Genomic DNA, 55,806 nt, shown 5'->3' on the forward strand with positions numbered 1-55,806 from the left:
GCCGGATCTGAGCGATCTGACCCACGCGGGGGAAGAGATTGCGGTTAAGGTGACGCCTAAGGCAGCTTCGGACCGGATCACGCGGGATGGGAGTGTAGTGCGCATCCATGTGACCACTGCGCCCGAAGACGGCAAGGCGAACGAGGCTGTGCGCCGCATCCTCGCTGCCGCCATGGGGGTGGCCACGTCATCGCTGAGCCTGAAGCGCGGACATACGGCGCGGGACAAGGTCTTTGTCTACGATCCTTAATCCGGTGTTTCGTGGATTTGGTACACCCCCTCGGGCAAATCCAGCGCAGCGGCCAGATCGCGGACCTGTTCCGGCGACAGCGTGATTTTCTGGACCTGATCGGTTCGAGGATCAAACTGCTCTAGCGTCACGCATTCTGCGAAATTGTTGATCACCACATCCTCTTGCAAAGGCTTTTCGCCTTCGTCCACCAGCGTAATGACCGTCGAGTCGAATTCATGCTCAATCGAAAACATGATGGCAGAGTGCAGGGCGATGTTCCGCTTGGCAACCCGTACTATCGCATTCAACCGGTGGCAGTCCTAAGGGGTCTGCGCTATGGTCAGCCAAACGGCGTGACCGTTTCAAAGGATGATCCATGCACCGTTTGATGTACCTGTTGTTTCCCGTGTTTCTGGCCGCCTGCGACGCCGTTGCGCTGCGGGTTCAACCTGCCGAGGACTGGATACAGGGCGAGGGGGATTTCAGGGTCGAAGCCGCCACTTTCCAGCAGATCAGCCAAAGGGTCGGCGAACAGGCCAGGGTCGAATGTTTGCGACGTGCCAATGTCAAGAATTGCGACTTTACCACATTGGTCGATCTGGACCCGAAAGCCCCTGCCAACGCATTTCAAACACTGGATAAAAACGACCAGCCGGTGATCATTTTTACCCGCGCGATGATCGAATCCGCTCAGAACGCGGATGAGTTGGCCTTTGTGATGGGGCACGAAGCCTCCCATCACATCCTGCGTCATATTCCGCGCCAATCGGTGAATGCACGCGAAAGTGCCGAGATTTTCGGCGATCTGGCGCGATTGGCCGGTGCCGAAGGGGCCGCCGTGGAAGAGGCGCAGAAACTGGGCGCGCGGGTGGGGACGCAGGTCTATGTGCGTGACTTTGAACTTGAAGCTGATGAGCTTGGAACGATCATAACCTTTCGCGCCGGGTATAACCCTTTGATCGGTGCGAAATATTTCGACCGCCTGCCGGATCCCGAAGACAGTTTCCTCAGCACCCATCCCCCCAACGCCAAACGGGTCGAGGTGGTGAAGCAGACCGCCCGCGGGCTTGGGTTGACGCAATGACCGCAGTGAAAAAGCTGGGGGTGATCCTGACGGATCGGGGCTCGAAATACGCAGTATCCGGTGCGCCCGTGTCATCGCGGACCGAGGTCGACGCTGTGCTGCATGCGCTTAAGGCGGATAAATCATATGCCAAGGCCACACATAATACATGGGCGGCGGTACTGCCCACTGGGGCGCTCAAGGCGGACGATGGGGAAAGTGGCGCGGGGATGGTGATCCTGCGGATGATGGAACGGGCCGACGTGCAGAACCACGTCGTGATAGTCACCCGCTGGTATGGGGGCAAAAAGCTGGGCGGGGACCGCTTTCGGCGGGTGCAGGACGCAACGCGAACCTATCTGGATCAGATCGACACCGGGGCTTGACCTGTATCAAGGGCCTGCACCGCCGCATCCGCTAACCTGATCGAAACGCATCAGGGAAAGGGTGCCATATGTCCAACAGAGAGACCCTGAAACATCACGCGGGCCTCGTCGATCAGATGGCAACACGAGTCGGCATCGACCTGGAAGACGCAGCGCTTCGGGGTGATGTCTCGATCGATGAGATATCCGAAGCGGTTCTGCGCTGCACAGGATGCGCCAATCCCGGACATTGCGAAGCGCTGCTGGCGCAAGTGGCGGTATCGCAGGACACGCCGGAATATTGCCGCAACAAAGGCCTGTTCGCCCAGATCAAGCCACGTAAGGGGCGGTGATGCAAACGCTTGGGGCTGTCATGACGCACCTACGGCTTGTCCTGCGCATGGGGCAGGCAACAGGCGCGGACGTGGTTTCAGCGCATCGGCAGGGCCGCTTGAGCCAGGAGGACTGGGCCAGCATGGTACGGGCCTGTCAGGGATGCGCTTGGGCCAGATGCTGCCCCGATTGGTTGGATCAAAACAAGGGCGCGACCCAGGCACCTCGAACCTGCCCGAACCGGGCCAGATTTGCCACGCTTAGGTCCGGGAAAACTCGAGAGGGTTGAGAATGAAAGATATTCTTGGGGACGTCGAAAAACACTTCTGGCTGACGCGATCCGTCGCGCGCTGCATGAACCTGTCCCTGACCGAGGCGATGACCGAAGGGCGTCTTAGCGCCGAACGCTACGCGGAAATGGTCACGAAATGTCGCGCTGCCGATTGCAGTGAGACCTGTGCGATGTGGTTGGCCGAACAGCAGGCCAAGGCGGACAAAGCGCCTGAGTTTTGCGTGAACGCGCAGGCTTTGAACGCGCTGAAACCCTAAAGTTTGGAATGCGAGCCGTCACATAGCGGCGGGTTGGCGCTGTGTTTGCATCCGCAAAAGAACACTTTCTTGTCGGCCTCTGCGGTGTATTTGACCGGTTCAATCCCCGTTCCCTTATGTGAACCGTCACAAAAAGGCTGACGCGAGGATTTACCACAGGCGCACCAGAAATAGTTTTTTCCCTCGGTCACTTCGACGGGATAGGGGGCTTTCTGAGAAATGATCGGTGCGTCTGACACGTGGCTTCTCCGGAGTTTGCTGATGTCTGCTGGTCAGACAGTTTAGCGTCCGATTTCCGTTCTGCCATGGCAGCATGGATTTGCCGTTTTCACATTCACGTGATCAGATTTGTTGCAAAAATGCCAGCGAAGTCGTATTTTGAGACTGGCCCCGAATTTCTGGGCAAAATCAGAAAATTATTAGAAGGAATGACGGACATGAAACTTAGATTTGCCGCCGTTGGTGCGTTTGCTTTGGTCGTTGCAGCCTGTTCTCAGCAGGAAGAACCAGCTCCGGTTTATATTACACCCGAATATGACAAGTTTGGTACGCCAAGCTGTCCGGCCGGAACCGCATTGGCCACGACTGAGGCTGGCCAGACTGTCTGTAACCCGGTCGCGCAATAACAAACCTTCAGGCGGCTCGCGCGCGGGCCGCCTGCTTTCAGATAGATGCCGCCCACTGGGCGGTTTTTTCTTGCCTGTAATTGCCGGTTTGGGCTTTTGTCTGCGAGAGCGCTGTGCAGGGAACACATGAAAAACTTTCTAATCCGTCTAAAACATCGCACAGTCTGGAGCTGGCAAGGGCTGGCCGCGACGTGGCGCGATGAGTACTCGTTTCGCGTATGGGGATGGGCCAACCTGATCTCGGTGGGGCTGGCAATTGGACTACCCCTCAGCGGCGGTATGCGCGCGTTGATTGTCATCATGGGAATTTTGGTTCTGGTCGCCGAACTATTCAACACGGCGATAGAACGGGCCGTGGATCACACATCTACAGACCACAACACTTTGGCCGGCCAAGCCAAAGACGCCGCCAGCGCAGCGGTTGCGCTGACGGCCATTGCCGCTGCGGTGGCATGGATGGCGGGTCTTGTGGCTATGCTCTGACGGTCGTCATTACTTGATTCGATACCGCCCGTACCCGCGATGAGATCTGTGATACCGGAATCCTCGATAAGATCTTTGATGCCGGAATGCGTGTTTCTTCGGCACATAGTACCGATGGTAACGTTTCTTGCTGTGTTTGAACTTCGACCGGTGGTGCTTTTTGACCGGCTTGGCATGATGCACCTTGGTTTTCGCGACCGGCTTGTGGACCTTTTTCTTATACACTTTGGGCGCAACGAAGTGTTTGTGGACACGATGTTTGCCGCGATAGTGGATGCCAAAGGATTTCCCTCCGACCAGCGTGAACTGAGCCGTGCTGCCCGAGCGCACTTCTGCAAAAGCAGGCGCTGCAAATAGTTGTACCGCCAGGAGCGCGACGGCGCATTTCGTTGCGAAAGGACGCAATTTAGACATGGTAACCCTCCTTTTTGGACGTGTTTGGGTTCTGTCTAAATCTGGGGCCTGATGCGGGGGATCGCCAATAAACTTGGCTCACGCTTGCCCTATCGGTGGTTACATTGCCTCAGCGCAGCGTGCCCCACAGGTCATATTCCCCAGCCTCGTCCACCTCGACCGAGACGATGTCGCCGGGTTTGAGGTCTTCGAACCCTTCGTCGACGAACAGGTTGCCGTCAATTTCGGGGGCGTCGGCCTTGGTGCGGCAGGTGGCGGCCTCGTCATCGACCTCATCCACGATCACGTCCAGCGTTTGTCCAACCTTTGCGACCAGCTTTGCCTCGGATATCGCCTGCGCCTTTTCCATGAAGCGTTCCCAGCGGTCCTGTTTGACCTCGGCCGGGACATGATCAGGCAGATCGTTCGAGCGCGCCCCGTCCACGTTTTCGTACTGAAAGCAGCCAACACGATCCAGCTGCGCCTCGTCCATCCAATCCAGCAAAGTCTGGAACTCGGCCTCGGTCTCACCGGGATAGCCGACGATAAAGGTCGAGCGCAGGGTGATATCGGGGCAGGTCGCGCGCCACGCGGCGATTTCGTCTAGCGTTTTGGCCGCCGCCGCCGGGCGTGCCATACGTTTCAGAACGTCTGGATGGGCGTGTTGGAATGGAATATCCAGATAGGGCAGCACGTTGCAGCCCGCATCGGCCATCAGCAGAATCAACTCGCGCACATGCGGGTAGGGGTAGACGTAGTGCAGGCGCACCCACGCATCGAACTGACCCAACTCGCGCGCCAGATCGGTGATGTGGCTGCGGACCTCGCGATCTTTCCACGGGTTCACGTCATATTTGCGATCCAGCCCATAGGCAGAGGTGTCCTGAGAAATCACCAGCAGCTCACGCACGCCATTGTCGACCAGCTTTTCGGCCTCACGCAGCACGGCGTGGGCGGGGCGGCTGGCCAGTTTGCCGCGCATGTCAGGGATGATGCAGAACTTGCACTTGTGGTTACAGCCCTCGGATATTTTCAGATAGCTGTAGTGGCGCGGGGTCAGTTGCACGCTGGCGGCGGGCAGCAGGTCTACAAACGGGTCGGGATCGGGTGGAACGGCTTGATGTACGGCGTCCAGCACTTGTTCGTATTGATGCGGCCCGGTGACGGCCATGATGCGGGGGTGATGCTCGCGGATGTAATCCGGTTCGGCACCCAGACAGCCGGTGACAATGACCTTGCCGTTTTCCACTAGTGCCTCACCAATCGCGTCCAGCGACTCGGCCTTGGCGCTATCCAGAAACCCGCAGGTGTTCACGATCACGGCATCTGCGCCTGAATAATCGGGCGAAATCCCGTATCCTTCGGCCCGCAGGCGCGTCAGAATACGCTCACTATCCACCAAAGCCTTGGGGCAGCCCAAAGACACCATACCAATGGTGGGCTGGTTCGGACGGGGCGTGTCGGTGATCCGGGCGGCAGGCGCCAGGTCGGGGCGGAGGTTCGGCGGGTTCGTGGTCATGGCGCGGCATATAGTGGGGAACGCTTCCCCTTGCAAATGGCCGCTGGGCTTAGAATGATAATTTCAACGCATAACAAAAAGCAAAGAGCGGTAAAATGAAGTGGCTGGTGCGCATTCTCTTTCTCATCGTGGCCGTGATCGGGCTGGTTATCGGGGCCTTGCTGATGATGCCCGGCGACAAGCTGGCGCGTATCCTGGCCGAGCAGGTCAAGGCCGAAACGGGCCGGGATCTGACCCTGACAGGAGATGTGAAACTGTCATTCTGGCCAGTGCTAGGGATGGAGACCGGGCCTGTGACGTTCAGCAATGCCCCTTGGGCCGGGTCCGAGCCGATGCTCAGCGCGGATCATCTGGCCGTTGGTGTGGATGCGGCGGCGTTGATGTCAGGGGATTTGCGTATCCGGCGGGTGATTGCGGAAAACCCGACGCTGCGGTTGGAACTGTCTGACGGGCGCGGCAATTGGGAGTTTGGCGCGTCAGCGCCTGCGGCGGCGTCCTCGGGATCTGGCACCTCTGCCGCCCCGCAGGGGCAACCGGGTGTCGTAACGCTGGATAGGCTGGAATTAACAAATGCGCGTCTGCTCTATCTGGAAAACGGGGCGGTGACGTTCGATTTCTCGCAAGTCGACCTGTCGGCAAGCTGGCCCGAGGTCACTGCACCGCTGTTGCTAGAGGCGAAAATGGCGGTGCCGGGGGGCGCGGTTGAGGTGGATATGAAAATCCCCGATCTGCCCGCTTATGCAACTGGCGCGGCCACCCAGTTGGATCTGTTGCTGCGCGCGCCCGGGGGTGAGGTCGACTTTGACGGTCGCGTGAATCTTGCCGGAGAGATGGACGGTGACCTGCACCTTAAAACCCAAAATACCGAGATATTGCTGGCCGCTTTCGGACAGCCTGGTACAGCCGTGCCTTTGGGGCTGGGTCGCCGCGCGGAACTGGTCGGTCGTATGACCTATACGCAAGACGGGCGTCTGTCGGTGCGTGAATTGGTGGCGCAACTGGACGACAACCGCCTGACCGGCGAGGCGGATATCGTGATCTCGGACCCACCACAGATCACCGCGCGGTTTGACGCGGGCGATTTGGATCTGTCCCGATTCAACGAGTCTAATGGAGGCTCGGGCGGTGGTGGCGGCGGCGCTGCGCCAAGCCAATCCGATGGCTGGTCGACCACACCGATTGACGCCTCGGCGCTGGCTTTGGCGAATGGGCAAATCCGGCTGAAGGCGAATTCGATAGCAGTGCCCGACCTGACCCTTGGTCCCAGCGATCTGACTTTGAATCTGGACCGGTCACGCGCGGTGTTGCAGATGAACCCGGCCACCTTGTTCTCGGGTCAGTTGACCGGTCAGGTCGTCGCGAATAACCGCAACGGGCTGTCTGTCGGTGGCAACATGAAGGCAGACGGGATCGACATCCAACAGGCCCTGATGACGCTGGCCGATATTGACCGATTGTCCGGCACGGGCACCGGTTCGTTCGAGTTTCTGGGCGTTGGGCAAAGCGAGGATCAGATCATGCGTTCACTCAGCGGCAAGGGTCGCGTGGATGTGGGGCAGGGGGTGATCAACGGGTTCGACCTGGACCGCCTGATGGGGCGGGGCGAAGGGTCAGGCGGCACTACTGTGTTCAACAGTCTTGCCGCTAGTTTCACCATTGATCAGGGTGTTCTCAGGAATGATGACCTGCTGATGTCACTGGATAATTTCCGTGCCGATGGCGCCGGTCGCGTCGGCTTGGGCGAGCGCAATATCGACTATCTGTTCACCCCCACAGCGTTGCGGGCAAATTCTGGTCAGGGCCTGTCGGTGCCGGTTCGCATTGTCGGACCGTGGAGCAACCCGACGATCAAACCCGACTTCAGCAAAGTGATCGAAGCGGCCGCCGAGGGCAAAATCAAAGAGCTTGAGGAAGACGCCAAACAACAGGTGCTGGACAAGGTCAGCGATGAGCTTGGGACTGCCGTGACAGACACCGAAAGCATCGAGGATGTGGTGAAGAACAAGTTGCAGGAAGAGGCCACGAAAGGGTTGCTGAAATTGCTGGGCGCGGATTGAGCGGCGGGGCGCAACACGCGCCCCAAAGGCCCTAGATTGTCTGGTCGTAGTCGCCCACGCCGGGTTCTGTTCGGATGACAGCGTCGATATCGGCGAATATCGCGCGCATCTCATCCTCGCTTTCGCTGCTTTCGCAGACCACAACCAGATTGGGCGTGTTCGAGGACGCCCGCACCAGACCCCAGCTGCCATTGTCCAGAATGACCCGAGCGCCATTGACGGTGACGACCTCTTTGATCGCGCGTCCGGCAAAGGAATCTCCCGCCTCGGATTTGGCCACCAGCTTGTCGACCAGTCGGGCGAGTATGTCATATTTCTCGGTATCTGCCGCATAGGGCGACATGGTGGGCGTCGACCATGTCTTGGGCAGGGCCTTGCGCAGATCGGACATACTCTGATCGGGGTTGCGGTCCATCAGTTTGCAGATCTCAACCGCCACGCGCATGCCGCAGTCATAGCCACGCCCGATCGGTTCAGCCAGAAAGTAGTGGCCCGACTTCTCGAACCCGGCCAGCGCATTGATTTCCTTGACCCGGCGCTTCATGTGGCTGTGTCCGGTTTTCCAGTAATCTGCCTTGACCCCACGGGCCTGCAACTGCGGATCACTTGCGAACAGACCGGTTGATTTCACATCAGCCACAAAGGTCGCGTTCGGGTACAGTTTGGCCAGATCGCGAGCCATGATCACACCGACCTTGTCGGCGAAAATCTCTTCACCTTCATCATCGACAACACCACACCGGTCGCCGTCGCCGTCAAACCCCAGCGCCAGATCGGCACCGCTGGATTTCACGCTGTCGGACATGTCGTGCAGCATCTCCATCGCTTCGGGGTTCGGGTTGTAGTTGGGGAACGTGTAGTCCAGCCGGTTGTGGCTGGGCACAACCTCGACCCCCATTCGTTCAAAAATCTCGGGCGCAAAGGCCGAGGCGGTGCCGTTCCCGGTGGCGCAGACCACTTTCAGCGGACGAGACATTTTGAAATCGCCGACCAGATCGTCGATATAAGCCTCTTTCACACCATCCACGAACTCATACGAGCCACCCTCATGAGGTTGTCCTTCGCCATTCAGGACGATGTCGCGCAACTCCGACATCTCATCAGGGCCGTGGGTCAGAGGACGCTCGAACCCCATCTTGACCCCGGTCCAACCGTTGGGGTTGTGGCTGGCTGTGACCATCGCAACCGCAGGCACGTCCAGATGAAACTGCGCGAAATAGGCCATGGGGCTGAGCGCAGGGCCGATATCCTTGACCTGAATGCCGGCCTGCATCAGCCCCAGGATCAGTGCGTTCTTGATGGCCAGCGAATAGTCGCGGTAGTCGTTTCCCACCGCGATCACCGGTGCAATCCCGCGCCTGCGCATCTGCGTCCCAAGCCCCAGACCCAGCGCGGTCATGCCGGGCAGGTTGATTTCCTCGGGGTATTTCCACCTGGCGTCATATTCACGGAAACCCGTGGGTTTGATCATGGCATCGCGCAGAAAGCTCCAGGTGTTCGGGGTCACCTCGGGGATTGGTTTGGTCATAGAAAATCTCAATCGTTAAATCTGAATGGGGTTTGCCTTGGCCAGCGCATCAAAGCGCATCAATGTGTCAATGAGTTGCGGCATCTGGTCAAGGTAGATCATGTTGGGGCCATCGCAGGGCGCATTGTCGGGGTCCTGATGGGTTTCCATGAAAACGCCAGCCACGCCCACAGCAACGGCCGAGCGCGCCATGACGGGTGCAAACTCGCGTTGACCTCCGGACGCGCCACCTAGGCCGCCGGGTTGCGCCACCGTGTGCGTAGCATCCATGATCACTGGATACCCGGTGCGCCCCATTTCCGGCAGCGACTGCATGTCGACCACAAGGCGATTGTAGCCAAAGCTCACGCCACGCTCGGTCAGCATGATGTTGTGGTTGTCGGTGCTTTCGATCTTGGCGGCGACGTTTTGCATATCCCAAGGGGCCAGGAATTGACCCTTCTTAACGTTCACGACCTTGCCGGTTGCACCCGCAGCTTTCAGCAAGGCGGTCTGGCGACACAAGAATGCAGGGATTTGAAGGATGTCGCATACTTCGGCCACGGGCGCGCACTGCTCTTTTTCGTGCACATCCGTGGTGACTGGCACCCCGATGCTGTCCTTGACCGATTGCAGAACGGCCAATCCTTTGTCCAAACCCAAAGCAGGGGCGGCATTTACAGAGGTCCGGTTGGCCTTGTCGAACGAGCCCTTGAAGACATACTGCGCGCCCGCGGCATCGCAGGCCTCTTTCATTTTGCCGGCGATCATCTGAGCATGATCGGCGCTTTCAAGCTGACAGGGACCGGCAATGATTGTCAGAGGCAGATCATTGCCGACCGTGAGATCGGAGATTTTTACATGTTTCATGTGTCTTACGAGGATACCTGTTCACGAAGGACCGACGCGGTAAGCGAGATCAACAGGTAGATACCAGCAAACAACAGGAATGCCAAAATCGTATTTTCGAATTTCCTCGGATAGGTCGGATCCTGGCTGGGAACCGGGTTCACTGAGACGGTCAAATACCGCACCTTGCGGTTGGCCTCGGTCCGGGTGGTTTCCATTTGCTGCATGGCTGCTTGCAGCATCATGTCCCGTGCGGCCAGATCAGCCTGCGCAGTCTGGATTCGCAAGGTCAGACGCACCAGCGAGTTTTCGCCAGCCGAGACATCCAACATCTCGGCGTTCAGCTCCTCCAGCACTTCTTCGAAGCGCGCAATTTCGGCGCGTACACCGTCCACTTTGGCCTGATTGGGCCGCAGATTGTCTAAAAGCGAAGCCAGTTGCAGTTCTTTATCCTGCAATTGCGCCTCAAGCGTGTTTATTCGGCCGCGTAGGCCGGCAAGCACGTTTTCTGGGTCTAGCAGAGCGCCTTGCAGCTGCGCTTCGATCAGGGCTTCCTGCGCTTTGTTGCGTGCCTCCTGCGCCAGTTCGAAACTGGCCACGGCGTCGCGCATCTGGTCTTCGCGTTTCAGTTCGGACAGTCCGTTGATGGTGTCTTCGGCATAGGACAGCAACCTGTCCGAGATCGCGACTGCGATATCAGGTGTGGGCGCGGCGACCTCCATGCGGATGATGCCGTCGCTGGGGTCATAGCCGATGGTGATCATCCGCATGTACAGCTTGTGGGTCTCTTCCAGACTTGCGTCGGGCGACAGACGCTGGATCGGATCAATCCAGTCCTGTTTGAATATCTCGGAAAATCCCATATCGCGCTCAAGCCGTAGCAGAGCGTCCTTGGATTCCAGAAATTCCTGCGTGGCAACCGAATCCTGCGCGGTTGCGTATTGGGTGCCCGCCAAGAAACCTCCGAATGAGGCTCCGCCGCCATCCGCTTGAAGTATGGAGAAGGCCGAATCGCTGGCATACATCGGCGTTGCAAAGCGATAGAAATAAGTCCCGACCACAAGCGTCGGCAGCAATACAAACACTGCCAAACGCGCAAACAGAGCAAACAGTTTGCGTCTGCGGCGGCGCGCGATGTCCTTCTGAATTTGCCCGATCTCATAGTTGCGCCGTTCCGCGGGGCTCATCTCGGGGCCGGGCAGAGTTTCGGGCGATTGCAGAAAGGGCTGAGGCAGTTGGATCGTCACCTTGTCTTTGGTTTCATCTTCGACACGCTTTTTCTCGGCGGCAAGGTCCAGCAGACTGCTGCGTTCGAATGGGTCGATACCCTTTTTGCGCAACAAGCGCACAGCATCATAATCCGAGTCCGCCTCGATCCCGTTTTTCTGCGCCAGCTTTCGCGCAATGCGAAGCTGCCGACCGGTTAGCCCCTCAGCCTTGATCTTTTCCAGCTCAGAGGTCTGTGCATCATTGGCCGCCTCGGGTGGTTGCGTCGCTTTGCGAATGCGTGAGATCGCGTCGGCGCGGGCCTCGGCATCTGCCGGACCCTGACGTTTGCGTCGCCAGTTGTATATTCTAGCCTTGGGTTTGGTAGTCATACAGTTGTTTTGCCTCTTCCAAGGAGTCGAACACATGCAGTTGCCCATCGACAAGGACAGCGGCCTGCTGTGCAAATTTTTCTAACACGGTCGGGTTGTGCGACACGATCACCAATGTCGTCGTCCGAAGCCTTTCTTGCAGGATATCCCCTGCTTTTCTGTTAAATTCGACATCCGTCGTGGCGGGCATGCCCTCGTCAATCAGGTACATGTCGAAGTCCAGCGCCAGCATCAGCGCAAAAGTAAACCGCCCCCGCATCCCCGAGGAATAGGTCGCCATCGGTTGATCGAAATACTCGCCCAGACCACATAGCCACTTGCAATAGGCTTCGACATAGTCGGGGTCCATACCATAGATCTTGGCGATATAACGCGCGTTTTCCAGTGCCGACAGTTTGTTGGCCACGCCACCCGTAAACCCCATTGGAAAGGACACCCGGCAGGATTTGCGGATGACGCCTTCGTCCGGCTTTTCCAACCCCGCCATCATGTTGATCAACGTGGTTTTGCCCGTCCCGTTCGGGGCGAGAATGCCGATTGAGGTGCCAAGTTCGACCCGGAACGAGACCCGGTCCAGGATTACCTTGCGGCGTGTCCCGGTCCAAAAGGACTTACTGACATTCTCGAACTCAAGCATTTTGGGCCTGTCTGCTTATTCTTGCCGCAGCCGGACGGCGTGATCTCATGACTCATGTCCGGCCATGTTGGCGGCATTATGTCCAGTTTTGCACATGATGATCAATCCGCGCTGCCGCAGGCTGTTGTTATTGTGACTTTTCCATCTGTTGGTTCTCGCCACTGCGGTGACTATCTTTGTTGCCAGGTGTCAACCAATGTGCTTCAGGAAACCTTGCGATCTGATGAATTCCCTCGAAAAAGACATCGCCGCCTGCAGAATCTGCGCCGACAGGTTTGCCGCAACCGAAACGGCGCATGAACCACGCCCGGTCGTCTGGTTTCGGCAAGGTACCCCGATCCTGATCGCAGGGCAGGCGCCGGGCGCGCGGGTTCATGCCTCGGGCCGTCCGTTTACGGACCCCTCGGGGGATCGTCTGCGCGACTGGTTGGGGATCGGGGAAGAGGTGTTTTATGACCGCGCTCGTGTCTCGATCGTGCCGATGGCCTTTTGCTTTCCGGGCTATGACGCGCGCAAGGCCGATCTGCCGCCGCCACCGATCTGCGGGCAGACGTGGCATGACAAGGTGATGCAGACGCTGGGTGATGTGCCGCTGACTGTGTTGGTCGGGGGGCATGCGCATAAATACCACCTCAAGGCGCGCGGGTCCGTGACCGAGACGGTACGCAACTGGCAGGACCATGCGCCGCGCGTCTTTTCCTTGCCTCATCCGTCATGGCGGAATACGGCATGGATGAAGAAAAACCCGTGGTTCGAGGCCGACCTTCTGCCGGTCCTGCGCGCGCGGGTGTACGAGGTTCTGAATGACTGACATGACCGCTCTGGACACGGCCCATTCCGCGATGGAGGCCGCGCCGCAGGACGATGCCGCGCGGTTGCGGTTCTTTGAACGTTTAGCGGATAGCGAGCTGTTCCTGTTGCTGACGGAAGAGGCGCGCGATGAAAACATCTCGCCCGAGCTCTTTGAGGTAGCCGATGGCCGCTTTGTTCTGGCGTTCGACCGCGAGGATCGTTTGGCGCGCTTTGCAGAACGCCCTGTTCCCTATGTCGCCCTGTCAGGGCGGGTGTTGTCGAATATGTTGGCCGGGCAGGGCATCGGATTGGGCCTGAATCTTGAGGTCGCACCGTCCTCGATGCTGATCCCGTCCGAGGCGCTGGGCTGGTTGGCGACCACCTTGCAGCACGCGCCGGAAGAGGTGCAGCAGCACTTGTCGGAATTCCTGCCCCCTGTTGGTTTGCCTGATGAACTGCTGACCGCTTTGGACGCCAAGCTGGCAACGGCGGTGGGTCTCGCGCAATCCGCCTATCTGGTCGGTACCAAGACATCTGAGGGGGGTACCGGCCACCTTCTGGGCTTTGTCGGCGCAATTGATGGGGCCGAAGCGGCTTTGGCCAAAGCCGCGTCCGAGGCGCTGACTTTTTCAGGGATCGAGGCGGGCGCAATGGATGTTGGTTTTTTTGCAGCCCACGACACCGCCGCGTCCGCTCTGGCGCGGGTGGGGCTGAGGTTCGATTTACCGCAGCCGACAACGCCCGAGGTCCAGCGGACCGCGCCGGGCAGTGACCCGGAAACCCCGCCGATCCTCAGATAAATCGGGCCTCACCAGATCCCGGCGAGGCCCGACGGGTTTATTCCGCAGCAGCTTCTAGCTTGTCCTGCGTGCGGGTTTCAAAGTCGCTGGCTTCGTGGCGCTCATGAAGCTGCAAGTGCTTTTCGCCAAACGGGCGGTTCACCATGCGTCCGCGCAGAACGGCTGGGCGAGCTTCGATCGCTTTGGCCCAACGCATGACATTTCCATAAGACTCGACGTCCAGGAATTCGGCCGCATCATAAAGGCGCCCTAGGACCAACTGTCCGTACCAGGGCCAGATGGCCATGTCGGCAATGGTATAATCTTCGCCAGCGATATAGGTGTTTTCCGCCAATTGCTTGTCCAGAACATCAAGCTGACGCTTGGTTTCCATTGTAAAGCGGTTGATCGGGTATTCGAACTTCTCGGGCGCATAGGCGTAGAAATGGCCAAACCCGCCGCCCAGATAGGGCGCGCTGCCCATCTGCCAGAACACCCAGTTCATCACTTCGGTCCGCTCAGGTCCTGAATTCGGCAGGAAGGCGTCAAATTTTTCGGCCAGATGGAACAGGATCGAGGCGCTTTCGAAGACGCGCACTGGCTTGTCGCCGGATCGGTCCCACAGCGCAGGGATTTTCGAGTTCGGGTTGGCGTCGACAAAGCCGGACCCGAACTGATCGCCTTCGCCGATATTGATCAGCCACGCATTATATTCGGCACCTTCATGACCCAGTGCCAGCAATTCTTCCAGCAGCACCGTGACCTTCACGCCGTTTGGCGTGGCCAGCGAATACAGCTGCAAGGGATGGCGGCCAATGGGTAGATCCTTGTCGTGGGTCGCACCGGCGATGGGGCGGTTGATATTGGCAAACTGCCCGCCATTCTGACTGTCCCATGTCCAGACCTTCGGGGGGGTATAGGTCGATTGCTCGCTCATCTCTTGCCTTTCTCAGCAAATCTGGGGTGAATTGTCCGTCCGTCACAACAGCTAATATTGCAAAGCGCCGAGTCCAACCCCGGTTGTTTGCTTCTTTCTGTAACATTCGGCAGGAATAGTCTCACGTTTCTTCATTCGACGTCACAGGCCCGCGAGCAGGACTGCTCTGTCGGCTGGAATCACCTATTGTCTGAGCAGACCCGGAACACGGGTGCCCCTTAAACCTGAGGACAAAAGGACGACCTATATGAAACGATTTGCCCTAACCGTTGCTGCAACGCTGGCTTTCGCTGTTCCCGCATTTGCTGGGGACCAGTATGTAGACGGTACCGGATTCGCTGTGTCGGGTTACGATGTCGTGGCCTACCGCAGCCTGGATCAGGCCCCGGTTGGTCAGTCCCAGCCAGAAGGTGTGCGTGGCCGTTCCGACATCACCGCAGAATATAACGGTGCGACATGGGCGTTCTCGACTGAAGAGAACCGCGACAAGTTTCTGGAAAACCCCGCCTATTACGCACCGGAATATGACGGGCACTGTGCCTATGGTGTTTCGCGCGGCGGTAAGGTTCCGGCAAACCCGAACCTGTGGCGCATCGTTGATGACAAGCTGTACCTGAACATCACCGATGTAGTTGTTGGGTTCTTTGAAGAAGACATTCCGGGCAACATCAACCTGGCCGAAGGCAACTGGCCGGGGATCGAGCCTGCGAAAGCATCGACTGCAGTCATTCCGAAATTCACTTCGAAAGGCCCGATCTCGAACTAAGGGTCCACTCACAGAAAAGCCCGGCTGTCATTTGCCGGGCTTTTTTAAGTTTTGATCAGCTTGCCAGGCAGAATTCGTCTCGTATCTGCTTACTTGCATCAAAGCGGATACGCACGCTTTTGGCGCCGGGGAATTTGCGATCGCGGATTGTATCTGGAACGACAACCTCTCCACCGCCGGTTTCCTTAGCCTGAAAGCTCAGCACTTCGGTTTCGGTACGGCGTGCACCAGCTAGAACCGAAGTGGGCAAAGCCACCCGGTTTTGCCCCTGCCGAACGGGCGAGGACACGAAATAGGTCAGGTTACGGCCATGAAAGCCGACCGCCTCGGGGATGTGATCGGAATCGGCAATCGAGTCAGCGGTGCAAGTCTCGTCCGCGCCGCTGGCACCTCGCGGAAGCGCTTTGTTCAAAAGCGTCCGGCAGGCATCGATATCGGTAATATCCAGCGAGATGACCCGCTTGCGCAATTTCGGACGTCGTGGTTTGCCGGGCTGCGCGCCCTTGCTGACCAAACCTTCCAGCCGCAACAGGTCATAGGCTTCTTTCGCACGGGTAAATTCCGAGCTGTCGCCCCTGGTTCGATCAGAATGCACATTGAACGCAATGTTGCGCCACGCTTGTCTGATATCCTCAGAACCGGCGGTCTGATCTAGGCCAAGGGCGGCCAACGCCGCAGCGCGGGCCTTCATCTTTTCAACAGCTTCCATACCCAAAACACTCGTTAAACAACAACGTGCTCTTAGTGTTGGGATGGCCGCATTTTTGTCAAATTTGATGATTTTTTGAGGCTAAACGTAGAACAATCCCGCCATGCACTGCGGGATTGTTCTGGTGTATATGCTTGTGAGAGCCGACTTTTCGCTCAGGCCACGTTTTGCAGATCGGCTTTAGGCGTAATGCCCAAGGCGAAACAAACGTCGCGGGTCAATTCGGGGCGATTCAGCGTGTAGAAATGCAGCTTGTCCACACCGCCCTCGATCAAATCCGAGCAGAGCTCGGTGCACAGTGCGGTTGCCAGCAAGTCTTCGCGGTCGTCGCGGATCGCCTTGTCAAAAGCCTGTTCAACCCACGCGGGGATACGTGTGCCGCAGCGTTTGGCAAAACTGCGCGCGCCCTTCCAGTTCTCGATGGGCAGGATGCCCGGCACGATGGGCTTGTCGATGCCCGCCTTGGCGCACGCATCGCGGAAGCGAAAGAACGTCTCGGCCTCGAAAAAGAACTGCGTCAGCGCCTCGTCGGCTCCCGCGTCCAGCTTGGCTTTCAGCCAGTCAATGTCCGTACGGGCGCATTGGGCCTCGGGGTGGATGTCGGGATAGGCACCCACGCGGATGTTGAAGTTTCCAGTGTCAGCCAGTGCCTTGATTAGCCCAACCGAATTGGCAAAACCTTCCGGGTGAGGCACGAACTTTTCCTGTCCTTTGGGGGGATCGCCGCGCAAGGCCACGATGTCCCGCACGCCTGCTTTTGCAAAGGAATCGGCGATTTTCAGGGTTTCTTCGCGCGTGGCATCCACACAGGTCAGGTGCGCGGCAACCGGCAGGCCGGATGATTTGTGCAAGGTGGCGACCGCGTCGCGAGTCAGCTCACGTGTTGTGCCGCCTGCGCCGTAGGTGACCGAGACGAATCGGGGCTCAAGTGGGGCGAGCGTTTGAACCGTATCCCAAAGGCGGAACGAAGCTTCGAGCGTTTGGGGCGGGAAGAACTCGAATGAAATCTCAGGTTGGGTCATCATGGCCTCGCATATTCCAGTTGTGGGTCTTGTGCCATGTGACGCATTGTGAGACAAACTCATATTCCTCAAGAACAACATGAGTTCCATTGAATGCATATCGAATTTCGGCACCTGCGCACAATCAAGGCGATTCATGAGTGCGGCGGGTTGGCCCGCGCGGCGGATCAGTTGAATATCACTCAGTCGGCGCTGAGCCATCAGATCAAAGGTCTTGAGGATCAGGCCGGCGTGGAATTGTTCCTGCGCCGCTCCAAACCGATGAAACTGTCTGCGGCGGGGCTGCGCCTGTTGCGGCTGGCCGAACAGATTCTGCCGCAGGTCGAAGCGACGCAGCAGGAGTTCACCTCGCTGCGCGATGGGCGCACTGGTCGAATGCATATCGCCATCGAGTGCCACGCCTGTTTCGAATGGCTTTTCCCGGTGCTGGAGTCCTTCCGCAAATCCTGGGGCGATGTGGATGTCGATATCCGCCCCGGTCTGGCCTTTGATGCCTTGCCGGCCTTGCAAAAAGAAGAGGTCGATTTGGTTGTATCGTCCGACCCCGAGGACCTGCCGGGGGTCGAGTTCATCAAGCTTTTCGACTATGACGCGGTGTTCGTTGCGGCCTCGGCCCATCCATTGGCGCAGAAGGAGTTCATCGAGGCCGAGGATTTTCGCGGCCAGACCCTGATCACCTATCCGGTCGAACGCACGCGTTTGGATGTGTTCAGCCAGTTGCTGATCCCCGCGCGGGTCGAACCGGCCGCGATCCGGCAGGTGGAACTGACGGCGGTTATCCTGTTGCTGGTCGCCTCGAACCGGGGGATTTCGGTGCTGCCAGACTGGGTGGTGAGGGAAGTGAAGTACAATTCAGACTATGTGACCCGCCCGCTGACCAAGGATGGGATCACCCGTAGCTTGTATGCGGCAGTGCGGGCTGAGGACCTTGAAAAACCCTATGTGCAGGAATTGATCGACCTTGCCGGAACCGAGGCGCGCAAGCTGCAATCGCAATAGGCGCGAAACGCGGGTCTGCTATGCGCATCAAGCCTCTTGGCAAGGGCGCATTGCATCAGTATACGCGCGGTTTGACCGAACAGGAGCCGTGGGACAATGGTAGGCAGTGCAAACCTCAACATCATGATCAAAGCCGCGCGCAAGGCGGGGCGGTCTCTGGTCAAGGACTTTCGTGAAGTCGAGAACCTGCAAGTCTCGATGAAAGGCGCGGGTGACTTTGTCTCCAAAGCCGATATTGCTGCTGAGAATATCCTGAAAGAGGAACTGCTGGGTGCCCGCCCGACCTATGGCTGGCTGGGTGAAGAAGGCGGCGGGCAGGCGGGTGAAGACCCAACGCGGCGCTGGATCGTTGACCCGCTGGACGGCACCACCAACTTCCTGCACGGGCTGCCCCATTGGGCGATTTCCATCGCCCTGGAACACAAGGGCAAGATCGTTGCCGGCGTGATCTATGACCCCGCCAAGGATGAGATGTTCTTTGCCGAAAAAGGTGAGGGCGCGTGGATGAACGACACCCGCATTCGTGTTTCGGGTCGTCACCGCATGATTGAATCCATTTTCTCGACAGGTTTGCCCTTTGGCGGACGTTCTGATTTGCCTGCTACCCTTCAGGATCTGGCGCGGATCATGCCCACCTGCGCAGGCGTGCGCCGCTGGGGCGCGGCAGCGCTGGATATGGCCTATGTGGCTGCAGGCCGTTACGAGGGTTTCTGGGAGCGCCGCCTGAACGCGTGGGACGTGGCGGCCGGTGTCATCATCGTGAAAGAAGCCGGTGGCTTTGTGCAGGCTCTGAACCCCGAAGGTAGCGTCTTGGAAGATGGCGAGGTAATCTGTTCGAATGAGCCGATCTTCGACCAGTTCTCGAAGGTGATCCGGGGCTGATTTAACGAACCCTGAGACGAACAAGCGCGCCCTGCCTGAGGCGCGCTTTTTTGTTGTCGGCACCACAGGCGATCAAGGCCCCCGACGTTATGCAATGATACGCATCTATCGGCGCGGGATACGGGGGATGCGGGATTGTGACAGTTTGTATGTATGCTCGGGGTGCGGCGGATGGCCATGCGTTCGGTTCCAATACCGCTTACCGCCCCGCCGCGCCCAAAGCGGGATGCACAGGAGCAGACCGACAAAGAACCCGCCGGTATGAGCCCAATAGGCAACGCCGCCTTCGTCCGGGTTGCTGGCAAGGCTGCCCAGGAATTGCATCCCCAGCCAGACACCCAGCATGACGAAGGCCGGGATGGTGAAAACCCGCACATAGACGATCAGGATCAGCAGAATATCCACGCGGGCCTTGGGGAACATCAACAGGTATCCCCCCATGACCCCGGCGATTGCACCAGAGGCCCCGATGGTCGGCACCACTGATCCCGGGGCCGTCAAGACGTGGATCAGGCCTGCTCCGATACCGGCCATCGTATAGAAAAGCAAAAAGAGCAGGTGGCCCATCTCGTCTTCCAGATTGTCGCCGAATATCCAAAGGAACAGCATGTTCCCTGCCAGATGCATCCAGCCGCCGTGAAGGAACATTGAGGTGAACAGCGTCTCATACGCGACCCCGTCTTCGATCCGGGCCGGGATGACAGCGTAGTCGAAATAAAGCCGGTTGAGCAACCGCGCATCATCCATGATACCCACATAGCTGAGGAAAATCAGAATGTTCGCGGCCATCAACAGATAGACGACATATGGGGTGCGCCCCGAGGGGTTATGGTCACGGATTGGAAACATGGCGCGACGCTGGGCTTTCGGGCGGGCAAGGTCAAGGCACGTTTACGCCGCACAAGGCATGATGGTGAGGCGTGTGACGAAGACTTGAACGGGCCCAAGGGTTGACGCAGCCTGTCTGCGCGTCACCATAGACACATGAAACACATCACGTCAGCCTTTGTCCTGCTGGTCGCAGGCACCATCGCTGCCCATGCACAGGACTGTCCCGCCGCTCCGGATCACTCGGACGGGGTGGCCGGGATTATCTCTCAAATTCAACAGGCCGAGACCGAGCGCGCCGCGCAGGTTTTGTCGGGCAAGCTTTGGGAGTTTTGGACAGATGCACCGGATAGCAAGGCACAAGTCGCGCTGGACAGGGGGATGACACGTCGTAGTCAAAGCGATCTGCTGGGCGCAATCGAAGACTTCAACTCGCTGATAGATTACTGCCCATCTTATGCCGAAGGGTATAACCAGCGCGCCTTCGCCTATTTTCTGGGCCGGGATTATCAGGCCGCTCTGCCGGATCTGGATCGGGCAATCGAACTGTCGCCCAATCATGTGGCAGCAATCAGTGGGCGTGCACTGACTTTGTTAGGGCTTGGGCGGATCGACGAAGCTCGCGAGGCTTTGGAACAGGCGCTGGAGCTGAACCCGTGGCTCTCTGAACGCCACTTGATGGACCCCGGAGGGCCGTTGGCACCACAAGGACAAGACATCTGAAATACAAAACCCCCGACCAAACAGGCCGGGGGTTTTCGATCTTGGGACTTAGCCGACAAGACCGTTGTCGGCGCGTTTGATCGCAATGACCGACGAGCGCGGCGTGCCGCCGTCGGGCCAGTTGCTGCCGGGGTGCTGGATGCCGACAAACATGGTCCGCAGGTCTGTGGACCACGCCAGACCGGTCACCTCACAGCCGTTCGGGCCAGTCATGAAGCGTGCAATCTCACCGGTCACGGGATCACCAACCAGCATCTGGTTGTTGCCGTTGCCTGCGAAATCTTCCTCGTTGTCGTCATTCCCGTCTGTCTGGATCCAGATCAGACCGGTCGAATCGATCACCATACCGTCGGGCGAGTTGAACAGGTTGCCCTCGTTCACATTGGACGAACCGGCGCGGTCGTCGGAATGCACAGTCGGGTTGCCCGCCATGACGTACAGGTCCCAATCGAACGCTTGGGCGGCGTGGTCGTCATTGGCCGGACGCCAGCGCACGATCTGACCGTACTTGTTGGCCTCACGCGGGTTGGCCGCGTTGACCGAGGTATCATCACCGCCGGCGTTTGGCTTGACGCCGCGGTTCTTGTTATTGGTCAGGCAGCAATAAGCTTCGACCGCCACCGGGCTGGACGCGACCCATTCAGGGCGATCCATGGTGGTGCCGCCCGCTTTGGAAGCCGCCATTCGGGTAAAGATGCGAATCTCGGCATCGTCCATTCCGGTGGTTTCCGGGGTCAGAGCCAGCCATTCACCCTTCATGTCATCGTTGAACTTGGCGACATAAAGCGTGCCGTCGTTCAGCAGGCTCTCGGTTTCACCACCGGGCTGATAGGTGCCGTTCGAGACGAACTTGTACAGGTATTCACCACGTTCATCGTCGCCCATGTAGACAACCACGCGACCGTCGGCAGCCAGGGTGACTTCGGCGTTTTCGTGCTTGAAACGACCCAGACCAGTGTGTTTGACAGGGGTGCTGTCAGGCTTGGTTGGGTCAATCTCGACGATCCAGCCTGCGCGATGCGGCTCGTTGGGGTTCTTCGAGGTGTCAAAGCGCGGGTCAAAGAACTCGTAACCGTTCCAGCTTTCGGCCTTGATACCGTAGCGCGCCATACCGTCCGAGACCTTCTGGTCATAGGATGCATTCTCATCCGACGAGCCGAAGTAGCCATTGAAGTTCTCTTCGCAGGTCAGATAGGTGCCCCAGGGCGTCTTGCCCGCACCACAGTTGTTCATGGTGCCCAACGAGGTGGTGCCGGTCGGATCAGCCTCGGTTTTCAGCAGGTCATGACCGGCTGCGGGGCCAACGATTTTCATCGGAGTGTTATGATGAATACGGCGGTTGAAGGGGCTGTCTTTGACAACCGACCAGCCGTCAGGGCCTTCGGTGATTTCCATGACTGTCACGCCTTGGATGTTCTGCAGCTTCAGAACATCACCTGCGTTTGCCGGAACACCTTCCGCAGCGGCCGGCAGGTTGATCTTGCGGTTGGGGTATTCGTGGTTGATCGCGATCAGTTCATGACCCTGGAACGAAAAGGTTTCCATCCCGTCAGTGTTCTCACCAAAGATACGGTCGGATTTTTCGACCGAACCACCATCGGCGATGTCATAGCCGTCGGCATCCGAGAACAGCGGATCGCCCCAGCGCATCATGACTTTCCATTCGTACCCTTCGGGGACGTGAACGGTGCCGTCGGTCTGGGCTGCGATCGGGGTAAAGGCAAAGCGCGACGCGTCAGCGGCCTGTGCCGAGGTCGAGCTGAGCAGACCTGTGCCCATTGCGGCAGCGCCCGATCCAAAGGCCACCACACCGGCCAGAAAACCACGGCGGGAAATGGCGCTTTCGACCACGCGGTCAAAGTCGTTTTCCTCGGGGCGGGGGAAGTGTAGCTCGTCCCAGTCGTCTGCGGAAAGTGTGGTGTTGTCGACGTCTTTCATGGATGGCTCCTGGCTAAAATGAAAGTTGATGAACGGCATTTAAGAGGTCTTTGTGACAGGTTCTTAACAGCGCCATTAAAGCCGCTGTATTTCGACCTGAAAATAGACTCATTTTTGATGCGCTGAAACGCGCCAAAGCCCTGTCTGCGAGACGCAAGCAGGGCTTTCAGTCATCAAAGCGGATTGATCACATCGCCGTGATAGGGTTAACGCAGCCGCTGCCCATCAGCATTGAACCGATACGCTTTTTCGGGCGCGAACCCAAGGCGCAGGTCTTGGCCTTCGGATATTGCGTGTTGCCCGAACAAGCGCGCCGTCACCGAATGGTTCTGAATAGTCGCAATGACGTTGGTATCACCGCCCAGCTTTTCGACATGGCTGACCTGCGCTGACAGTGGGCCGTCGTCAGACAGGAACAGGTCTTCGGGGCGAATACCAAGGGTGTCTGACCCCTGATCCAGCAGGCTTTCGGGCAGGAAGTTCATCGAAGGAGATCCAAGGAATCCCGCAACAAACTGGTTGGCGGGGTTGTTATACAGCTCCATCGGTGAGCCGATCTGTTCCACCCGGCCATCGCGCAGAACTACGATCTTGTCGGCCAGTGTCATCGCCTCGGTCTGGTCGTGGGTGACATAGATCATCGAGGCATCCAGTGCCCGGTGCAGGTTCGCAATCTCAATCCGCGTGTTCATCCGCAGCGCCGCGTCGAGGTTCGAAAGCGGCTCGTCAAACAGAAACAGTTTCGGCTCACGCACGATAGCCCGCCCGATGGCGACGCGTTGGCGCTGACCGCCGGACAGCTCAGATGGATAGCGGTCCAGATATTCCTCAAGGTTCAGCATCCGGCTGGCGCTGGCGACGCGCTCCTCGATCACCGCTTTGGGCTGCTTCTCTTGTTTCAGCGCCAGTGTCATGTTCCCGCGCACGTTCAGATGGGGATAGAGCGCATAACTTTGAAAAACCATCGCGATCCCGCGCTTTGACGGCGGCACCAGATTGACGGTCTGGCCGTCGATATTGATCTCCCCCGAGGACGCATCCTCCAACCCTGCGATCACGCGCAGCAGGGTGGATTTGCCACAGCCCGAGGGGCCGACGAAGACGACAAACTCACCTTCTTCCACCTCAAGCGAGATGTCTTTCAGGACATGTACCTCGCCAAAGGACTTGTTCACGTTGGTCAGGGTCAAAGCGGTCATGATGCGGATTCCTGTAGGGAAACGGGCTGGCCGGTGAGGATGCTTTCATCAGCGGCCAGACAAATGGCAAGGGATTGGACGGCGTCATTCATGTGGCGCGTCAGGTCGATATCGTCTGCGATGGCGCGCAGCATATACGCCTGCTCGGCGTCACAAAGCTCCTGATGGCCGGGCTCATCGGGCATCTCAACCGTACGGTCACCGCCCGGCGTGTGGATCAGTAGACCACCAACCTTGGTGTGGCCATCGATATCCGCCGACGCGCCTTTGTTGCCGTCGGTGATCGAGACCGAGCCGTTGGGCGAGACGATATCTTTCACGAAAAATGCGGTTTCGGACATCATCGGGCCCCATCCGGCCTCGTACCAGCCGACCGAGCCGTCCTCAAAAATCACCTGAAACTGGCCGTAGTTATACATGTGCTCGGCGATCTCATCGGACAGGCGCAGGCCCATGCCATGCACGCGGACGGGCTGTGCATCGGTGATCTGGCACATCACATCCACATAATGCACACCACAATCCACGATGGGCGAGGTGGTCTGCATCAGTGCCTTATGTGTCTCCCACTCAGCGCCTGAGGATTGCTGGTTCAGGTTCAGGCGGAACACATACGGTCCGCCCAGATCGCGCGCCTCGGCAATCAGGCGCATCCACGAGGGGTGATGGCGCAGGATATAGCCGACCACCAGTTTGCGGTTCAGGCGGGTAGCGGTTTCGACCACGCGCCGTGCATCGGCCACGTTGGTGGCCAGCGGCTTTTCGACAAACACATGCGCGCCAGCCTCCATTGCGGCGCAGGCGAAATCGGCGTGACTGTCAGAATAGGTGGCGATGATCACCAGATCGGGATTAGTCTCGGCCAGCGCGGTGTGGAAATCCGAATAGGCGGGGTATTGGCCCAGCTCGGGGTGATCCACGTGACCCGAGCGGTTCACCAGCCCCACGATCTGCGCGTCCGCGTGGTTGTGATGAGCCAGCGCGTGGCTGAGACCCATATTGCCAAGGCCAGCGATCAGAACTTTGGTCATTTGACAGCTCCCGAAGTGATGCCGCGGATCAGTTGGCGCGAGAAGATGACATAGAGAACAAGCACCGGCAGGATCGCCATCGACAGTGCCGACAGAACGGCGTTCCAGTCGGTGACGAACTGTCCGATAAAGACCTGACTGCCCAGCGTAAGCGTCTTGGTTTCCTCAGCCGGGGCAAGGATCAGCGGGAACCACAGGTCATTCCAGATCGGGATCATGTTGAACACCGCAACGGTCGCCATCGCGGGCCGGACCAACGGCAGAACCAGCCGGAAAAAGATCGTGTATTCCGACAACCCGTCGATGCGGCCCGCATTTTTCAGATCATCGCTGACCTGCCGCATGAACTCGGACAGGATGAACACCGCCAGCGGCAGTCCCTGCGCCGTGTAAACCAGGATCAGCGCCCAAAGCGTATTTACCAGCCCGGTGGCCACCATCATCTCAAGGATCGCCACAGTGCCGATGCGGATCGGGATCATGATCCCCAGCGCCAAATACAGCCCCATCAGCAGGTTGCCCTTGAACTGATATTCCGACAGCGCATAGGCCGCCATGGCCCCGAACAGCAGGATGAAAAACAGCGACGCGACGGTGACGATCATCGAGTTCTGGAAGTAGAGGAAGAAATCCCCCTGCTTCATTACCGTCTCATATCCGATCATGGAAAAACTGTCGGCATTCGGCAGCGCCAGCGGCTCGCGGAAGATCGCGCGGCGGGATTTGAAGCTGTTGATGATGATCACAAAAACCGGGAACAGGGCGATCAGCGTGTAAAGGATCAGCGCCCCGTGCATCGCGGCGGTATTCAGCGGGTTATGGCGTGCTTTGTTCATCGCGGGACCCTCACAGTTGATACCGACGCATCCGGGTCTGGATGCCAAAAAGGTAGATGCAAACGCCCACAAGGATGATCGCGAACATGGCCCCGGCAATGGCCGATCCCATATGCGGGTCGCCCAACTGCAGCTGGAAGCCAAAGAAGGTGCGGTACATGAAGGTGCCCAGAATATCGGTTGAGAAATCCGGCCCGGCCAGAGCGCCTTGGGCGGCATAGATCAGGTCGAACGCGTTGAAGTTGCCCACAAAGGTCAGGATCGAGATGATCCCGATCGAGGGCAGGATCAGCGGCAGTTTGATCTTCCAGAAGGCCGAGGCCCCGGTTATGCCGTCGATCTCTCCGGCCTCAAGGATTTCCTCGGGGATGGTCAGCAGGGCGGCATAGATCAGCATCATCGGGATGCCCACAAATTGCCAGACCGAGATCAGCGCCAGCGTGGTGAGCGCATATTCCTCTTTCCCCAGCCACGGCGCGAACAGGGATTTCAGGCCGACAGCATCCAGCATCGAGGGCGCGATGCCCCAGATGGGGGACAGGATCAGTTTCCATGCAAAGCCAACGATCACGAAGCTCAGGATCGTCGGGATGAAAATGGCGGATCGATAGAGCGCCGAGAACCGCAGGCGCGGGTGGCTGAGCAAGGCCGCCAGTGCGATCCCGATGGGGTTCTGCACAAGCATATGGATCAGGAAGAACCAGAAGTTGTTGCCCAAAGCGTTCCAGAACTGCTCGGACCAGATGGGATCGAAAAACAGCGTTTGAAAGTTCTGCAAGCCCACGAACACGCGGCTTTGATCCACCTCGGAATAGAGCGCCAGCCGCAGCGTGTTGAACAGCGGGAAGATCATCACCGCCGTATAAACCAGCACGGCTGGGGCCAGAAACACGACGATATGCCAGCGGAAGCGGGGGCGGTGCATGGGTCAGCTTTCAAAGGGGTGTCAGGGGGTACTCGGGCGGGATGAGCCGCCCGAGTATGGGTCAGTTTACTGGTGCGGTGCGTACCAGGAGGCGAGGCCTTCCTGCAGGCGAGCACCAGCTTCAGCCGGGGTTTCTGCACCTTTGACGACCTGCGCCGAAGCGTTCCAGGTTTCGTTTTCAAGGTTCGGTGTGCCGCGCGACAAGATCTGATAGGTCGAGCGGATGGTCGAGCCACACTCGTTCCGCCAGCTTACGAACTCCTGCGCCAGAGGGTCTTCCATCGCAATGTCATGGCTGGACAGCGAGAAGAAGCCGGGCAGGGCGTTCGCGTAGATTGTCGCGAACTCGGAAGTACCCATCCAGTCAAGGAAGGTGCGCGCAGCTTCGGCATTCTCGGACGCGGCGTTCAGGCCCATCGCGATATCGGTGTGGTCCGAAATATAGCACTCATCACCGGCATTGCGGACCGGCGGCTTGAATGCGCCCATTTCGAAATCTGCCAGCGAGTTGAAACCCGAAATCTCCCACGATCCGGCCGGGTAGATGGCGGCGCGGCCTAGGGTAAAGACGTTCTGACTGTCCGGGTAGGTCTGGGCTTCGAACCCGTCACCTAGATAATCTTTCCAGCGCGCAATCGTCTCATAGGGTTCGACCCACTCCGGGTCGGTAAGCGATTGTTCGCCCGAGATCAGCGCCAGACGGCCTTCTTCGCCCTTCCAGTAGTTGGGTCCGATATTCTGGTAGCCCATTGTGGCCGCTTCCCACTGGTCGTTGGTGCCCATCGCCATCGGGATATAAGTGCCATCTTCTTTGATCTTGTCGAGCGCGGCAAAGAATTCAGCTTCGGTGGCAGGAACGTCTATGCCCAATTCGTTAAAGGCATCCTTGTTATAGATGAAACCGTGAATCACGGACGCCATTGGGACGCAGAAAGTGGCCGAGCCATCATCAGTTTGCCATGCAGATTTCGCAACATCCGAGAAGTTTTCCATTGCTCCAAGGTCGCTCAAGTCTGCCAGACGACCATCTTCAAACAACAGCAGTGATGTGTCGAAGGGGCGGCAGGTAATCAAGTCGCCTGCGGAACCGGCCTCCAGCTTGGCGTTCAGAATAGCGTTGTATTCTGCGGGTGCAGACGGTGTGAACTTGACCTTGATGCCCGGGTTGGCCGCTTCGAATGCGGGGATGATTTTTTCCTGCCACAGGGTCAGGTCATCGTTGCGCCAGCTTTCGATGGTGATCGTCACGTCTTCGGCCAAGGCCGATGTTGCCACCAAGGTTGTGCCCAGCAGGGCCAGTTTCAGGCTTTTGTGTTTCATTTCAGTCTCCAAGTTGGTTAGCGGTTGTTATCTGTTGTAAGAACGGTGCTGAGGTTTCCGCCCGAGTTGCCCAGGTGGGTCATGGCCTCGGGCAATGACAGGCCGAGCGCCGCGATCAGGATCGCTGGTTTGACCTCACCCTTGGCTGTGTCCAGCGCGGATTGCGCGGCAGCGGTGTCTACATTTGCAATACGCGCTACGATCCCTGCGGCGCGGGCGCGCAACTTGTCATTGTCGGCGCGCAGGTTGACCATCATGCCGCCATGCACATGCCCCAACTCTAGCGCCATAAGGGATGACAGCATGTTCAGGGCTATCTTCTGCGCCGTACCAGCCCCCATGCGGGTCGAGCCCGAGATCAACTCCGGCGGCGTGGCCAGCAGGATCGGGATGTCCGCATTCAGCAGCAGGGGGCTGCCTGCATTGTTGGCGATGCCGATCACCTTGGCACCTTTGGACTGCGCGATGGTGCTGGCGATTAGGGTGTAGGGTGTCGATCCACTGGCCGACACAGCGATGACAGTGTCTTGCGGGCGCAAGTCTTGCAACGCGTCGGCAAGGCCCGCATCCGCGTCTTCTGCTGCGCCGGGCATTTCAACTCCGGTGGGCAGGCCTCCTGCCATGTGAATGCGCAGCCGCGCGGGTGAGATCGAAAACGTGCCGCCCAGCTCTTGCGCATCTGCGGCGGCCATCAATCCTGACGAGCCCGCCGCCACATAGTGCAGCACCCCGTCCGTACGCAAAGTCTCTGCCATTGCCAGTGCAGCCTGCGCGATGCTGTCGACGGCCCCCTCAACCGCCTGCGCCGCAGCGATTTGACCGGCGGCCAAGGCGCGGGCGGAGCCTGCCAGATCGCTCGGGTCAAGTCGTGCGGCATCAGTGTGCAGTTGTTCAGTCGACGGCAGCGTCAAGAGAATCCCCCTTACAGTTCCTTTACAATACCTATCTAATACCACCTGTCCATAACTTTCTTATTGCGACCGAGATGAAGGATTTTTTCGCATAAATCTCTCTAAAATCCCTGATCATCGCAGGTTTGATCTTTTCTGATGGCAAAAGGTATTATAATGGTATTGTCATGAGTGAGTCTGAAAACCACGCAGTTTTGGCCGTTGATGGCGGTGGAACCCGATGCCGGGTTGCCTGCGATGTGGATGGTGAAGTCCATGCGGTCGAAACAGGTGCGGCCAATGTCTCAACCGATTTTGAGGGTGGTGCCGACCAGATCAGGACGGGCGTCGCGCGTTTGGCCGAACGTCTCGGACGGCCCGCCGCCGACCTGTTCGATTGGCCCGCTTTCGTAGGCTTGGCCGGAGTGACTGGGGATGCGGTAGCTGGGCGCTTGCAGGCTGTTCTGAATTTGACGAATGCCCGGGTGGAAGATGATCGGCCGGCCGCCGTCCGAGGGGCCTTGGGCGCGACAGACGGCCTTGTCGCGCATTGCGGCACGGGCTCATTCCTTGCGCTCCAGACTCGTGGTCGCATGCGGTTTGCTGGGGGATGGGGGTCAGTCCTTGGAGATGAGGCCTCGGCCCAATGGGTCGGACGTCGCGCCTTGGCCGAAGCGTTGAATGTTGCAGATGGGGTTCAGGAAAGCTCGGGCCTGACCCGGGCCCTGTCTGATCGGTTGGGTGGTACCGCAGGCATTGTTGCATTTGCAGGCCAAGCGTCGCCGGGAGAGTTTGGCACCTTGGCACCGCAGGTTACGTCGGCGGCGGTCGATGGAGATATCGTTGCCCGGAAAGTCCTGCAAACAGGTGCGGATTACCTTACGGATATGGCCGCCCGTTTGGGTTGGAAACCCGGTCTGACGCTATGTCTGACCGGGGGAATTGCGCCGCACTACGCCGACTACCTGCCCGGCGAAATGCAAGAGGCAATCCGTCCGCCGCAGGGGGAACCGCTGGCAGGTGCGTTGGCTTTGGCAAAGGAGGTGGCAGATGAGCATCGCTGAATTCCTGCGCGCCGATGCATGGCTAAGCCCCGAAAACGGCCCTCGATACGTACAGCTGCGCCGTCGGTTGCAAGAGGGGATCGACACCGGTGTGCTGGCCCCCAATGCGTCGCTGCCGTCAGAACGGGAATTGGTGGAAATCACCGACCTGTCCCGCGTCACCGTACGCAAAGCAATCCAGGAGCTGGTGCAAGAAGGCGTGATCGAACAGCGTCAGGGGTCGGGTTCGTTCATCCGCGAGCGCGTGCCTCGGGTCGAGCAATCGCTGACCCATCTGACATCATTCACCGAAGATATGTCGAGCCGGGGGATGCAGACCACCTCTAAATGGCTGGAACGTGGCGTGTTCGCCGCAACACCACACGAGGTGGCCGCGCTGAACCTGTCGGACGGCGCGCAGATCGCCCGTATCTATCGTCTGCGCGAGGCGGATGGCCGCCCGCTGGCGCTGGAAAAAGCGGCCTTGCCCTTGGACATCCTGCCGAACCCGATCGAGGTGACGACCTCGCTCTACGAGGTGCTGGATGGGTTGGGTCATCGTCCGGTGCGGGCGGTTCAGAAGATCTCGGCGCTTAATCTGGCAGCGCGCGAGGCCGAGTTGCTGGACGTGCCTGAAGGGGCGGCGGGGCTGAATATCGAACGTCTCTCATTTCTCAAAAACGGTCGGGTCGCAGAGTTGACCCGCTCGCTCTATCGCGGTGACGCCTATGATTTCGTCGCCGAGCTACGGCTATAACCGGAAGGATCAAAGGCCGATGTCCGAACATACATCCAAGATGCGTCAGGAAATTCTGGAAATTCCCGATGCGGTCGACCGGCTGCTGGGCAGTGGCGCGGCCAATATTCAAAACGCCGCAGGGCTGGTCCGCGACGCCGATCCGCGGTTTATGATCACCGTGGCGCGCGGGTCGTCGGACCATGCGTGCAGCTATCTGAAATATGCCAGTGAGTTGCTCCTTGGTCTGCCTGTGGCCTCGGTCGGGCCGTCGGTCAGTTCAATCTACGGGGCCGATCTGATGGCGCGGGGGGCGGTCTGTGTGTCCGTGTCGCAGTCCGGCCAAAGCCCTGACATCGTCGGGTTGACGCGGTCCTTGCGGTCTTCGGGCGCGGTGACACTGGCGATCACAAACAATTCAACCTCGCGTCTGGCGGAAACTGCTGATGCGGTACTGCCGCTGCACGCCGGTCCTGAACTGAGCGTTGCGGCGACCAAGACCTTCGTAACCTCGCTTGTCGCGGGTCTGTGGATGCTGGCCGAGGTCAAAGGGGATGCCGACTTGCTGGCGGCTATCCGGGCTCTGCCCGCCCAATTGGACCGCGCAGCCCGATGCGACTGGTCCGCAGCGGCGTCTGCGATCACGGGTCGGTCTCTGTTTACGCTGGGCCGGGGGCCGTCCTTTGCGGTGTCGGGCGAGGCGGCGTTAAAGATCAAGGAGACCTGCCAGATTCACGCTGAAAGCTATTCGGCCGCCGAAGTGCTGCACGGCCCCGTCTCGATCGTTGAAGAGGGGTTCCCTGCAATCATTTTCGCTGCTCAGGATGCGGCGGAGGAGACAACCGCACAGGCTGCTGATGCTTTGGCTGAAAAAGGCGCGGTGGTTTTTGCGACGACGGATCGGGTCACGCGAGCGCAGTCTTTGCCGGTCGAGCGCACGGATCACTGGATCACCGATCCGATCACGGCGATCACCGCCTTCTACAGCATGGTCGAATCGGTTGCCAGTATGCGAGGAATCGACCCTGACGCGCCACGCCACCTCAAGAAAGTGACCGAGACGGTATGACAACGAACAGGGTGATCTTTCGAAACGGGGAAATCTTTGATGGTAAGCGGTTGCTGTATGATCATGCGTTGGTCTTTGACGGCGATGCGACCGGGAGGATTGTGTCCGATGCGGATATAGCGACCGGTGACTATGTCGATCTGAACGGAGACATCGTCAGCCCCGGTTATGTGGACTTGCAGGTGAATGGTGGCGATGGGGTCATGCTGAATGACGCCCCTTCGGTGGAGACGATCCGGCGCATCGCGCAGGCCCATCGCCGGATGGGGGTCGCCGCGCTGCTGCCGACTTTGATCACGGATACGGCCGATAAGACCCGTGCCGCGATTGATGCTGCCATTCACGCCGTCAATGAGGGTGTGCCGGGCGTCGCCGGGTTACATCTGGAGGGGCCCCACCTGTCGGTTGCACGCAAAGGGGCGCATGATGGCGATTTGATCTGTCCGATGTCTGATGCAGACCTCGCTGCCTTGATAGAGGCGGCGGGTCATCTGCCCTGTCTCAAAGTGACTGTGGCGCCCGAATCGGTGTCAGAGCAGCAGGTTCGCGCGCTAACCGATGCGGGTGTACTGGTATCGTTGGGGCACACTGATGCGGATTTCGCCACCTGTCAGCGCTATGCCGCCGCAGGTGCGCGCTGTGTGACCCATCTGTTCAACGCCATGAGCCAGTTGGGCAACCGCGAACCCGGACTGGTCGGGGCGGCGCTGTCAAATGGTGGGTTCTCGGCCGGGCTGATTGCTGATGGCATCCATGTCCACCCGCAGGTCATGCGGGCGGCGTGGGCGGCTAAAACCGGACCGGGGCAAATCTATCTGGTCAGCGACGCGATGGCGGTTGCAGGAACGGATCAATCCGAGTTTCGTCTGGAAGGGCGCAGGATCACCCGCACTGACGGGCGGCTGACGCTGGAAGACGGGACGCTGGCTGGCGCGGATCTGGATTTGACGACTGCCATCCGGGTGCTGGTCACGCAAGTGGGCGTGCCTTTGCCTGCGGCGCTGGCCGCTGCCACCACCTATCCTGCACAGTTGATCGGGCGAATGCCGGGCGCTGCCATCACCCGCGACAGCATGATCCGCATCAGCGGAACGCTCGACACGTGCGCGTGGCTGTAGGCAGTCGCGCCCTTTTTCTGCCGCACCGGGCGGGAGATTATTTTCCAGGAATGATTTTGAAATCCGGCACCGAACGGCGCTTGACGCCATCTGACGCATCGCTTAAACCGACCTCCGCTGAGCGGGCGTCGTATACTGGCTATTACCTCAGCCTTCCAAGCTGATGAAGCGGGTTCGATTCCCGCCGCCCGCTCCAAATCAGCCCTTACATTCTGCGTCAAAAGGCCCGTTTGAGGCTGCATTTCTGTCGTGCAGCTTGACCCCACCTGCACTGACCGCCAAGAAGCGCATTAGTAAGTTTGAACACGACGTAGGGCCCAGTCATGGCAAGAAACGCCTCAGCCAGTCCATCCGCAAAAGCTGCGCCCGGCGCTAGCGGAGAGCGCGCGCGATCCCGGAAAATAGGCGTTCTGGCCTCTCTTTGGCCCTTCATGAAGCCGTACCGCCTGTTGATGATCGGGGCGACGCTGGCATTGATCCTCACGGCCAGTATGACGCTGACCCTGCCACTGGCCGTGCGCCGAGTGGTCGATAATTTCCGCATCGAAGATGGCGAGCTGCTGGATTGGTATTTTCTGGCCGCGCTGGGCATTGCTGGAATTTTGGCCATCGGTACAGGCATCCGCTATGCGCTGGTGACGCGGCTGGGTGAGCGCGTGGTGGCCGATATTCGCAAGGCCGTCTTCGATCGCGTCATCGGGATGAGCCCCGAATTCTACGAACGGATTATGACCGGAGAAGTTCTAAGCCGGATCACCACAGACACCACGTTGATCCAGTCGGTGCTGGGTTCATCCGTGTCGATTGCACTGCGCAACATGTTGATGTTTGTCGGCGGATTGGTGCTGATGTTGCTGACCTCGGCCAAGCTGACAGCGATGGTCCTTCTGCTGATCCCGCTGGTCGTAGTACCGATTCTGGTTCTGGGTCGCCGCCTGCGGGTCATCAGCCGCGAAAATCAGGACTGGATCGCCGCCTCATCCGGCAATGCAGGCGAGGCACTGAGTGCGGTTCAGACCGTTCAGGCGTTTACCCACGAACAGGCAAGCCGCGCTCAGTTCGGTGAGATGACAGAAACTTCGTACGAAGTTTCTCTGCGCCGAATCCAGACTCGTGCGGTGCTGACGGTGATCGTGATTTTTCTGGTCTTCTCCGGCATCGTGGGCGTTTTGTGGATGGGGGCGAATGACGTCCGTAATGGCGTGATGACCGAGGGCGTTTTAATCCAATTCGTGATCTATTCAATCATCATGGCAGGCTCGGTCGCGGCCCTGTCCGAGATCTGGAGCGAACTTCAGCGCGCCGCGGGGGCGACCGAACGCCTGGTTGAATTGCTGAATGCACAAGACACGGTGAACGATCCAACGGCGGCCAAAGCGCTGCCTGCACCCGTGCGTGGCGAAATCAGGTTTGAAAACGTAACCTTCCGTTATCCTGCGCGCCCCGATGTTGTTGCGTTGGACAAGATGTCGTTGACCGTAAGTCCTGGCGAAACAGTTGCCTTTGTTGGCCCTTCTGGCGCAGGCAAAACGACTGTCATTCAGATGATCCAGCGGTTTTATGACCCAGACGCTGGTGGCGTTAGTCTGGACGGTGTCGACCTGCGCAACCTGAACCGGGCTGAATTCCGCCGCCACATGGCGCTGGTGCCGCAGGACCCGACGATCTTTGCCGCATCGGCCCGCGAGAACATTCGCTTTGGTCGTCTGGACGCAACAGATGCCGAGGTCGAGGCCGCCGCCCGCGCCGCTGCCGCGCATGATTTCATCTCGGCGTTGCCAGAAGGCTATGACAGTTTTGTCGGCGAGCGCGGGGTGATGCTGTCGGGCGGTCAGAAACAGCGCATCGCCATCGCGCGCGCCATCCTGCGCGATGCACCGGTTCTGCTGCTGGACGAGGCGACCTCGGCGCTGGATGCAGAAAGTGAGCGCGCGGTGCAGGGGGCCGTGGATCAGATGCGCGCCGGACGAACCACTCTGATCGTGGCGCACCGTCTGGCAACCGTCAAAAAGGCCGACCGTATCGTGGTGATGGAGGCAGGCCAAATTGTGGCACAGGGCACCCATGACGACCTGGTAGCACAAGATGGGCTATATGCACGTCTGGCGCGACTTCAGTTCACAGACGGGGTCGCGGCTGAATAGGCTGACGCGAGGGAAAGGCCTAACCGCCGCAGCGTCATTTTGTTTTTCTGACTCTGTGCCACTAAGCCCTTGCTTGAACCAGCGCGGTTTTGCACCCATCCTAATGTGGAATAATCCGCGCGAAGCGTGCGGCACAATAGGGAGGAGACGCATGGCCTTTGAGGGGATCGACGACAAGGTAAAACTTGAACAAGAAATGCCGTGGGAGGATCGGGATATCCCGGTCACGTTCCACCAGATGCTGTCTCGTACAGCGGCCCGGTATCCGAATAGCAGCGCGGTCAGTTTCCAACTGTTTTCCGGCCCTACGGACAAGGCCGAGACGCTGACATGGTCGGACTTGCTGGGCAAGGTCAATCAGGCCGCCAACCTGTTTCGGTCGCTGGGCGTCGGGGAAAAGGATGTGGTCGCTTATATCCTGCCCAACTGCAACGAAACGCTGATCACCATGATGGGTGGCGCAGTTGCGGGGATCGTCAACCCGATCAATCCGCTGCTGGAGCCTGAACAGATTGCGGCCATTTTACGGGAAACCGGTGCCAAGGTGGTTGTTACGCTCAAGTCCTTCCCCAAGACCGATGTGGCGCAAAAAGTGGAAGAGGCCGTGCGCCATGCACCCAAGGTCAACACCATCCTTGAGATTGACCTGAATCGCTATCTGACGCCGCCCAAGTCATGGATCGTTCCTTTCCTGCGTCCCAAAATGGGCGACAAGGAACATCTGGCTCACGCGGATTACAAAAGCTTCAACGCTGAACTGGCCAAGCAACCAACCACGCTGACATTTGAAGACAGCAAAGAAGACCGCGTTGCCTGCTATTTCCATACCGGCGGCACAACGGGCATGCCCAAAGTGGCGCAGCACAAGTACTCGGGCCTGATCTATAACGGTTGGCTGGGCGACACGCTGCTGTTCTCGGAAGAGGACGTGGTCATGTGCCCGCTGCCGATGTTCCATGTGTTCGCCGTGCACGTGATCATGATGGCAGCGGTATCTTCGGGCGCGCATGTGATCTTCCCGACACCACAGGGCTATCGTGGTGATGGTGTCTTTGACAATTTCTGGAAGCTGATCGAGCGCTGGAAGGTGACGTTCATCATCACCGTGCCTACCGCGATTGCCGCCAAGATGCAGCGCCCCGTGGATGCCGATATCTCAACCGTCAAAACCGCGTTCTCGGGCTCAGCCCCCTTGCCCGTGGAGCTGTTCCGTAGATTTGAAGAGGCCACAGGTGTCACCATTGTCGAAGGGTACGGCCTGACCGAAGCGACATGCCTTGTGTCTTGCAACCCGGTGGATGGTGAGAAAAAGATCGGCTCGATCGGGATTCCGTTCCCCTATACGGACGTCAAAATATTGACCGACGGACCGGATGGACCAGTGGAATCTGCGGCCAACGAAATCGGTGAAATTTGCGTTTCCAATCCCGGCGTTTATGCGGGCAATACCTATACCGAGGCGGAAAAGAACGTCGACCTCTACCACTTTGACTCATATCTGCGCACGGGCGATCTGGGGCGGTTCGATGAGGATGGCTATCTGTGGATCACCGGACGTGCCAAGGATCTGATCATCCGGGGTGGACACAACATCGATCCCGCTGAAATTGAAGAGGCCCTTCTGGGCCACGACGCGGTCGCCTTCGCTGGGGCCATCGGTCAGCCCGATGCCTACGCAGGCGAGGTGCCTTGCGCCTTTGTCGAGCTGGTTGACGGTGCCTCGGTCACCGAGCAGGAGTTGATGGAATACTGCGACGTTCACGTTCACGAACGTGCCGCGCAGCCCAAGCATATGACCATTCTGGACGAATTGCCCAAAACTGCCGTGGGCAAGGTGTTCAAGCCTGAACTGCGCAAACAGGCGATCACCCGCATCTATAATGGCGCGCTGGAAAAGGCGGGCGTGGATGCGCGGGTCGTCTCGGTGCTCGATGATAAAAAGCGTGGTCTTGTTGCACAGCTTGACGCGAACGGCTCCTCAGAGGACGATGTCAGCAAAGTGCTGGGCGCATTCACCCGGCCATGGGAATGGGCTGCCTGATCGCGGAGGGGACATGGATTATGAACGCCTGATTGATGAAGAAACTTGGGCGTTCATAAGCAGGACCGCCGAAAGCTATCCCGATGATGCGGTCGATCTTTCGATCCAGGATCAGCGCGGGGTCTATGACGCGATGTGTCGTGACTTTCGGCAGCCGCGCCCGATGGGGGTCGAGGCTGAGGACAAGCACGCCGACGGCGTGCTTGTTCGCGTCTATACTGCCGGTGATCCGACGCGGACGGTGGTTTATCTGCATGGCGGTGGTTTTGTTGTCGGTGGGCTGGACAGCCATGACGACGTTTGCGCCGAGATTTGTGCACAGACGGGATATCGGGTGGTGGCGGTAGACTATCGCCTTTGCCCTGAACATGTGCACCCCGCGCAGTTTCAGGACGCATGGACGGCAGTGAACTGGGCCGCGAAGGAATATGGCAACGCGCTGATATTGGCGGGGGACAGTGCAGGAGGCAATCTGGCTGCTGCCGTCACCCATCATGCACGGCGTCGGCTGGATACGATTTTGGGGCAGGTTCTGATCTATCCCGGTTTGGGTGGTGATCGGACCAAGGGATCGTATCTGGAACATGCCCACGCGCCGCTTTTGACGCTGGATGATATCGTTTTCTACGAAAAGGTGCGGTGCAGCGGAGAACCTCCGCAGAGCGATCCGACTTACGCGCCGTTGCAGGACAGCGATTTCTCGAACCTGCCTCCGACCGTGGTTGTGACTGCTGATTGCGACCCGCTGCGCGATGACGGGCCCGACTATTGCGCCCAGATCACGCAGGCCGGAGGGCTTGCCCATTGCATCAACGAACCAGGCCTTGTGCATGGCTATCTGCGGGCGCGCACCTCGGTTAAACGCGCCGCAGACAGTTTTGAGCGGATATCCGTCGCTATTGAGGCATTGGGCCAACAGATCTGGCCCTACGATTGATTACTTCAAGAACGGCTTGGCTTTCATCGTCTCGGCGATTGGTGCGCCCATCCGGTTCAGGATCGTGGGTGCCAGTTGCAACTGGTCGATCACCGTATCAGCCTCGGGGCCTTTGGCATCGCCGAAATAATACAGTGCTGTTTCCTGTTGCAGTGGTCCGCGCCCGCCGTGGTGGCCGCGTTCGTCCTGGCCGTGGTCGGCGGTGACGATCACTTCGTAGCCCAACTGCCGCCAGCGGGGGATAAATGGGGCCAGCATTTCATCTGCGACGAAACAGGCGTGGTCCATTTCCTCGCAATCATGGAAGAACCGGTGCCCCATGCTGTCTAGGGTACAGGTGTGTAAAATGCCGTAATCCAGTCCGAAGCGTAGGCACAGGTTGGTCAGGGTGGCATAGAGATCGACATCGGACGGCGTCATCTGATTCACCTTGCCGTAGCCGGTCATTGTGTGGAACCGACCGTGATTGATCGTTGTGCTGTCCGGCTCGTCAAATTCCACGTCCCGCACATAGTCGAAGGGATGGCGGTTGAAGAACTGCGACCAATAGCTGTGGGTGACAGCTCCGGTGACGCCTCCAGCTTCGCGAACCTGGCTGAACACGTCTCTGTGGCTCAGGCGGAAGACATTGCCGTTGCCGGTGCAGCCATGTTCCTGCGGCGCCACCCCGGTGTGGATCGAGGCATAGCAGCTGGCCGAGGTCGATGGCAGCACCGAACGCAGCTTCCACACGCGCGCCTCGCCGCTGTCGACCCAGCCTTCAAGGTTGCCGAACAGGCGGCGGAAATTGCGCCAGGGAACACCGTCGAGGATGATGAGAAGAAGTTTGCGGTCCATGGTTCGGCCTTTTCATGGGATCTTTCGGCGACCCTACGAGATTCGCAGGGCAGGGGCAGCTTGTTCACGCCCCAAATAGCAAAACCCCGACACCTGTTTATGACAAGCGCCGGGATTTTTTGATTGTATTGCGCGGGATCAGTTCCCGGCGCTTTCCATCTTGCGGTGGGCGACCACCTCTTCCAGCCAGCCCAGATGCATTTCGGGCACCGAGCTGAGTAGAAGGTCGGTGTAGTCGTCGAACGGTGGGCTCAGCACTTGTGATTTCGGGCCGTAGCGGACCACGCGACCCTGATACATCACCGCGATACTGTCGCTGATCGCACGGACTGTCGCCAGATCGTGGGTAATGAACAGATAGGCCACGTCCTCGATCTTTTGCAGGTCCAGAAGCAGTTTCAGGATGCCGTCCGCCACCAGCGGGTCCAGTGCCGAGGTGACCTCGTCGCAGATGATCATCTTGGGCTTGGCCGCCAGTGACCGCGCGATGCAGACACGCTGTTTCTGCCCACCAGACAGTTCTGCCGGATAGCGGTCGATGAACTTCTCGCCCAGCTCGATTTCATCCAGCAGTTCCACGATCCGCTTGCGTTTTTCCGCACCGCGCATGTTGAAGTAGAACTCCAGCGGCCGGCCGATGATGGTGCCCACGGTTTGACGCGGGTTCATCGCAACGTCGGCCATCTGATAGATCATCTGCAACTCGCGCAGGTCCTCGCGGGTACGTCCCTTGAGGTCGGGCGACAACTTACGCCCGTTGAACGTGATCTCACCTTCACGAGGAGGCAGCAAGCCAGTAATCACCCGCGCCAACGTGGACTTGCCCGAGCCGGATTCGCCCACAACTGCCAGTGTCTGCCCAGGATGGAGGTCAACATTGACGTTGTGCAGCACGTCGAAATTCAGCCCCTTGTAGCGCGCAGTGATGCCGGCAATGCTCAGCACCGGTTCCGCTGTGGGCTGTTTCTCCTCATGCTCGATGGACCGGACCGAGACAAGCGCCTTGGTATAGTCTTCCTGCGGGTTGTTGATGATCTGGTCGGTATTGCCGTATTCGACCGTGTTGCCCATGCGCAAAACCATGATGTCATCGCTCACCTGCGCAACGACGGCAAGGTCATGGGTGATATAGAGCGCGGCAACGCCGGTATCCGCGATGGCTTCTTTGATGGCCATCAGAACGTCGATCTGCGTGGTCACATCCAGCGCCGTGGTGGGTTCGTCGAACACCACCAGATCAGGCTCGGGGCACAGGGCCAGTGCCGTCATGCAACGCTGCAACTGCCCGCCCGAGACCTGGTGCGGGTAGCGGTTACCAATATTGTCAGGGTCCGGCAGACCCAACTTGGCGAACAGCTCTCGCGCGCGGGCTTCGGCCTCTTTCCGGCTGAACTTTTTCTGCTCAACTGCGGCTTCAACCACCTGATCCATGATCTTCTTGGCTGGGTTGAAGGACGCCGCGGCGGATTGGGACACATATGTGACCTCGCCCCCGCGCAACTTGCGGATATCGCCGTGCGACGACTTGAGGATATCACGCCCGTTAACCCAGACCTCGCCCCCGGTGATCTTCACACCGCCCCGGCCATAGGCCATAGAGGCCAGACCGATGGTAGACTTGCCGGCCCCGGATTCACCGATCAACCCCAGCACCTTGCCGCGTTCGAGGTCAAAATCGACTCCGTGCACGATTTCGATGTCATGGGGCTTTTCGCCTGGCGGATAAACCGTCGCGCCAATCTTGAGGCCACGGACTTTGAGAAGCGGTTCACTCATCCCCGGCCTCCTTTCAGTGATGTGGTGCGGTTCAAGATCCAGTCAGCCACAAGGTTGACCGAGATTGCCAGCGTTGCGATGGCCACAGCGGGATAAAGCGCCGCGCCGATGCCATAGACGATGCCGTCTTTGTTTTCCTTCACGATCCCGCCCCAGTCGGCCAGCGGCGGCTGAACGCCAAGGCCAAGGAAGGACAGGGTCGAGATGAACAGAACCATGAAGATGAACCGCAGCCCGAACTCGGCCACCAGTGGCGACAGCGCGTTGGGCAGGATCTCGCGGAAGATGACCCAAGCGCGTCCTTCTCCGCGCAGCTTGGCGGCCTCGACATAATCCATGACGTTGATGTCCACCGCGACCGAGCGTGACAGGCGGTAAGGGCGCGTTGCATCCAGCAGGCCCATCACCAGGATCAGGATCGGAACGGTTACGGGCACGATGGCCAGAATGACCAGCGCCAGGATCAGCGTCGGGATCGACATGATCAGGTCAACCGTCCGGCTGAGAACCTGATCCGCCCAGCCACCCAGAACCGCAGCCAGCAGGCCCAGGGAGGTGCCGGTGAGAAAGCTGAGGATCGTTGCGGCCGCGGCGATAAAGATCGTCGTGCGCCCGCCGTAGATCATGCGGGTCAGCAGGTCGCGTCCGATATTGTCAGTACCCAGCAGATGCGCAGAGCTTGAAGGCTCCCACACATCGCCGACGACCTCGGCCATGCCATAGGGGGCGATCAGCGGGGCGGCGAAGGCAGCGAAGAAATACAAGCCTGTGAAAAACAGACCGATCATCGCCGAAATAGGGATATTCTTCATCATTTCGGGTGCCTCAGTCTTGGGTTGGCAAGGATCGAGACGATGTCAGCCACCATATTCAGCCCGATATAGACTGCGGCAAAAACCACGCCGCAGGCCAGAACAACGGGCACGTCACGTTTTGTCACCGAGTCGACCAGATACTGGCCCATGCCGGGATAAACGAACACCACCTCAACCACGACGACGCCCACGACCAGATAGGCCAGGTTCAGCATCACGACGTTGACGATCGGCGAAATTGCATTGGGAAACGCATGCCGCGCGATGACCTGAAAGTTCGACAGGCCCTTCAACTCGGCCGTTTCGATATAGGCCGATTGCATCAGGTTTAGGATCGCGGCGCGGGTCATGCGCATCATCTGCGCCAGAACCACCAGTGTCAGCACGAAGGCCGGCAGGGCGATGGCGTTCAGTTTTTGACCGAATGACATCGACTCGTTAATCATCGCCAGCGATGAGAACCATCCCAGTTTCACCGAGACAAAGTAGATCACCACGTAGCCGATCAGGAATTCCGGTATCGAAACCGTGGTCAGGGTGATCGCAGAAATCAGTTTATCCGGCCAGCGATTGCGGAACCGGACGGCCAGAAGACCCAAAAAGATCGCAAGCGGAACCGACACGACTGCGGCGGCACAGGCCAAAAACAGGGTATTGCCCAAACGTTTGCCGATGCTTTCAGCGATATCCAGCTTGTTGGTCAGTGATTGTCCCAGATCGCCCTGTAAAATACCCCCCAGCCACTCGAAATAGCGGGTCAGGGCAGGGCGGTTGAGGCCCATTTCCTCGCGCAGGTTTGCCAGAGATTCAGGGGTTGCGGACTGCCCCAGGACGGCTTGCGCGGCGTCTCCGGGAAGGGCTTCGGTCAGGCCAAAAATCAGGGCCGAAGCGCCGAGCAGCAAGAGTATTCCCAGCGCAATGCGCTGGGAAACCAATTTGACAATAGGATGCATGATCCGTGGTCCCTATCAGGCGAACCACATCTTGCGGGACATGTTGCCATTCATCATCTCTTGGGTGGGATCGCTTTCCCAGCCGGCCAGCTGATTGCTGACACCTTCGATGAAGTCATTGAACATCGGGCAGATCAGGCCGCCTTCGTCGCGGATCATTTGGCCCATCTGGCTGTAGATGTTCTTACGCTTGTCGTTGTCCAGTTCGGCACGTGCCTGGAATAGCATCTCATCAAAGGCCGGAACCTTGAAGCGCGTGTCGTTCCAGTCTGCAGTTGACAGATACGCGGTCGAGTACATCTGATCCTGTACCGGGCGGCCGCCCCAGTAGGACGCGCAGAAGGGCTGCACATTCCAGACCTCGGACCAGTAGCCATCATTGGGTTCACGCTTAATTTCCAGCGGGATACCAGCTTGTGCAGCAGTTTGCTGGAACAGCGCAGCAGCATCCACAGCCCCCGGGAAGGCACCGTCAGCCACACGAAGGATGATGGGCGAACCATCGTGGCCGGATTTCTTGTAGTGTTCAGCTGCCTTTTCAAGGCTGAACTCCCTCTGAGGGATAGAGCCATCGAACAACGGATAAGCTGCGTTGATGGGCATGTCGTTGCCAATGGTGCCATAGCCGCGAAGAACCTTGTCGACCAGCTCTTGACGGTTGATCGCATGCTTAAGTGCCAGACGCAGTTCGTTCTGGTCGAATGGTGCGGTGTCGCAATGCATGATGAACACGTAGTGTCCGCGACCGGCAGTCGAATGCACGGTCAGGTTGGGCGCGCGGCCCAACAGATCGGCAACCTTCGGTTCGACACGGTTGATCGCGTGGACCTGACCTGATTGCAGCGCAGCAGTACGGGCAGTTGCGTCGTTGATTACGATCACCTCGACGCTGTCGAAATTACCGAAATCCGGGTTCCAGTGGTTTTCAAACTTCGTGTAGAGGTGACGTACGCCCGGCTCGTCGACTTCGACTTTGTAGGGCCCGGTACCGATGCCTGCGCCAGGGTTGTCCATGCCTCCGTCCGGCTGAATGATCAGGTGATAATCAGCCATCAGATACGGCAGGTCGGCGTTGCCCTCACTCAGGGTGACCTGGAAATTGTCGCCATCGGCCTTCATCGATTCGATGCCCTTCATGATGCCAAGGGCACCAGATTTCGAATCTTCATTGGAGTGACGTTGCATGGTTTTCAGCACGTCTTCGCTGGTCATGGTCTTGCCATTGTGGAACTCAACACCTTGACGCAGCTTGAAGGTCCAGACCTTGGCGTCTGCGCTACCTTCGACGCTTTCGGCCAGGCGAGGTTCGATCGAGCCATCGGGTGCAACTTCGACCAGTTGGTCGCCAAATTGCTTGCCGTTTTGGAACGGAACCGAGCTGGCATAGGTGGCCGGGTCTAGCGAGTTAGTGGATTCGCCGCCTTGCAGGCCAAACTTCAGATCGCCGCCCTTTTTCGGGCCCGCCGCGCGCGCCGCGTCGGCAAAAATGGTGCTGGCCATCGCTGCCGAAACACCCAGAGCCGCCGCTTTCCCCATGAATTCGCGGCGGGTCAGTTTGCCCGAAGTGACCTGTTTGGTCATGTGAGTGAGTTGTTCGTTCATTATGGTCTCCCAGTTGATTGGATTTTACCCTTGAGGGCTTTTTATTGACGCATGAGTCAAAATAGGCGGAATTCGTCCTGACGGGCAAGGGTTAATCTTGGCCCCGGCAGGTGCCGCGTCACATGTGATTGCGCGGAATTTCATCCTCCAGCTCTTTCGAAAAGATCAGGTCTTGCCCTTCATAGGCCTTTAGCTCGGCACGGAGGTAGAAGTTTTCCGCGTCCGACCACATCGTACAGGATGTCTCTGTCCGCAGGAGGATGTCATCACGCTGCATTTCTTGCGTCCAAAGGCAATGGCCGCGTGCTGACAGCGGGTCGTCGGGATGGATCGACCACCGTTCCGTGGCCGTGCTACCATGGGTCAGGCCGTGATGGTTGTCGGTGATCAGGCCGAAATCATCTTCGATGATCAGATGGGTTTCGCCGGTGTTCATGTCCACCTCGACCCGTCGCGCATTTTTGTCGGGACGTAAAGTGGTGACATCGCGCGGAGTTTCGGATTCGGGCGGTTGAAACACCCATTCATCAACGGTCGAGGGGCGGACGGGGATGTCAATCGTACCTTGAGTCAAATGCAACTCGGCGGCTTCGGGCGTGGGCCAAATCAAGGGCCAATAGGCGCTGGAGATCGCAACCCGCAACCGGTGCCCCTTGGGCACGCGGTACGCAATGTGATCCAAATCCAGCTTGACCTCATAGGTTTCACCGGGGGTTAACGGCGACGGCGTTGCGTGGCTATCTCGATGGGACAGGTTCAGCACCCCATAGGTGATGCGCGTCGAGGCACCGTCGGGGTGGATATGGTTCAGTCGCACAGCCAACTGGGCGTGTGGCCGGTCTGCGCTTATCTGTAGCCGCAGGTGGGGGGCACCCACGACATCCATATCGTCGGCCAGCGGGGCACTGTCGAAACAGGCGGACAGCGCGTCGTCCGCGCGTTGATCGCCGGGCATGTCGGGGCCCAGCCAGATCGCGCAGTATTCGCCGCTTTCCATCCCGCAAGTTTGTGGAGACCGGATGCGTGCGTCCAATGTGCCTGCGGTGCCAAGCCCGTTATCCGCCAAGTCCAACGTCTGAATCGGCAGATGCGTGGTTGCGCCTTTGTCTTCGGTAATCCAGCGGCCGGGGCGCTCGGTGTACCAACGATGCGGTCGCACCCCATCCATCAGATAGGCGCGATAGTCAGGGTCCTGATCCACGCCGGTATCCGCACCTCTCAGCCAGTGGTCCCACCACCGCAGCGCCTCTTGCAGGAACCCGATCCGGGGTTCGGGCACCGCGAAATGGGGGTATTTATGCACCCAGGGGCCGACGATGCCTTTGACCGGGGCGGCAAGCTGTTCGACCAGCAGAGGTACCGTATTTTTGTAGGCATCCCCCCAGCCACCGACGGCTAAGGTTGCCGCACGGATGGCGCTGAAATCTTCGCAAACCGATCCGTGCTGCCAATAGCTATCCCGCGTCTGATGGCGCAGCCAAACCGAGGGCAAGAAGGGTTCATTCTCAAGCCGTTCAAGCCATAGCTCGCGCCAGTTCGAGCGCAGCGCCGGGTCGGGCGCGCGCGAGGAATAGGACCACATGGTGGCCCCCCAGCCCAAGTTTTCATTCAGCAGGCAACCGCCCTTGTAGTGAATGTCATCCGCATATCGGTCGGCAGTCGAGCAGAGGGTTATGATCGCCTTCAGCGCCTCGGGCTGCATGGCGGCCACTTGCAACGAATTGAAACCGCCCCAGCTGATCCCCATCATTCCCACATGGCCGGTGCACCAAGGTTGTTCGGTCAGCCATTGGATGGTCGAAACCGCGTCGTCCAGCTCTTGCTGGGTGTATTCGTCCTCCATCAACCCTTCGCTGTCGCCATTGCCGCGCATGTCCACGCGGATGCAGGCATAGCCGCGCTTGGCAAACCACGGATGGGTCAGCGCATCGCGCGTCGCGGTGCTGTCGCGTTTGCGGTAGGGAAGGAATTCCAGAATGGCCGGGACCGGTGCATCATGGGCATCCACCGGACACCAGACCCGCGCCGAGAGGCGGCAGCCATCAGGCATTTGAATGCCAACATCGGGAAGGTCTTCGATCTCGCGCAACGTGTTTGAAGGGCTGGTCATGGTCTGAGTGTCAGGGCCTTGGGTTTTGGGTGTGTCATGAAAATCGTCAATTCAATCGCGGATTGCGACAAGCAGGTCCATAACATTCGTCCCGGTCGGACCTGTCACCAACAGCGCCCTGGCCTTTTCCAGAAAGCTGCCGCTGTCGGCATCGCGCAGCGCCTGTTCCGCGTCATCGCCCCATGTGGTTCCGTCGACGATGCCCCCAGCGGCCTGTGTCGGGCCATCGGTGCCATCGGTACCGCCGACGATTACCGTCAGCCCCTTGGCCCCCGCGATCTCCTTGGCCAAAGCCAGCGCAAGCGCCTGATTGCGCCCACCGCGCCCGGGGGTTTCGGGCAGGACGACGGTCGGTTCGCCCCCTAACACCATCACGCCTGTCGGCATATCGCGAAGGCGAGGGCCAAGAGCTGTCGCAACCGCCTGATAGTCGTCATGCAGCGCTTCTTCATTGGCGATGACACGCGCGCCCTCGGCCTCGGCCTGCCTGGCCGCCGCCGCGCGGGCATGGGCGTTGGAGGCCACGATCTGCGCCGTTGCTTCAAAATCGCGGGTCACGGGCAAGACGCCGATCCCCGAGCCGATCACATTCAGATCGTCGCCGGGCACGTCCGAGATCGCCAATACAGTCGCCTTGCGACCCGTGAAATGGGACAACAACCCGCCGCCCTTGATCCGCGAAAGCTTGCGGCGCTGGGCGTTCATCGCGGTGATGTCTAGCCCCTGCGACAGCAGTTGTTTGTTGAGCTGAGCCAGATCGTCCAGCGTTTTGCCCGGCACCAGATCCTCAGCCAATGAGGACGCACCGCCCGAGACCAGCAGCAGCAGATGCGCATCAGTCGACAGACCCTCGACCGTTTCGCGTAGCGCACGCCCGCCTTCCAGACTGCGCGCGTCGGGCACTGGGTGCGAGGCTTCGATGACCCGCACGTGGTCGGGCAGGTCGCCTGCATGGTCATCCTTGGTTACGACCAGCGTCGGGACTGTGCCAAAATGCTCCAGCGCAGCAAGCGCCATCGACGCCGCAGGTTTGCCCACGGCTAGTATCTGATCAGGCTTTTCGATATCGCCCAGAACCGCCTTCGTCGCGGCATAGCCACCCACGGCCTCCACTCCGGCGTTCCAGATCCGCAGGGCTTTTTCTGTTCGCTCCATCAGTTTTCCATCCAAATCGTGACCGGCCCGTCATTGACCAGCTCAACAGCCATATCCGCGCCGAACTGACCGGTTTCAACGGGGATGCCGTGATCGCTCAGTTGTTGCGCGAAGGTTTCATACAGGTGCTTTCCAAGCTCGGGCGGGGCAGCCTCGGAAAAGCCGGGCCGGTTCCCGCGCGACGTATCAGCGGCCAGCGTGAACTGGCTGATCACAAGGGCCGAGCCACCGATATCCAACAACGACCGGTTCATTTTACCCGCGTCATCCTTGAATATCCGCAGTTTCGAGATTTTGGCGGCAAGCTGGCCGGCCCGCGCCTCGTCATCGCCCTGCATGGCGCAAACCAGTATCATCATCCCTTGACCGCACTGCCCGATGACAGTGCCATCGACTGAAACGCTGGCATGGCTGACCCGTTGTAGAACTGCGCGCAAAATTTTTCTCCGTAGGTATTAGTATCGCGATTACCCGACCCAGTTCACAAATGCCTCGGGGGCGGCGCGGGTGGTTCGGAAGCAATTTGCGGGGTGATCGGTGTCGGCATAGCCAAACGAGATCGCACACAGGATCAAGCGGTCGTCGGCAATATCGAAATAACGGTGCAGGAACGGGCTATAGCTGGCCAGTGCCGCCTGTGGAATGGTCGCCACCCCCAAGGCCTGCGCCGCAAGGGTGAATGCGGTAACGAACCCGCCACAATCCAGCGCGCCGTAAGATCCAAGCTCGAGCGGGCTTGAAATGATCGCGCAATGCGGCGCACCAAACAGCGCGAAATTCTGCATCATCTGTTCGGCAGATGCGGCGCGGTCGCCGCGCTGTACCCCGACCGCCTCGTACAGCGCCCAGCCACATTCGCGTCGGCGGTCCCGATAGACGCCGGAATAAGTGGTCGGGAACGGCAGGTCGGGTTCGTGTGAGGCAGTTTGAACCTCGTCTTGCAACGCCTTGCGGAAGGCGTCGGTTTCAGCCCCGCTGGTGACAGTGACCTGCCAGGGTTGCGCATTGCACCAGCTGGGCACGCGGGCTGCGCTGGTCAGGATCTGTTCGATCTGCTCTTTCGGAACGGGATCGGAGCGAAACGCACGGCAGGAATGGCGCTGGTCCAGCAATCTGTTCAGATCGGATAGCGTCACACTGACCTCCCCTTCGGTGTTGACGACGCGCAAGATGACGCCTGCGCTTGGGATGTTCAAGCGATTAAAACACCGACCCGGTTGTTTGCTATTGCTGGCCCGTTGCCACCAGATAACCGACCCCGGCCGCAACCAGCAGGCCCAGTGTAACAGCAATCGTGACCTTGATCGCAGACCAGGGGCGTTCGCCTTGAACGCGTCCAGTGCGGCCGTTCACGACAAACCGGTAGGTCTTGCCCCGGAACTTATACGCGGCCATCCAGACCGGCAGCAGTATATGTTTGAAGGTGACTTCGCGCACATCGGTGTCGACCGCATGGATGCGCTGACGGTCGCCGCCGATATCAAACCGCACGTCACGCTCGATCACGCGGGCCATGTGTGCGCGGGCCTGCCCATATCCTTCGCGCAGCTCGACCGTGTAGGCCTCTGCTCGAAAACCAGCCAGATACTCAGGCTGGTAAGGTTCAAGCGCGGGCAGATCCCATGGTTCCAACGCGTCGGTATAAGATTTGGGCAAAGAGTGCGACGCTAGCACCAGCACATCGTCAAAAAACCGCGCCACCCGGCCTGATTTCGGCGACCACCGCACCTTTGCCACCCGTTGCTGCACGCGCTTGCCGTCGCGCATGACCGTTCGGGTTTCATAGTAAACCGTGCCCCGCTCACCGCGATAAGAGGATTTGGTGTCCGCGTCAAAGGTCCAGTAGGGTACATAAATTCCCTGCATCTTACGCCCCTTGCGCGCGTAGTCCTTCAACCCGTTGGGCGCAAACCACAGCCGACCTAACCATTCGGTCATGGCGGCGTGGGCGGCGCGTTCCTCCAACGCAAAGGGCAGAACGCCGCGCGGCTTGATATGCCGGTTCACGCCGGTATCCGTCACTACCGGCGTCGCACAGAACGGGCATTCCGCCGCGTGGGTGTCGGGATCAAACTCGACCTGAGCGGCGCAGTTCGGGCAGGACAGAACGCGGGTTTCCTCGATCTCGCTGTCAGGCAAACGGTCGGCGATGGCGGCGTCGAAATCCAATTCTTTCAGGCTGGCTCCACCCCAGGGACCTGCGCCGATGGCCTCGGAATGGCCGCAATGGTCGCAGGTCAGGGATCCGTCGCCAGGATTGAACCGGTAGTCCGCGCCGCATTGGTCACAGGGAAAGCGGTGTTCTTCTGCCATTTCAAAGCCCTACGAAAAACTCACGCCCCCGGCGGTGGGGGCGGCAGGATCGTGAACAGCTGCGCCAGCTCCTGCACGTCACCGGCCTTTTTCCAGCCATCCTGACCTGCTGTCCAAACATGCGTGTCGCGCGTTAGCTCTCCGTCAGCGGCCATGCGACCCATCTTGGCTTTAGAAAACGGTCCGCTGGTTTGCCCATCCACGGCGATATGCCATACATGCTCGACCGGCGGCGGGGGCGGGGGTGCCACATGCGCCGAGGGTTGCGGGGCAGAGGGGGCGGAACTGCCCCAAGGGCCGCCTGGCTGACCCGCTGCCATGTTCGACATCTGCTGCGCCATGGCCACCCCCATACCCATGCCAAGACCGGCGCCCATGCCGCCGCCCTGACTAGGGTTGTTGGCAGCTGCCGTCATCGCTTCGGCTGCGGAATACTGGGTGAACTTGCCCAGATCGCCCGCCAACCCCATTGAGGTTCGCTTATCCAGCGCCGCCTCGACCGCCGGCGGCAATGAGATGTTCTCGATGTAAAACTCAGGCATCTCCAGCCCATAGCCATCCAGCACGGGTGAGACTTCGGCGGCGATCAGTTTGCCCAGATCGGCTGTGTTAGCGGCCATGTCCAGAACCGGAATGCCCGAGCCCGCAATCACGCGGCTGAATTCCTGCACGATGATGTTGCGGATCTGAAAGCTGATCTCATCCATGGTGAATTCGCCATCAGTGCCGACGATCTCAACCATGAACTTTGCGGGGTCCTTGACCCGAACCGTATAGGTGCCGAAAGCCCGAATGCGCGTGGGTCCGAACTCGGGGTCGCGCAGCATGATCGGGTTCTTGGTGCCCCATTTCAGGTCGTTGAACCGAGTCGTGTTGACGAAATAGACCTCGGACTTGAACGGAGATTGAAAGCCGTGATCCCAATGCTGCAAGGTCGTCAGGATCGGCATGTTGTTGGTCTCAAGCATATAAAGACCCGGGGTGAACACATCTGCCAACTGCCCCTCATGCACGAAAACGGCGGCCTGACCTTCGCGCACTGTCAGCTTGGCGCCGTATTTGATCTCGTGGCCTTCACGCTCGAACCGCCAGACCATGGTGTCGCGGGTGTCGTCGACCCAGTGAATGACGTCAATGAATTCTCCGGTCAGAAAATCGAAAATGCCCATTGGGGTCTCCTTTTCTTGGGCCTAAAGCGGCTGGCCCATCAATTCACGCGCAATGATCCGCACCACGGGGCGCGCGTCTTCGGCGGACACGCCGGGTTTCAGGCGCGGATCATAAAGCATGGTCAAAAGTTTCTCGTCATGGCTGGTCAACAGCGCGAATTCGTCGTCGTCGTTGAAAATCGACGGTCGCGCCGCCGGGCTGTCATTAGACAGACCCAAACCTTGCGCGATCTCTTCATGAATGCAGCTAAGCCGGGTCAGATCCGGCAGCTCGGCCCGGATCAGCGTGACCGCGCGCACGAATTTGAAAGGCGCACTCGGGGTTTGTGAGGCAAAAACCAGACAGTCGATATTCGAACGCGGATTGGCCACCAGATCCAGCAGCGGCGCGCTGATCCCCGGCACCAGCTCTTTCAGGCGTTTGACCACATAGGCACTGTCATCCTTACCCGCAAAGAAGACATGGAAGTTGGGTTTGCGCGTCACGACCGAAATTGGATGCCCCGTCACCCGCGCCAGCCGTGTGGCAAAAGCATCGACCAGTGCCGCATCGGCCACGCGTGTGTCTGGGGCCACCGAAGGGGCAAATTCAGACTGTATGCGCACCGGGCCTGCCCAACGGCTGAGACGCCCGTCCGTTTGCGGGCTGCGGATCGTCACCGTGTGGTCGGGATATTCGCTGTAAAAGGCAATAGCCTCGAAATTGCGCGCCAGATCGTCCGCGTCATAGGGCGTATCGGGCCCGCCGCCGTCAATGCGCAGCATCCCTCGGGTCAGCAGATCGCCCTCGACCCGCTGATAGAACCGGGCCAGATCCTGACTGGCCGCTGAGGGCGGCAAATAGGCATTGGCCGCAGGGAGCGCCGGTGCCGCAGGGGCTTGCGGTGCCACAGACGTGGTTAGGGCCTCGTCACAATTGGCCAGGGCCAGCAACGCAGCCAGCCCAAGAGCAGGTTTGACCAGGGCGCGTAGGGTCACGCGAATCAGCCCGGTACGGCGGTACCGGCATTGTCGCCGATCCCATCCTTGCGGGCCTTAGCGGCGGCCAGCGTGTCGCGCAACTCGGTCTCCATCTTCTGCAATTCCTGCTCGGCGGCAGCGCGTTTCGCCTTGCCCTCATCCGCGATGGCGAGGCTTTCGTTGATGGTGCCGATGAGATCGGCATTGGCCTGTTTCACAGCTTCGATGTCGAACACGCCGCGTTCCATCTCTTCGCGGATCATCTTGTTCGACTGGCGCAGATTGGCGGCGTTCGAAGTAAGCAATTCATTGGTCAGGTCGTTGGCCTCACGCACGGCCGAGGCCGCCTCGGCGCTGCGTTGGATCGTGACAGCTTGCGCCAACTGCGTTTCCCACAGCGGTACGGTGTTCACCAAGGTCGAATTGATCTTAGTCACCAAGGACTTGTCGTTTTCTTGCACCAACCGGATCGAAGGCAGGGACTGCATCGTTACCTGCCGGGTCAGTTTCAGGTCATGCACGCGGCGTTCCAGATCATCCCGTGCGGCGCGCAGGTCGCGCAGTTCTTGCGCGCGCATGACCTGTTCGTCTTCCGGCGCGTCCTGGACGGCGGCCTCTTTTTCGGGGATGTCATGGCTGTCCAGCTCGGTCAGCTTTTCCTCGCCTGCCGCAATGTAAAGCGCCAGCTCGTCGTAAAAGCCCAGTGTCTTTTCATAGAGTAGATCGAGGGATTTAATGTCTTTCAGCAGCGTATGTTCGTGCGCCAAAAGGTCGTCGGTGATGCGGTCGATCTGCCCCTGAACCTCTTCATACTGGGCGGTGAACTTGGCGAACGGAGCAGCTTTGCCCATCAGCTTTTCCCACCAGCTGCGTTCGCGGCGCACGTCCAACTCGCTGACGGAAAAACCTCGGATCGTGGTAACGATGTTGCGCAAACTGTCACCAGCGGGGCCCACATCCTTGTTGCGCACGTCGGCCAGCATCGCCTGGCTGATCTCTTGCAATTCCGCCTGCGCCGACGATCCGAAGGACACGATCGAGTTCGTGTTGTCCATATCGATCTCATCCATGCGGGTGCGGATTTCGGCCTTGACCGGATCGTCCGCTTCTTCCAGCGGGACAACTTCGGACTGGGGTTCGGGCAGGGTCACAGCGGTGACCTCTTGTACCAGTGTTTCGGCTTCAACCGCCTTGTTCTTAATGTCGTCGGACATGGGAAATCCTTTCTCAAAAAATCCGGCTGATCATTTCAACCGGACGCCTTCGCGCTGCAACCGTTCGCGCAGCACGTCAATTTCAACCGTCAGATCGCTGCGGTCATCCAAAAGCATCTTGCGGGTTCGAGCAGCGAAATTTTGCTCCAGATCGTCCAGCAGGGCCGTGAAATCGGCCAGCGCCTGCGCATCCCGCGTGCGGGCATAGACATCGGCAAATTTGACGGTCGCATCCCGTGCGCCTTGCAAATAGACGGTCAGATATTTGCGCGCGCCCGACAGGTCACGCGGGTCATCCTCGACCGTACGAAACAGATCGCGGGCGGTGTCCTGAAATTGCTCGACCCGCGCCTCGATACGGCGGTCGCCTGCGCGCTTGATGGCGTCGGTCATCTCGGTCAGGTGCTTTTCAGCATCTTCCACAACCCGCGCCACGCGATCTTGCTGGAAGGTATCGACCCCCTCCATCCCCTTGTCTTTCAGCGGGTCAAGCCCAAAGGACACCGCGTGCAGTGCTGTCGCGGCTGCTCCGAAAAGAACGGGGGCGAGTAAGCTCGCCTGAGCCGCTGCATCCACCAGTTCCGAGCGGTAGGCGGCCAGCGCTGTGCCAAGCCCAGTCAGGACGCTGGCAAAGATCTTTCGCGGAATCGCCGGACGCCGCGCTGTGCGGCGCGCGTTATAGGCGGCCTCGGCCCGCAGCCCTTCGCGCAGCAGGAAGGCAGCTCCGGTCAGGGTTGCAGCGGCGATCAACCCGACGGTCATGCCGATGGCACCATCGTTCAGGGACAAAAACACCAATGGGATGGCGGGTAGAAACAACAGATTGGCGCGCGCACCGGCAGGTTCGACCCTTGCGCCGTCGAACTGCCCACGCGACCCGACCTCTGATGAGGATGGGTCTTCTGACGGGCTGTATTTTCCGCCAAATCTTTTGGCCATGGTCTACAGCCCCCCTAGAAGGCCGGTGCAAACACCAAACAACAGCGCCAAAAGGGCGGCATAGGCCAGTTTCTGTACTCCAGTGCCGGACATGAGAGCCCCCAATGACAATGCTCACGGAAAATTTAGGGCATGAGGGGCCTTGGCGCTAGGGGGAAGGTTGCCTAACCCGCGTCACTTGCGTGATTTCTTGCCGACCGGTGGCCTGTTTCGCTGAGGTCTGGTCGGGCGTTTGACCGGGGCTTCGGGTGCGGGGTCCAGTCCAAGCTGGTCACGCATGACGCGGCGGCGAATTTCCTCGACCTCGCCCGGCTTTAGATTACCCAGCTGAAACGGGCCGTAAGACACACGCAGCAAGCGGTTCACGGCATAGCCGATATCTTCCATCGCGCGGCGGATTTCGCGGTTCTTGCCTTCGCGCAGCCCGATGGTGAGCCAGGCATTGGCGCCCTGCTGGCGGTCCAGCGAGACATCCATGGGCAGGAAGCGCTCACCGTCGATCACCAAGCCCTTGCGCAAAGGGGCAAAATCTTCGTCCTTCGGGCGACCGTTCACCCGCACGCGGTATTTGCGCAGCCAGCCAGTTGAGGGCAGTTCCAGCTTGCGCTTGATGCCGCCATCATTGGTCAGCAGCAGCAAGCCTTCGGAATTCAAGTCCAGCCGCCCGACACTCATGACGCGGGGCATGTCCTCGGGCAGGTTGTCGAAGATCGTCGCGCGACCCTTTTCATCGCGCGTTGTCGTCACCAATCCGGAGGGCTTGTGATACAGCCACAGGCGCGAGGGTTCCGGTTCGGACACCGGCTTGCCATCCACAGTGATCCGGTCCTTGCTGGTGACATTCAAGGCGGGGCTGGTGATGGCCTTGCCATTCACGGTCACACGACCGGCTTCGATCATGCGTTCGGCTTCGCGGCGCGAGGCGACGCCCGCGCGGGCAAGCACTTTGGCGATCCGGTCGCCGGGAGGAGAGGTTTTGGTCATCCGCAGCCCATAGCGCATCCCGCCGGCTTGCGAAAGACAGGTTTCTGATGCAGTCAGAGGCATGACTTTCAAGTCCTTTATGAACATCGCGCTGGAACAGGCCCGCGCAGCTGCCGATCGTGGAGAGGTTCCGGTGGGCGCTGTCATCGTGCAGGGCGACCAAGTGGTGGCTGCGGCGGGCAACCGCACGCGCGAACTAAACGACCCAACGGCGCATGCCGAGATTCTGGCTCTGCGTGCGGCTTGTGCTGAGGTGGGGTCCGAGAGGCTACCCGATCATGACCTCTATGTGACGCTGGAGCCTTGCGCGATGTGCGCTGCCGCTTTGTCTGCGGCGCGTATCCGGCGCATTTACTATGGTGCGGCCGATCCGAAATCGGGCGGGGTGGCGCATGGGGCGCGTGTGTTCACGCATCCTCAGGCGCATCACGCGCCCGAGGTTTACGATGGTATCGCGGGGCAAGAGGCCGCCGACTTGCTGAAGACCTTCTTTGCCACGCGACGTGATCCTAAAGCGTGATAGGTTTCATCACCTCGGGTTCAATTACATCGACGCCGGGCAGTCCTTCGATCAGCGTCTGGGCAGATTGTTCCAGGATCGGGAAGGTCTTGTAGTGGCAGGGAATCACGGTTTTGAAGTTGAAATACCGCTGCGCGGCATAAGCAGCGCCTTTCATATCCATAGTGAAATGCCCACCCGCTGACAGGATCCCAATATCGGGTTTATAATAATCGCCCATCCAGTCCATATCGGCCATGATGTCCGTGTCCCCCGACACATAGAGCATGTGACCATCGCCCGCGATCATGAACCCAACTTCGCTGCCACCGGTGCGCAGGCCGTCGGGAGTGGAAAAGGTCGAGCTGTGTGAGGCCGGAACCATCGACACCATCACGCCGTTCAGGTTGACCGTGCCACCTTTGTTGAAGCCAACGGTCTCGATCTCTTCAGCTTCGCTCCAATACCCCATCAGATCGTATTGGCCGACTACCGGAATCTTGAGGCGCTTTGCCAGCGAGACAACATCAACCACATGGTCGAAATGCGTATGCGTCAGAAGGATATGTGTCGCACCATCCAGCGCCGCGTCGTGCTGGTCTTCG

Annotated in this window: 57 protein-coding genes, 1 tRNA gene and 1 pseudogene (2 of these 59 cut by a window edge); 24 read left to right on the forward strand and 35 right to left on the reverse strand. The window is 59.2% G+C overall.

Features of this window, described 5'->3' with window-relative positions; translation table 11 throughout:
• On the forward strand, positions 1-250 hold the 3' portion of the coding sequence (locus tag ACR0DB_RS04660; RefSeq protein WP_480549247.1) for a DUF167 domain-containing protein. Its footprint begins 26 nt before the window's first position; 250 of the gene's 276 nt are visible here — the last part of the coding sequence; its start codon lies off the left edge, out of view; its stop codon occupies positions 248-250.
• On the opposite strand, the gene ACR0DB_RS04665 is transcribed toward ACR0DB_RS04660, so the two are convergent.
• A complete protein-coding gene (locus tag ACR0DB_RS04665) occupies positions 247-486 on the reverse strand; it encodes a hypothetical protein (protein WP_170769820.1) in 240 nt (79 codons plus the stop codon). The two genes, ACR0DB_RS04660 and ACR0DB_RS04665, sit on opposite strands and share 4 nt — an antisense overlap.
• 122 nt (positions 487-608) lie before the next feature.
• Between ACR0DB_RS04665 and ACR0DB_RS04670 the strand changes: the two genes are divergently transcribed.
• The 5 genes from ACR0DB_RS04670 to ACR0DB_RS04690 all read left to right on the forward strand — a co-directional run bounded on the left by ACR0DB_RS04670 (position 609) and on the right by ACR0DB_RS04690 (position 2,542).
• A complete protein-coding gene (locus ACR0DB_RS04670; RefSeq protein ID WP_480549249.1) occupies positions 609-1,316 on the forward strand; it encodes a M48 family metallopeptidase in 708 nt (235 codons plus the stop codon).
• Complete coding sequence (locus ACR0DB_RS04675; protein WP_170783879.1) at positions 1,313-1,681, forward strand: YigZ family protein; 369 nt, start codon at positions 1,313-1,315, stop codon at positions 1,679-1,681. The genes ACR0DB_RS04670 and ACR0DB_RS04675 overlap by 4 nt, the downstream gene beginning before the upstream one ends.
• Before the next feature lie 68 nt (positions 1,682-1,749).
• Positions 1,750-2,013 (forward strand): DUF6455 family protein, encoded by a 264-nt coding sequence (locus ACR0DB_RS04680; RefSeq protein ID WP_170769064.1) that lies wholly within the window; start codon positions 1,750-1,752, stop codon positions 2,011-2,013.
• Positions 2,013-2,282 (forward strand): DUF6455 family protein, encoded by a 270-nt coding sequence (locus tag ACR0DB_RS04685; RefSeq protein WP_269149751.1) that lies wholly within the window; start codon positions 2,013-2,015, stop codon positions 2,280-2,282. The genes ACR0DB_RS04680 and ACR0DB_RS04685 overlap by 1 nt, the downstream gene beginning before the upstream one ends.
• 2 nt (positions 2,283-2,284) lie before the next feature.
• The gene (locus ACR0DB_RS04690; protein WP_480549251.1) at positions 2,285-2,542 is read left to right on the forward strand and encodes a DUF6455 family protein; all 258 of its coding nucleotides are present in this window, start codon (positions 2,285-2,287) and stop codon (positions 2,540-2,542) included.
• On the opposite strand, the gene ACR0DB_RS04695 is transcribed toward ACR0DB_RS04690, so the two are convergent.
• Positions 2,539-2,781 carry a CDGSH iron-sulfur domain-containing protein gene (locus ACR0DB_RS04695; RefSeq protein WP_480549253.1) on the reverse strand — a complete coding sequence of 81 codons (243 nt, stop codon included), beginning with the start codon at positions 2,779-2,781 and terminating at the stop codon, positions 2,539-2,541. The two genes, ACR0DB_RS04690 and ACR0DB_RS04695, sit on opposite strands and share 4 nt — an antisense overlap.
• A gap of 198 nt (positions 2,782-2,979) precedes the next feature.
• Between ACR0DB_RS04695 and ACR0DB_RS04700 the strand changes: the two genes are divergently transcribed.
• Positions 2,980-3,168: a hypothetical protein gene (locus tag ACR0DB_RS04700; RefSeq protein ID WP_170769067.1), complete on the forward strand. Its 189-nt coding sequence runs from the start codon at positions 2,980-2,982 to the stop codon at positions 3,166-3,168.
• Between the two features lie 126 nt (positions 3,169-3,294).
• Positions 3,295-3,651 (forward strand): diacylglycerol kinase, encoded by a 357-nt coding sequence (locus ACR0DB_RS04705; protein ID WP_170769068.1) that lies wholly within the window; start codon positions 3,295-3,297, stop codon positions 3,649-3,651.
• A gap of 9 nt (positions 3,652-3,660) precedes the next feature.
• Here ACR0DB_RS04705 and ACR0DB_RS04710 read toward each other — a convergent pair whose 3' ends face one another.
• Together ACR0DB_RS04710 and rimO are read right to left on the reverse strand one after the other, a co-directional pair.
• On the reverse strand, positions 3,661-4,065 hold the full coding sequence (locus ACR0DB_RS04710; protein WP_480549255.1) for a hypothetical protein: 405 nt from the start codon (positions 4,063-4,065) through the stop codon (positions 3,661-3,663).
• 109 nt (positions 4,066-4,174) lie between these two features.
• On the reverse strand, positions 4,175-5,563 hold the full coding sequence (rimO, locus tag ACR0DB_RS04715; protein ID WP_480549257.1) for a 30S ribosomal protein S12 methylthiotransferase RimO: 1,389 nt from the start codon (positions 5,561-5,563) through the stop codon (positions 4,175-4,177).
• Positions 5,564-5,658: 95 nt separating this feature from the next.
• Between rimO and ACR0DB_RS04720 the strand changes: the two genes are divergently transcribed.
• A complete protein-coding gene (locus ACR0DB_RS04720; RefSeq protein WP_480549259.1) occupies positions 5,659-7,620 on the forward strand; it encodes an AsmA family protein in 1,962 nt (653 codons plus the stop codon).
• Between the two features lie 31 nt (positions 7,621-7,651).
• Here ACR0DB_RS04720 and ACR0DB_RS04725 read toward each other — a convergent pair whose 3' ends face one another.
• Genes ACR0DB_RS04725 through ACR0DB_RS04740 form a run of 4 tightly spaced genes read right to left on the reverse strand, consistent with a single transcriptional unit; the run spans position 7,652 to position 12,211 of the window.
• A complete protein-coding gene (locus ACR0DB_RS04725) occupies positions 7,652-9,148 on the reverse strand; it encodes a phosphomannomutase/phosphoglucomutase (RefSeq protein ID WP_170783891.1) in 1,497 nt (498 codons plus the stop codon).
• Between the two features lie 15 nt (positions 9,149-9,163).
• The gene (gene kdsA, locus ACR0DB_RS04730; protein WP_480549261.1) at positions 9,164-9,997 is read right to left on the reverse strand and encodes a 3-deoxy-8-phosphooctulonate synthase; all 834 of its coding nucleotides are present in this window, start codon (positions 9,995-9,997) and stop codon (positions 9,164-9,166) included.
• 5 nt (positions 9,998-10,002) lie between these two features.
• On the reverse strand, positions 10,003-11,574 hold the full coding sequence (locus ACR0DB_RS04735) for a KpsE/RkpR family capsule polysaccharide export protein (protein WP_480549263.1): 1,572 nt from the start codon (positions 11,572-11,574) through the stop codon (positions 10,003-10,005).
• Positions 11,552-12,211, reverse strand: a complete 660-nt coding sequence (locus ACR0DB_RS04740) for an ABC transporter ATP-binding protein (RefSeq protein WP_170769075.1) — start codon at positions 12,209-12,211, stop codon at positions 11,552-11,554. The genes ACR0DB_RS04735 and ACR0DB_RS04740 overlap by 23 nt, the downstream gene beginning before the upstream one ends.
• 223 nt (positions 12,212-12,434) lie before the next feature.
• On the opposite strand from ACR0DB_RS04740, the gene ACR0DB_RS04745 reads away from it, so the two are divergent.
• Together ACR0DB_RS04745 and ACR0DB_RS04750 are read left to right on the forward strand one after the other, a co-directional pair.
• Positions 12,435-13,022: a uracil-DNA glycosylase family protein gene (locus tag ACR0DB_RS04745; protein WP_480549265.1), complete on the forward strand. Its 588-nt coding sequence runs from the start codon at positions 12,435-12,437 to the stop codon at positions 13,020-13,022.
• Positions 13,015-13,803: an SseB family protein gene (locus ACR0DB_RS04750; RefSeq protein WP_480549267.1), complete on the forward strand. Its 789-nt coding sequence runs from the start codon at positions 13,015-13,017 to the stop codon at positions 13,801-13,803. Before ACR0DB_RS04745 ends, ACR0DB_RS04750 begins: the two co-directional genes overlap by 8 nt.
• A gap of 37 nt (positions 13,804-13,840) precedes the next feature.
• Here ACR0DB_RS04750 and yghU read toward each other — a convergent pair whose 3' ends face one another.
• Positions 13,841-14,719, reverse strand: a complete 879-nt coding sequence (gene yghU / locus ACR0DB_RS04755; protein WP_480549269.1) for a glutathione-dependent disulfide-bond oxidoreductase — start codon at positions 14,717-14,719, stop codon at positions 13,841-13,843.
• Positions 14,720-14,966: 247 nt separating this feature from the next.
• Here yghU and ACR0DB_RS04760 point away from each other — a divergent pair, with 247 nt between their 5' ends.
• Complete coding sequence (locus ACR0DB_RS04760; RefSeq protein ID WP_170783904.1) at positions 14,967-15,485, forward strand: YHS domain-containing (seleno)protein; 519 nt, start codon at positions 14,967-14,969, stop codon at positions 15,483-15,485.
• A gap of 55 nt (positions 15,486-15,540) precedes the next feature.
• Here ACR0DB_RS04760 and ACR0DB_RS04765 read toward each other — a convergent pair whose 3' ends face one another.
• Together ACR0DB_RS04765 and metF are read right to left on the reverse strand one after the other, a co-directional pair.
• On the reverse strand, positions 15,541-16,194 hold the full coding sequence (locus tag ACR0DB_RS04765; protein WP_480549271.1) for a J domain-containing protein: 654 nt from the start codon (positions 16,192-16,194) through the stop codon (positions 15,541-15,543).
• Positions 16,195-16,349: 155 nt separating this feature from the next.
• The gene (gene metF, locus ACR0DB_RS04770) at positions 16,350-17,216 is read right to left on the reverse strand and encodes a methylenetetrahydrofolate reductase [NAD(P)H] (protein WP_480549273.1); all 867 of its coding nucleotides are present in this window, start codon (positions 17,214-17,216) and stop codon (positions 16,350-16,352) included.
• A gap of 93 nt (positions 17,217-17,309) precedes the next feature.
• Between metF and ACR0DB_RS04775 the strand changes: the two genes are divergently transcribed.
• The gene (locus tag ACR0DB_RS04775; protein ID WP_170769081.1) at positions 17,310-18,215 is read left to right on the forward strand and encodes a LysR family transcriptional regulator; all 906 of its coding nucleotides are present in this window, start codon (positions 17,310-17,312) and stop codon (positions 18,213-18,215) included.
• Between the two features lie 96 nt (positions 18,216-18,311).
• Positions 18,312-19,097 (forward strand): inositol monophosphatase family protein, encoded by a 786-nt coding sequence (locus ACR0DB_RS04780; protein WP_170769082.1) that lies wholly within the window; start codon positions 18,312-18,314, stop codon positions 19,095-19,097.
• A gap of 105 nt (positions 19,098-19,202) precedes the next feature.
• On the opposite strand, the gene ACR0DB_RS04785 is transcribed toward ACR0DB_RS04780, so the two are convergent.
• Positions 19,203-19,946, reverse strand: coding sequence for a rhomboid family intramembrane serine protease (locus tag ACR0DB_RS04785; protein WP_170769083.1), 744 nt, complete (start codon positions 19,944-19,946; stop codon positions 19,203-19,205).
• A 135-nt stretch (positions 19,947-20,081) separates the two neighbouring features.
• Here ACR0DB_RS04785 and ACR0DB_RS04790 point away from each other — a divergent pair, with 135 nt between their 5' ends.
• Positions 20,082-20,648, forward strand: coding sequence for a tetratricopeptide repeat protein (locus ACR0DB_RS04790; RefSeq protein ID WP_480549276.1), 567 nt, complete (start codon positions 20,082-20,084; stop codon positions 20,646-20,648).
• A 48-nt stretch (positions 20,649-20,696) separates the two neighbouring features.
• Here the strand turns inward: ACR0DB_RS04790 and ACR0DB_RS04795 are convergent, their stop codons facing one another.
• The 7 genes from ACR0DB_RS04795 to ACR0DB_RS04825 form a co-directional block, all read right to left on the reverse strand.
• A complete protein-coding gene (locus ACR0DB_RS04795) occupies positions 20,697-22,586 on the reverse strand; it encodes a PhoX family protein (RefSeq protein WP_480549278.1) in 1,890 nt (629 codons plus the stop codon).
• A 206-nt stretch (positions 22,587-22,792) separates the two neighbouring features.
• Positions 22,793-23,785, reverse strand: coding sequence for an ABC transporter ATP-binding protein (locus ACR0DB_RS04800; protein WP_480549279.1), 993 nt, complete (start codon positions 23,783-23,785; stop codon positions 22,793-22,795).
• Positions 23,782-24,816, reverse strand: coding sequence for a Gfo/Idh/MocA family protein (locus ACR0DB_RS04805; RefSeq protein ID WP_480549281.1), 1,035 nt, complete (start codon positions 24,814-24,816; stop codon positions 23,782-23,784). Before ACR0DB_RS04805 ends, ACR0DB_RS04800 begins: the two co-directional genes overlap by 4 nt.
• On the reverse strand, positions 24,813-25,652 hold the full coding sequence (locus ACR0DB_RS04810) for a carbohydrate ABC transporter permease (protein ID WP_170352414.1): 840 nt from the start codon (positions 25,650-25,652) through the stop codon (positions 24,813-24,815). Before ACR0DB_RS04810 ends, ACR0DB_RS04805 begins: the two co-directional genes overlap by 4 nt.
• A gap of 10 nt (positions 25,653-25,662) precedes the next feature.
• A complete protein-coding gene (locus ACR0DB_RS04815) occupies positions 25,663-26,577 on the reverse strand; it encodes a carbohydrate ABC transporter permease (protein WP_480549283.1) in 915 nt (304 codons plus the stop codon).
• A gap of 66 nt (positions 26,578-26,643) precedes the next feature.
• Complete coding sequence (locus ACR0DB_RS04820; RefSeq protein WP_480549285.1) at positions 26,644-27,897, reverse strand: ABC transporter substrate-binding protein; 1,254 nt, start codon at positions 27,895-27,897, stop codon at positions 26,644-26,646.
• A gap of 17 nt (positions 27,898-27,914) precedes the next feature.
• Positions 27,915-28,808 (reverse strand): N-acetylmuramic acid 6-phosphate etherase, encoded by an 894-nt coding sequence (locus ACR0DB_RS04825; protein WP_480549287.1) that lies wholly within the window; start codon positions 28,806-28,808, stop codon positions 27,915-27,917.
• Between the two features lie 167 nt (positions 28,809-28,975).
• Between ACR0DB_RS04825 and ACR0DB_RS04830 the strand changes: the two genes are divergently transcribed.
• The 8 genes from ACR0DB_RS04830 (at position 28,976) to ACR0DB_RS04865 (ending at position 37,875) form a co-directional block, all read left to right on the forward strand.
• Positions 28,976-29,851, forward strand: coding sequence for a glucosamine kinase nucleotide-binding domain-containing protein (locus ACR0DB_RS04830; protein WP_170769090.1), 876 nt, complete (start codon positions 28,976-28,978; stop codon positions 29,849-29,851).
• Entirely contained in the window at positions 29,838-30,587 is a 750-nt protein-coding gene (locus ACR0DB_RS04835) for a GntR family transcriptional regulator (protein WP_170769091.1), read from the forward strand. Before ACR0DB_RS04830 ends, ACR0DB_RS04835 begins: the two co-directional genes overlap by 14 nt.
• Before the next feature lie 19 nt (positions 30,588-30,606).
• Positions 30,607-31,635 (forward strand): SIS domain-containing protein, encoded by a 1,029-nt coding sequence (locus tag ACR0DB_RS04840; protein WP_480549289.1) that lies wholly within the window; start codon positions 30,607-30,609, stop codon positions 31,633-31,635.
• Complete coding sequence (gene nagA, locus ACR0DB_RS04845) at positions 31,632-32,753, forward strand: N-acetylglucosamine-6-phosphate deacetylase (protein ID WP_480549291.1); 1,122 nt, start codon at positions 31,632-31,634, stop codon at positions 32,751-32,753. Before ACR0DB_RS04840 ends, nagA begins: the two co-directional genes overlap by 4 nt.
• A gap of 121 nt (positions 32,754-32,874) precedes the next feature.
• Positions 32,875-32,949: transfer RNA gene (locus ACR0DB_RS04850), tRNA-Gly, on the forward strand.
• A 127-nt stretch (positions 32,950-33,076) separates the two neighbouring features.
• Positions 33,077-34,897 carry an ABC transporter transmembrane domain-containing protein gene (locus tag ACR0DB_RS04855; protein WP_480549293.1) on the forward strand — a complete coding sequence of 607 codons (1,821 nt, stop codon included), beginning with the start codon at positions 33,077-33,079 and terminating at the stop codon, positions 34,895-34,897.
• A gap of 151 nt (positions 34,898-35,048) precedes the next feature.
• Entirely contained in the window at positions 35,049-36,938 is a 1,890-nt protein-coding gene (locus ACR0DB_RS04860) for an acyl-CoA synthetase (protein WP_480549295.1), read from the forward strand.
• Between the two features lie 13 nt (positions 36,939-36,951).
• Positions 36,952-37,875, forward strand: coding sequence for an alpha/beta hydrolase (locus ACR0DB_RS04865; protein WP_480549297.1), 924 nt, complete (start codon positions 36,952-36,954; stop codon positions 37,873-37,875).
• Here ACR0DB_RS04865 and ACR0DB_RS04870 read toward each other — a convergent pair whose 3' ends face one another.
• The 15 genes and pseudogenes from ACR0DB_RS04870 to ACR0DB_RS04940 all read right to left on the reverse strand — a co-directional run.
• Positions 37,876-38,712: an alkaline phosphatase family protein gene (locus ACR0DB_RS04870; RefSeq protein WP_480549299.1), complete on the reverse strand. Its 837-nt coding sequence runs from the start codon at positions 38,710-38,712 to the stop codon at positions 37,876-37,878. It lies immediately after the preceding gene.
• Positions 38,713-38,850: 138 nt separating this feature from the next.
• Positions 38,851-40,488 (reverse strand): ABC transporter ATP-binding protein, encoded by a 1,638-nt coding sequence (locus ACR0DB_RS04875; RefSeq protein ID WP_170783936.1) that lies wholly within the window; start codon positions 40,486-40,488, stop codon positions 38,851-38,853.
• Complete coding sequence (locus tag ACR0DB_RS04880; RefSeq protein WP_480549960.1) at positions 40,485-41,300, reverse strand: ABC transporter permease; 816 nt, start codon at positions 41,298-41,300, stop codon at positions 40,485-40,487. The genes ACR0DB_RS04875 and ACR0DB_RS04880 overlap by 4 nt, the downstream gene beginning before the upstream one ends.
• On the reverse strand, positions 41,300-42,256 hold the full coding sequence (locus ACR0DB_RS04885) for an ABC transporter permease (RefSeq protein WP_170769099.1): 957 nt from the start codon (positions 42,254-42,256) through the stop codon (positions 41,300-41,302). Before ACR0DB_RS04885 ends, ACR0DB_RS04880 begins: the two co-directional genes overlap by 1 nt.
• A gap of 15 nt (positions 42,257-42,271) precedes the next feature.
• Entirely contained in the window at positions 42,272-43,858 is a 1,587-nt protein-coding gene (locus ACR0DB_RS04890; protein ID WP_170769100.1) for an ABC transporter substrate-binding protein, read from the reverse strand.
• A gap of 118 nt (positions 43,859-43,976) precedes the next feature.
• The gene (locus ACR0DB_RS04895; RefSeq protein ID WP_480549301.1) at positions 43,977-45,968 is read right to left on the reverse strand and encodes a CocE/NonD family hydrolase; all 1,992 of its coding nucleotides are present in this window, start codon (positions 45,966-45,968) and stop codon (positions 43,977-43,979) included.
• Between the two features lie 51 nt (positions 45,969-46,019).
• A complete protein-coding gene (locus ACR0DB_RS04900) occupies positions 46,020-47,123 on the reverse strand; it encodes a glycerate kinase type-2 family protein (protein WP_480549303.1) in 1,104 nt (367 codons plus the stop codon).
• Positions 47,123-47,560, reverse strand: coding sequence for a D-aminoacyl-tRNA deacylase (dtd, locus tag ACR0DB_RS04905; protein ID WP_480549305.1), 438 nt, complete (start codon positions 47,558-47,560; stop codon positions 47,123-47,125). Before dtd ends, ACR0DB_RS04900 begins: the two co-directional genes overlap by 1 nt.
• A 30-nt stretch (positions 47,561-47,590) precedes the next feature.
• The gene (locus ACR0DB_RS04910) at positions 47,591-48,259 is read right to left on the reverse strand and encodes a nitroreductase (protein ID WP_170769104.1); all 669 of its coding nucleotides are present in this window, start codon (positions 48,257-48,259) and stop codon (positions 47,591-47,593) included.
• 88 nt (positions 48,260-48,347) lie between these two features.
• Complete coding sequence (locus tag ACR0DB_RS04915; RefSeq protein WP_480549307.1) at positions 48,348-49,436, reverse strand: TFIIB-type zinc finger domain-containing protein; 1,089 nt, start codon at positions 49,434-49,436, stop codon at positions 48,348-48,350.
• A 20-nt stretch (positions 49,437-49,456) separates the two neighbouring features.
• Positions 49,457-50,605, reverse strand: coding sequence for an SPFH domain-containing protein (locus ACR0DB_RS04920; protein ID WP_480549309.1), 1,149 nt, complete (start codon positions 50,603-50,605; stop codon positions 49,457-49,459).
• 21 nt (positions 50,606-50,626) lie between these two features.
• The gene (locus ACR0DB_RS04925) at positions 50,627-51,589 is read right to left on the reverse strand and encodes a DUF2927 domain-containing protein (protein WP_480549962.1); all 963 of its coding nucleotides are present in this window, start codon (positions 51,587-51,589) and stop codon (positions 50,627-50,629) included.
• On the reverse strand, positions 51,589-52,779 hold the full coding sequence (locus ACR0DB_RS04930; protein ID WP_170788235.1) for a toxic anion resistance protein: 1,191 nt from the start codon (positions 52,777-52,779) through the stop codon (positions 51,589-51,591). Before ACR0DB_RS04930 ends, ACR0DB_RS04925 begins: the two co-directional genes overlap by 1 nt.
• A gap of 30 nt (positions 52,780-52,809) precedes the next feature.
• Positions 52,810-53,718: a 5-bromo-4-chloroindolyl phosphate hydrolysis family protein gene (locus ACR0DB_RS04935; protein WP_480549311.1), complete on the reverse strand. Its 909-nt coding sequence runs from the start codon at positions 53,716-53,718 to the stop codon at positions 52,810-52,812.
• Positions 53,719-53,895: 177 nt separating this feature from the next.
• Positions 53,896-54,702 (reverse strand): annotated as a pseudogene (locus ACR0DB_RS04940) (pseudouridine synthase); the annotation flags it as partial.
• 61 nt (positions 54,703-54,763) lie between these two features.
• Between ACR0DB_RS04940 and ACR0DB_RS04945 the strand changes: the two are divergent.
• On the forward strand, positions 54,764-55,222 hold the full coding sequence (locus ACR0DB_RS04945) for a nucleoside deaminase (RefSeq protein WP_480503236.1): 459 nt from the start codon (positions 54,764-54,766) through the stop codon (positions 55,220-55,222).
• On the opposite strand, the gene ACR0DB_RS04950 is transcribed toward ACR0DB_RS04945, so the two are convergent.
• Positions 55,212-55,806 carry the 3' portion of a metal-dependent hydrolase gene (locus tag ACR0DB_RS04950; protein WP_480503235.1) on the reverse strand. 98 nt of this gene lie beyond the right edge of the window, so 595 of the gene's 693 nt are visible here — the last part of the coding sequence; its start codon lies beyond the right edge, outside the window — the gene reads right to left on this strand; the stop codon is at positions 55,212-55,214. The two genes, ACR0DB_RS04945 and ACR0DB_RS04950, sit on opposite strands and share 11 nt — an antisense overlap.

The organism is Ruegeria sp. AB6 (assembly GCF_056542685.1).

Bases quoted from the DNA above. Each gene is read 5' to 3' on its own strand.
- ACR0DB_RS04685 (WP_269149751.1), top strand. From the start codon at position 2,013: ATGCAAACGCTTGGGGCTGTCATGACGCACCTACGGCTTGTCCTGCGC.
- ACR0DB_RS04720 (WP_480549259.1), top strand. From the start codon at position 5,659: ATGAAGTGGCTGGTGCGCATTCTCTTTCTCATCGTGGCCGTGATCGGG.
- ACR0DB_RS04745 (WP_480549265.1), top strand. From the start codon at position 12,435: ATGAATTCCCTCGAAAAAGACATCGCCGCCTGCAGAATCTGCGCCGAC.
- ACR0DB_RS04780 (WP_170769082.1), top strand. From the start codon at position 18,312: ATGGTAGGCAGTGCAAACCTCAACATCATGATCAAAGCCGCGCGCAAG.
- metF (WP_480549273.1), bottom strand. From the start codon at position 17,216: ATGACCCAACCTGAGATTTCATTCGAGTTCTTCCCGCCCCAAACGCTC.
- ACR0DB_RS04740 (WP_170769075.1), bottom strand. From the start codon at position 12,211: ATGCTTGAGTTCGAGAATGTCAGTAAGTCCTTTTGGACCGGGACACGC.
- ACR0DB_RS04835 (WP_170769091.1), top strand. From the start codon at position 29,838: ATGAGCATCGCTGAATTCCTGCGCGCCGATGCATGGCTAAGCCCCGAA.
- ACR0DB_RS04775 (WP_170769081.1), top strand. From the start codon at position 17,310: ATGCATATCGAATTTCGGCACCTGCGCACAATCAAGGCGATTCATGAG.
- ACR0DB_RS04800 (WP_480549279.1), bottom strand. From the start codon at position 23,785: ATGACCGCTTTGACCCTGACCAACGTGAACAAGTCCTTTGGCGAGGTA.
- ACR0DB_RS04885 (WP_170769099.1), bottom strand. From the start codon at position 42,256: ATGCATCCTATTGTCAAATTGGTTTCCCAGCGCATTGCGCTGGGAATA.
- ACR0DB_RS04830 (WP_170769090.1), top strand. From the start codon at position 28,976: ATGAGTGAGTCTGAAAACCACGCAGTTTTGGCCGTTGATGGCGGTGGA.
- ACR0DB_RS04750 (WP_480549267.1), top strand. From the start codon at position 13,015: ATGACTGACATGACCGCTCTGGACACGGCCCATTCCGCGATGGAGGCC.
- ACR0DB_RS04855 (WP_480549293.1), top strand. From the start codon at position 33,077: ATGGCAAGAAACGCCTCAGCCAGTCCATCCGCAAAAGCTGCGCCCGGC.
- ACR0DB_RS04915 (WP_480549307.1), bottom strand. From the start codon at position 49,436: ATGGCAGAAGAACACCGCTTTCCCTGTGACCAATGCGGCGCGGACTAC.
- ACR0DB_RS04700 (WP_170769067.1), top strand. From the start codon at position 2,980: ATGAAACTTAGATTTGCCGCCGTTGGTGCGTTTGCTTTGGTCGTTGCA.
- ACR0DB_RS04820 (WP_480549285.1), bottom strand. From the start codon at position 27,897: ATGAAACACAAAAGCCTGAAACTGGCCCTGCTGGGCACAACCTTGGTG.
- ACR0DB_RS04810 (WP_170352414.1), bottom strand. From the start codon at position 25,652: ATGAACAAAGCACGCCATAACCCGCTGAATACCGCCGCGATGCACGGG.
- ACR0DB_RS04895 (WP_480549301.1), bottom strand. From the start codon at position 45,968: ATGACCAGCCCTTCAAACACGTTGCGCGAGATCGAAGACCTTCCCGAT.
- ACR0DB_RS04790 (WP_480549276.1), top strand. From the start codon at position 20,082: ATGAAACACATCACGTCAGCCTTTGTCCTGCTGGTCGCAGGCACCATC.
- ACR0DB_RS04920 (WP_480549309.1), bottom strand. From the start codon at position 50,605: ATGGGCATTTTCGATTTTCTGACCGGAGAATTCATTGACGTCATTCAC.
- ACR0DB_RS04675 (WP_170783879.1), top strand. From the start codon at position 1,313: ATGACCGCAGTGAAAAAGCTGGGGGTGATCCTGACGGATCGGGGCTCG.
- ACR0DB_RS04890 (WP_170769100.1), bottom strand. From the start codon at position 43,858: ATGAACGAACAACTCACTCACATGACCAAACAGGTCACTTCGGGCAAA.
- kdsA (WP_480549261.1), bottom strand. From the start codon at position 9,997: ATGAAACATGTAAAAATCTCCGATCTCACGGTCGGCAATGATCTGCCT.
- ACR0DB_RS04765 (WP_480549271.1), bottom strand. From the start codon at position 16,194: ATGGAAGCTGTTGAAAAGATGAAGGCCCGCGCTGCGGCGTTGGCCGCC.
- ACR0DB_RS04945 (WP_480503236.1), top strand. From the start codon at position 54,764: ATGACTTTCAAGTCCTTTATGAACATCGCGCTGGAACAGGCCCGCGCA.
- ACR0DB_RS04805 (WP_480549281.1), bottom strand. From the start codon at position 24,816: ATGACCAAAGTTCTGATCGCTGGCCTTGGCAATATGGGTCTCAGCCAC.
- ACR0DB_RS04760 (WP_170783904.1), top strand. From the start codon at position 14,967: ATGAAACGATTTGCCCTAACCGTTGCTGCAACGCTGGCTTTCGCTGTT.
- ACR0DB_RS04710 (WP_480549255.1), bottom strand. From the start codon at position 4,065: ATGTCTAAATTGCGTCCTTTCGCAACGAAATGCGCCGTCGCGCTCCTG.
- ACR0DB_RS04665 (WP_170769820.1), bottom strand. From the start codon at position 486: ATGTTTTCGATTGAGCATGAATTCGACTCGACGGTCATTACGCTGGTG.
- ACR0DB_RS04840 (WP_480549289.1), top strand. From the start codon at position 30,607: ATGTCCGAACATACATCCAAGATGCGTCAGGAAATTCTGGAAATTCCC.
- ACR0DB_RS04935 (WP_480549311.1), bottom strand. From the start codon at position 53,718: ATGGCCAAAAGATTTGGCGGAAAATACAGCCCGTCAGAAGACCCATCC.
- ACR0DB_RS04870 (WP_480549299.1), bottom strand. From the start codon at position 38,712: ATGGACCGCAAACTTCTTCTCATCATCCTCGACGGTGTTCCCTGGCGC.
- ACR0DB_RS04865 (WP_480549297.1), top strand. From the start codon at position 36,952: ATGGATTATGAACGCCTGATTGATGAAGAAACTTGGGCGTTCATAAGC.
- ACR0DB_RS04795 (WP_480549278.1), bottom strand. From the start codon at position 22,586: ATGAAAGACGTCGACAACACCACACTTTCCGCAGACGACTGGGACGAG.
- ACR0DB_RS04725 (WP_170783891.1), bottom strand. From the start codon at position 9,148: ATGACCAAACCAATCCCCGAGGTGACCCCGAACACCTGGAGCTTTCTG.
- rimO (WP_480549257.1), bottom strand. From the start codon at position 5,563: ATGACCACGAACCCGCCGAACCTCCGCCCCGACCTGGCGCCTGCCGCC.
- ACR0DB_RS04705 (WP_170769068.1), top strand. From the start codon at position 3,295: ATGAAAAACTTTCTAATCCGTCTAAAACATCGCACAGTCTGGAGCTGG.
- ACR0DB_RS04785 (WP_170769083.1), bottom strand. From the start codon at position 19,946: ATGTTTCCAATCCGTGACCATAACCCCTCGGGGCGCACCCCATATGTC.
- ACR0DB_RS04880 (WP_480549960.1), bottom strand. From the start codon at position 41,300: ATGAAGAATATCCCTATTTCGGCGATGATCGGTCTGTTTTTCACAGGC.
- ACR0DB_RS04930 (WP_170788235.1), bottom strand. From the start codon at position 52,779: ATGTCCGACGACATTAAGAACAAGGCGGTTGAAGCCGAAACACTGGTA.
- ACR0DB_RS04900 (WP_480549303.1), bottom strand. From the start codon at position 47,123: ATGGAGCGAACAGAAAAAGCCCTGCGGATCTGGAACGCCGGAGTGGAG.
- ACR0DB_RS04680 (WP_170769064.1), top strand. From the start codon at position 1,750: ATGTCCAACAGAGAGACCCTGAAACATCACGCGGGCCTCGTCGATCAG.
- ACR0DB_RS04690 (WP_480549251.1), top strand. From the start codon at position 2,285: ATGAAAGATATTCTTGGGGACGTCGAAAAACACTTCTGGCTGACGCGA.
- ACR0DB_RS04670 (WP_480549249.1), top strand. From the start codon at position 609: ATGCACCGTTTGATGTACCTGTTGTTTCCCGTGTTTCTGGCCGCCTGC.
- ACR0DB_RS04875 (WP_170783936.1), bottom strand. From the start codon at position 40,488: ATGAGTGAACCGCTTCTCAAAGTCCGTGGCCTCAAGATTGGCGCGACG.
- nagA (WP_480549291.1), top strand. From the start codon at position 31,632: ATGACAACGAACAGGGTGATCTTTCGAAACGGGGAAATCTTTGATGGT.
- ACR0DB_RS04735 (WP_480549263.1), bottom strand. From the start codon at position 11,574: ATGACTACCAAACCCAAGGCTAGAATATACAACTGGCGACGCAAACGT.
- yghU (WP_480549269.1), bottom strand. From the start codon at position 14,719: ATGAGCGAGCAATCGACCTATACCCCCCCGAAGGTCTGGACATGGGAC.
- ACR0DB_RS04860 (WP_480549295.1), top strand. From the start codon at position 35,049: ATGGCCTTTGAGGGGATCGACGACAAGGTAAAACTTGAACAAGAAATG.
- ACR0DB_RS04815 (WP_480549283.1), bottom strand. From the start codon at position 26,577: ATGCACCGCCCCCGCTTCCGCTGGCATATCGTCGTGTTTCTGGCCCCA.